The sequence below is a fragment of the Scandinavium tedordense genome, from assembly GCF_024764965.1.
Taxonomy (GTDB): domain Bacteria; phylum Pseudomonadota; class Gammaproteobacteria; order Enterobacterales; family Enterobacteriaceae; genus Scandinavium; species Scandinavium tedordense.
In genome coordinates, this window is the sequence record NZ_JALIGG010000056.1 from 286204 (window position 1) to 343874 (window position 57671).

A 57671-nucleotide genomic window follows, 5' to 3' on the forward strand; every position below is an offset into this window, starting at 1 on the left:
GCGCCAGTGGCGACAGAGAAGCACAAATATTTTGTACCCATCTTGCGGCGGAACTGGTGTCTATCGCAGGTGAATACTGGCTGAGTGAGAACATCACTGCCGAATATTATGGCAAAGCGGTGCGTCTGAGACTGGACGATGCGGCTTTGACAATTGAACCGTTGAACTAATCCCTTTTAACAAGGAATTTTTATGGCACGCATTATTGTTGTGACTTCGGGTAAAGGGGGCGTTGGCAAGACCACCTCCAGCGCGGCCATCGCTACTGGTTTGGCCCAGAAGGGAAAGAAAACTGTCGTTATCGATTTTGACATCGGCCTGCGTAACCTTGACTTAATCATGGGCTGTGAACGCCGTGTAGTTTACGATTTCGTGAACGTGATTCAGGGCGATGCCACCCTGAATCAGGCGCTGATTAAAGATAAGCGTACCGAAAAACTCTATATTCTTCCGGCTTCTCAGACCCGCGACAAAGACGCCCTGACCTACGAGGGTGTTGAAAAAGTGCTGGATGAGCTGAAGAAGATGGACTTCGACTTCATCGTCTGCGATTCCCCGGCGGGTATCGAAACCGGTGCGCTGATGGCACTGTACTTCGCTGACGAAGCGGTTATCACCACTAACCCTGAAGTCTCGTCCGTACGTGACTCCGACCGTATTCTCGGCATTCTGGCGTCGAAATCTCGCCGTGCTGAGAAAGGTGAAGACCCAATTAAAGAACATCTTCTGTTGACTCGTTACAATCCGGGACGCGTCAGCAGAGGAGACATGCTTAGCATGGAAGATGTGCTGGAAATTCTGCGCATTAAACTGGTTGGCGTGATCCCGGAGGATCAGTCAGTACTTCGCGCCTCAAACCAGGGGGAACCGGTTATTCTGGATGCCGAAGCCGACGCGGGCAAAGCCTACGCCGACACGGTAGATCGTCTGCTGGGAGAAGAACGTCCTTTCCGCTTCATCGAAGAAGAGAAGAAAGGTTTCCTCAAACGCCTGTTCGGAGGATAAGTTATGGCATTACTCGACTTTTTTCTCTCACGAAAAAAGAACACCGCCAACATCGCGAAAGAACGTTTACAGATTATTGTTGCGGAGCGCCGCCGCAGTGACGCTGAACCACATTATTTGCCGCAGCTCAGGAAGGATATTCTTGATGTTATCTGCAAATACATTCAGATCGATCCAGAAATGGTGACGGTACAGCTTGAGCAAAAAGACGGGGATATCTCGATACTTGAGCTCAACGTGACGCTGCCAGAAGCGGAAGAATCGAAATCGTAAGTACGATGCGGTAAAAAAGAAAACCCCGAAATTCGGGGTTTTTTTATTGGGTTCGATTTCGGTTTTACATCGGCTGATGCCCTCTCCTTTTGGGAGAGAGGGCTTTCGCGTTATGCTCGCGGGTACTTTTCCAGAAGCGGTTTAAGACTCTCAGCCATCAATTCACCACGCCAACCGGACACCAGTTCAGGTAATCCGCTCTGCGGTTTCAGCTGCCAGTGCCAGTTCAGCAACTGGTTAATCTGACGACGAGACGCCATAAGCTCGACGCTGACGCCCTTCTCTTTGCTCACTTCCTGCACCAGGGCTTTAATCTCTTTGAACAGCGTGCGGTAGCCCGGCATGTCCATCAGGTTCAGCAGTGGCTCCGGCAAGGCATCTTCAGGTAGCTCTTTGGCTTTTTCAACCAGACTCACCAGCGTTTTACCGTGGAAACGGATCTCGCTGCCCGAAAGCCCGAGGCTGTCGAGTTCGCCCATGCTGCCTGGCATATAACGCGCCACGGCCCACAAGTGCTCTTCACGCACCACAAAATTCACCGCCATGTTGCGATCGCGCGCTTTACGCAGACGCCAGTCCGCCAACAGCTTCAGGCAGGCTAACTGACGCGTACGCAGCTGCCAGGCGTTGGTGATATCGCGCCAGGCTTCTGCCGGGTCAACCACTTCCTGACGACGCTGCTGCATCAGACGACACTCGTCCAACGCCGCAGGCAGCCAACCGCTGGAGTCAGTTTCTGCCAGCAGCTTGATGGCGATCGGCAGCAGATACCAGACGTCAGCGGCCGCATAGTCACACTGGCGTTCAGTCAACGGGCGCGCCAGCCAGTCGGTGCGGGATTCGCTCTTATCGAGGGCAATGCCGGTGTATTCCTCGACCATCGCCGCAAAGCCCCATGACATTGGACGACCGCAGAACGCAGCCAGAATTTGCGTGTCGATAAGTGGCTCAGGCAGCATGCCGAAGGTATTGAGAAAAACTTCGAGATCTTCGCTGCCCGCGTGCAGATATTTGGTGATATTTTTGTCGAGCATCAGCTCTTTGAATGGACGCCAGTCGGTGATGGTCAGTGGGTCAATCAGCACCACCGTTTCGCCATCGAACATCTGGATCAGGCCCAACTGCGGGTAATAGGTTCGGGTGCGGACAAATTCGGTGTCCAGCGCAATGGCATGAGCGTTGCGGGCCTCGTCACAGGCGGCCTTGAGCGCAGCGTCCTCGGTGATCATCTGATAATTCAAGCTATATTCTCTATGGTTTGCGCCCATAAAAAACGCCGGCTTAACCGGCGTCTGAAGGCGACTCACGCGTAGTTCAGGCTTTATTGTCGCCTTTACCGCGCGCTTCGTCACGTAGTTCTCGTCGCAAAATCTTTCCGACGTTCGATTTCGGCAGCTCGGTGCGGAACTCCACCAGCTTCGGCACCTTGTAACCGGTCAGCTGGCGACGACAGAAGGTAATCAGCGCTTCATCGGTCAACGACGGGTCCTTTTTGACCACGAAGATTTTAACCGCTTCGCCGCTGCTGCCGGACGGCACGCCGACCGCAGCCACTTCCTGTACGCCAGAATGCTGCATCACCACGTCCTCGATTTCATTCGGATAGACGTTAAAACCGGAGACCAGAATCATGTCTTTCTTACGATCGACAATGCGCAGGAAGCCTTCTTCGTCCATTACTGCGATATCGCCGGTATATAGCCAGCCGTCTTTGATGATTTCATCGGTGGCATCCGGGCGCTGCCAATAGCCGAGCATCACCTGCGGGCCTTTCACGCACAGCTCACCCGGTTCACCCGGCGCGACTTCGTTGTTATCGTCATCCACCAGCTTCACTTCTGTGGACGGCACCGGAAGACCAATACTGCCGCTATGGTAATCGATGTCGTGCGGGTTCACGCTCACCAGCGGCGCACATTCGGTCAGACCGTAGCCCTCCAGCAAATAACGTCCGGTGAGTTTGACCCAACGCTCGGCAACCGCTTGCTGCACCGGCATCCCACCGCCCGCCGACAGGCGCATGGTGGAGAAATCCAGCTGCTGGAATTCTTTATTGTTCAGCAGCGCGTTGAACAGGGTATTTACCCCGGTCATGGCGGTGAACGGATATTTTGCCAGCTCTTTTACCAGCCCCGGAATATCACGCGGGTTGGTTACCAGCAGGTTCTGCCCGCCGAGTTCAATAAACAGCAGGCAGTTCATGGTCAGCGCGAAAATGTGATACAGCGGCAGCGCGGTGACCACCACTTCTTTGCCCGGCCGGAACAGCGGCCCATAGGTGGCATGCACCTGGGCAAGGTTCGCCAGCATGTTGCGGTGAGTCAGCATCGCGCCTTTGGCAACGCCAGTGGTGCCACCGGTGTATTGCAGGAAGGCTAAATCGTCTGACACCACAACCGGTTTGATGTATTGCATCCGGTAACCCTGCTGCAATGCGCTGCGAAAAGAGAGCGCATCCGGCAGATGGTATTTCGGCACCAGGCGTTTGACGTATTTGACGACAAAGTTAACCAGCGTGCCTTTGGCGGTAGAAAGCTGATCGCCCATGCGGGTGAGGATTACGTGCTTCACCTGGGTTTTCCCGACAACTTTTTCCAGCGTGTGGGCAAAGTTGGAGACAATCACAATCGCGCTGGCACCGCTGTCGTTGAGCTGGTGTTCCAGCTCGCGCGGCGTATACAGTGGATTGACGTTGACCACAATCATGCCGGCACGCAGTATGCCGAACAGCGCCACCGGGTACTGCAACAGGTTGGGCATCATCAGGGCGACGCGGTCACCCTTTTGTAAACCCAGGCCCTGCTGGAGATATGCGGCGAAGGCGCGGCTACGCTCTTCGAGCTTACGGAACGTCATCACCTCACCCATGTTAATAAACGCGGGCTGGTCTGCGTAGCGGGTTGTCGCCTGTTCGAACAAATCTACCAAGGATTGATAACGGTCAGGATCAATCTCCGCCGGCACATCGGCGGGATAGCGGTTAAGCCAAACCTTTTTCAATGCATCACCTCTGAAATGAGAATTCGTCGTCATCACAACCCCTGTCAATAAACAAGTTATTAACAACATATTAACTTATCGTACCAGTTTATTAATTATACGAATTTAAGGTTGCGAAGCGCGTCACTATTTATTTTTATGACTCTCGGGAGTCCATTCCGACAAAAAGAAACAGCGGACTCGCCGCTGTTTCTTTAATTTTATAAAACAATACGTTACTCGGTAACGATAGTCTGTACCTGTGCCGGTCCCGGATTGTACCAGCCCCAGCCGCCGTAGCCATAACCGTGACGCCACGGATGCGGACCACCCCAGTATGGGTCAATCGGTTCCGGTGGCATCACAACCTGTTGGGTCACGCGCCAGCGTTTAAAACCATTAGCCTGCATCACCATGTAGGTGTAATTGCTATCGCCAATCTTCCCTTTCGCGGTGCCGGTAATTGGCCCAACGACAGTCACTAACTGGTTACGGAAATCGACAGGATCGAGGAAACTATTCACATCGGCGTAAATACGGCCCCGGGAAGGGTCACTCAGACTAGGTCGAGCGCCTTCGTCCAGCGGCACGGTCGCAATTTCGAGGCGGGTTTTGCCCTGCTCGTTTTTGACACTAACCACTTTGCCGCCAAAACGAGCTTCCTGGCCGACATACAGCTGCGGCGCGGCCATCACGCGGGACAAGTCCTGCTGCGGCGTTGGGCTGGTGCCCTTAATGGCATCCGGTACCGTGACGCATCCACTCAGCGCGGCGATGACCAGTCCAGCCAGTAAACCTTGTACGACCTGTTTGCGACTCGCCATGAATCGACTCCTTAATTCTCAGTTATATAAACTAAGATTCATTCCCGGCCAGGAAGTTTCTTCCATGCCACGGTGTTACGCAAATAAACCGGTTCGGCCTGCTCTACGACAACGGTTTTGTGCTCAGCGAATAGCTGACACGCCAGCGGCAGCATATCTTCTGCGGCAGGTAACAGCATATCGCCATCGACCAGCGTCACCGGTGTATCGTTTGCCATATCCGGCCATGCCTGCCAGCCCGTACCCACAGTAGCCCACTTACCGTCGAGTTGCTTCAACCGGTCATTAACGGCCTCGGGTTTCAGTACCGCTTCGGTCGCTTCACCGTGCCAGATACCCTGCGCATCGCGCTGATATTCCGCCCAGTAAACTTCGCCCATACGCGCGTCAATAGCCGCCAGCACGCATGTTGCGCCGGTTTTACGCCATGCACCCTGCGCCATGGTGGCCAGAGTCGACACGCCAATCATCGGCAGATTTGCACCCAGGGCTAACCCTTGTGCAATACCAATGCCGATACGCACGCCGGTAAAGCTGCCTGGACCACGACCATACGCCAGCGCGTCGAGCTCGGTCAGAGTGGTGCCGGTTTCGGTCAGAATATCCTGCACAATCGGCAGAATGCGTTGGGTGTGTTCGCGGGGACAAAGCTCGAAATGAGCCGTAGTAGTACCGTCGTTCCACAAGGCCGCAGAACAGGCCTCTGTGGCGGTATCAATAGCCAGAATTCGCATAGGACGTTGCGCTCTTGCAATAGGGGGTCAACAAAATGGCGCGCATCTTAACACAGCTCATCACAAATTACGTCAGTGACAGCCCTGCAAGAAAACGCACGGCCCGACTGATATCACGGGTGCGCGGAGTCGGCGGCAGACTGGATAAGAACACCGCGCCATATGGCCGCATCACCAGACGGTTGTCGCAGATCACCAGCACGCCGCGATCGTCGACGTCACGAATGAGTCGCCCGACGCCCTGTTTAAGGGTGATAACCGCATCCGGGAGCTGAACTTCATCAAACGGGTCGCCGCCGCGCAGACGGCAGTCTTCCATCCGCGCTTTTAACAAAGGATCTTCCGGCGAGGTAAAGGGTAACTTGTCGATAATGACCAATGACAGCGCATCCCCGCGCACGTCCACGCCTTCCCAGAAACTGCTGGTCGCCACCAGTAAAGCGTTCCCGGCGCTGACAAACTGCTGTAGCAACTGGCCTTTGCTGGTTTCACCCTGCAACAACACCGGAAGATCGAGCATTCCGCGGAACTGTTCGGCCAGGTCACGCATCATGGCGTGCGAAGTGCAAAGCATAAAACAGCGGCCGTTATTGGCTTCAATCATCGGACGCAGCATGGTTGCAAGCTGACGCGCACCGCCAGGCTGATTCGGCAGCGGCAGGTTACGCGGGACACACAGTAGCGCCTGTTTACTGTAATCAAACGGGCTAGGTAACAACAACGATTCGGCCTCTTCAATACCCAGACGCGCGGTAAAGTGGTGCAGGTCGTCGTTCACCGACAGCGTGGCTGAGGTGAAAATCCAGCTGCCTTGCTTCTGTGCCATTACTTCTTTGAATTTATCGGCGACCGTCAGCGGCGTCAGTGCCAGGGTAAAATGACGAGAAGTACACTCGTACCAGTAGCTGAATCCCGGCAGGTTGATCTCTTTCAGTCGCTTCAGGCGGCCACGGTAAATTGTCGCGCGCTCAAACGCGGCATCCAGCAAGGCCGAACGGCCGAGGGACAGTTTCGCCACGTCGTAGCACAGCTCCAGCGCATCATCGAGCAGCAGTAGCGCGCGCTGAATGCCGTTGTCAGCCAGCAGTTCGCGCAAATTGCCGCGATAGCCTGGCTCTCCAAGCTGCAAGCGAAAATCCTGTGTAGCCTGCGCCAGTCGGTCGGCACATTTCTGTAGTTGTTGGGTGTCTTTCAGTTCGGTACGGTAGGCAATAGTGATGTCTTTCGCCATGTCCAGCAATTGACGGCTGGAGAGCGACTGACCGAAATACTGGCTGGCGATATCCGGCAACTGATGGGCTTCATCGAAGATCATCACATCCGCCTCCGGAATGAGCTCACCGAAACCGCCCTCTTTCACCACCATATCGGCGAGGAACAGGTGATGGTTGACCACCACCACATCGGCATCCATCGCTTTTTTTCGCGCTTTGACCACGAAACAGTCTTTGTATAACGGGCAATCGCTGCCGAGACAGTTGTCGTTGGTGCTGGTGACTAACGGCCAGGCGTGTGAATCCTCCGCGACGCTGACACAGGTGCTGATATCGCCATCAACGGTTTGATTGGCCCAGCTGCGCAGCATGATTACGTCACTGAGGGTTTGAACCGGAAGGTCGCCACCGGCAATTGCCTGCTGTTCGAGGCGTTCCAGACACAGATAGTTGGAGCGCCCTTTCAGCAGCGCCAGTCGGCCAGTAAATTTAAGCGCGGTGGCGACAGTCGGCAGATCCCGGCTGTAAAGTTGATCCTGCAACGCCTTCGATCCGGTTGAGATGATGACCTTTTTCTTTGCGCGCAGCGCAGGGGCCAGGTAGGCGTACGTTTTGCCCGTACCGGTACCGGCTTCCACCACCAGCGGCCGCGTTTCGTCGATGGCTTTCGCCACCGCGTGCGCCATCTGGCGCTGCGGCTCGCGGGGTTTAAACCCAGGTATCGCCTTGGCTAACTGCCCGTCTGTTGCAAAATCGTCCGTCACACTACCCCCTGTAAATCTGGACAGTGATTATGTCAGTGCGAGGGGCGTTGTACCAGCCAAAGTGATGACGAGCCGTCGACAATATGGCACTCTTACCGCCTTAAATAAAAATTTATACCCTAAATAATTCAAGTTGCAGGAAGGCGGCAAGCCTGGGAATCTCCAGGAGCTTATTCAAGTAAGTGACTGGGGTGAGCAGGCGCAGCCAATGCATATGCAACTTGAAGTATGACCGGTATAACAGAGGAAACTGAGATGACAATCGTCCGTATTGATGCTGAAGCCCGCTGGTCCGATGTGGTTATCCACAACCAGACTATCTACTACACCGGCGTGCCGGAAAATCTGGATGCCGATGCTTTTGAGCAGACTGCCAATACTCTGGCACAGATTGACGCGATTCTGGAAAAGCAGGGCAGCGACAAATCACGCATTCTCGATGCCACGATTTTCCTCGCCGATAAAGCTGATTTTGCTGCGATGAATAAAGCCTGGGATGCGTGGGTCGTTGCCGGACATGCGCCGGTGCGTTGCACCGTGCAGGCCGGACTGATGAAGCCGCAGTATAAAGTTGAGATTAAAATCGTCGCTGCGGTTTGATCGACATAAACCCTGAATCATTCGGGTTGCAGGCATTGCACCTGCGGCTCGAATCAGGAGGGGTTTACTCTTCCTCGTCTTCATCCTCAAATCGGGCCACGATCATTTCGCCAGTGTGGCTGGCGCGAATTTCTTTGGCTACCAGCTGGATAGCTTCCCCGCTACTCAGGCCTTGCGTCATCAATTCCTGAATACGCTCGACCGCTTTTTGCTGCTGGTCGTGGCTCAGTGAAGGTAAACCTGAAATCATGGTGAACTCCTGCTACATTGTGGGCGTTTATTATTTCACGCCGCCTGCACATTAGCCAGCGGGCGGCTTCAGACAGATTGAGGTCGAAGTTGTCCCCTGCTGTGATTACGCTGCCCTGGCGTGTTGACGCCGCTGAACACTATTTCACTCCCCTTTCCGCCGCCCCCTGGGCGATGCTGCTGCACTCCGGTTTTGCCGAACACGCCCATAATCGCTTTGATATCGTGGTAGCCGACCCAGCCGTTACTCTGGAAACCAGAGGCGAAACCACGCAAATCTGTCGTCCAGAGGGGGATTTCAACTCAGATGGCGACCCGCTCACATTGGTTAAGCAGGCTTTAGATGACTGTGATCTGACCGTATCCAGGCATCCTGACCTGCCTTTTCAGGGCGGCGCATTAGGATTGTTTGGTTACGATCTCGGGCGACGCTTTGAAACACTGCCGGAACGCGCACTTAACGATATTCACGTGCCGGATATGGCAGTGGGGATTTATCGCTGGGCGCTGATCGTCGACCATCAGCGGCAAACTGTCTCGCTGCTCAGTCATGAAAATCCGTATCAGCGACTTGAGTGGCTTGAAGCACAACGGGCCGAGGTCACCGAACCGTTTACTCTGACGGCTCCGTGGCGCTCAAACATGACGCGCGCAGAGTACGGCGAGAAATTCCGGCAGGTGCAGGCGTATCTGCACAGCGGCGACTGTTATCAGGTCAATCTGGCCCAGCGTTTTCAGGCTCGTTATTCCGGCGATGAGTGGCAGGCTTTTCGTCAGCTCAATCTGGCCAATCGCGCCCCATTCAGCGCATTTATTCGCCTGAAAGCGCACGCGGTGCTGAGCTTGTCGCCTGAGCGCTTTATCCAGCTCGATGGGAATAACATTCAGACCCGGCCAATTAAAGGCACGCTACCGCGACTCGCAGATCCGCAACAGGATGCAGAACAGGCCGAAAAGCTCCGCGCATCACCCAAAGACAGAGCGGAAAATTTAATGATAGTCGACCTGATGCGCAATGATATTGGCCGCGTGGCGGTACCGGGTAGCGTGCGCGTGCCTGAGCTGTTCGTCGTTGAGCCGTTCCCGGCGGTGCATCACTTGGTGAGTACCATTACGGCCGAACTCCCCGCCAGCCTCCACGCCACCGATTTGCTGCGCGCGGCGTTTCCTGGCGGCTCGATAACCGGCGCGCCAAAAGTACGCGCGATGGAAATCATTGACGAACTTGAACCGCATCGCCGCAATGCCTGGTGCGGCAGCATTGGTTATATCAGCCTGTGTGGCAATATGGACACCAGTATTACCATTCGCACACTCACGGCGGCGGACGGTAAAATTGTCTGTTCCGCCGGCGGAGGCGTTGTTGCCGACAGCGATGAACAGGCGGAATATCAGGAAACGTTTGATAAAGTAAACAGAATCCTGCAGCAACTGGAGCGTTAATCGATGCAGCACCCGGACATCAATCTTGACGATTTCATCTCCCGATTTCAGTTGTTACGCCCTCAGCCGACGCGCGCGGCGCTGAATCAGAGGCAGGCGGCGGTGCTTATCCCCATTGTGCGTCGTGATGAACCTGGCTTGCTGCTGACCAAACGTTCCCCTCGTCTGCGTAAGCACGCCGGTCAGGTGGCATTTCCCGGTGGCGCAGTGGACAGCAGCGATGCATCGCTGATTGCCGCTGCGCTGCGTGAAGCGCAGGAAGAAGTAGCCATTCCTCCGTCCTCGGTTGAAATCCTCGGTATGTTACCGCCCGTGGATAGCGTGACCGGTTTTCAGGTGACGCCGGTGGTCGGCATTATTCCGCACGATTTGCACTATCACGCCAGCGAAGATGAAGTCGCGGCGGTATTCGAAATGCCGCTGGCCGAAGCCCTGCGTTTGGGGCGCTACCATCCGCTTGATATCCACCGCCGTGGAAATTCGCACCGCGTGTGGCTCTCCTGGTATCAGCATTATTTTGTCTGGGGAATGACCGCAGGCATTATTCGTGAGCTGGCCTTACAAATTGGCGTGAAGCCTTAGCTATACTCTGGATTAAAGATGCTGTGCTTCACTTCACGCTATTAGTAAAATCGAGGTGAAGCATTAGTTTAATTCATGTGAATAGTTAAGCTGCGTTACAAGTTCCCTCTTACACTATGCGCAGTTTTAACATCGTTATCGGAACTTTCCGGTAACCCTGTCAGGAGTGTTAGCGTGATTAGTATATTCGACATGTTCAAGGTGGGGATTGGTCCCTCTTCCTCCCATACTGTAGGCCCGATGAAGGCCGGTAAGCAGTTCGTCGATGACCTGGTCGAAAAGGGAATGATCGATGACGTGACCCGCGTGGCGGTGGACGTTTATGGTTCACTGTCATTAACCGGTAAAGGTCACCATACCGATATCGCGATCATCATGGGTCTGGCGGGTAATATGCCGGATACCGTTGATATCGACGCGATCCCGGCGTTTATCCGCGATGTACAAACTCGCGGACGTCTGCTGCTGGCGCAAGGTCGTCGCGAAGTAGATTTCCCGCAGGACGATGGCATGCGTTTTCGTAGCGACAATCTGTCACTGCATGAAAACGGGATGTCCATCCATGCGTTTGCCGGTGACACCGTCATCTACAGCAAAACCTATTACTCCATTGGCGGCGGTTTTATCGTCGATGAGGAGCATTTCGGCCAGGACATGAGCGGTGACGTTAGCGTCCCATATCCGTTCAAATCGGCGAAAGAGATGCTCGACTACTGCAAAGAAACCGGCCTGTCACTTTCCGGCATGGTGATGCAGAACGAACTGGCGCTGCACAGCAAAAAAGAGATTGAAGACTATTTTGCCAACGTCTGGCAGGCCATGTGCGCCTGTATCGATCGCGGCATGAACACCGAAGGCGTGCTGCCTGGTCCCCTGCGCGTTCCGCGTCGTGCTGCTGCCCTGCGTCGAATGCTGGTGAGTCAGGACAAAACCAACAGCGACCCGATGACGGTGGTGGATTGGGTGAACATGTTCGCGCTGGCGGTTAACGAAGAAAACGCCGCCGGTGGGCGTGTAGTCACTGCACCCACCAACGGTGCCTGCGGTATCGTTCCGGCGGTGCTGGCCTATTACGATCACTTCATCGAACCGGTGAGCCCGGAAAGTTATATTCGTTACTTCCTGGCTTCCGGTGCGATTGGCGCCCTGTATAAAATGAACGCGTCGATTTCAGGCGCAGAAGTGGGCTGTCAAGGTGAAGTCGGCGTGGCCTGTTCCATGGCGGCCGCAGGTCTTGCCGAACTGCTGGGTGCCAGTCCTGAGCAGGTGTGCGTGGCGGCGGAAATCGGCATGGAGCATAACCTTGGCCTGACATGCGACCCGGTTGCCGGTCAGGTTCAGGTGCCGTGCATAGAACGTAACGCTATCGCCTCAGTGAAGGCTATCAACGCCACGCGTATGGCAATGCGCCGTACCAGCGAGCCGCGCGTTTCTCTCGATAAAGTAATTGAAACCATGTACGAAACCGGCAAAGACATGAACGCCAAATACCGTGAAACGTCGCGGGGCGGCCTGGCCATTAAAGTACAATGTGATTAATACTCTCTCGCCCATCTCCTACTGATGGGCGATTTTTTCTTGTTCTGACCGCAATTTATGCACAGGGCACTACACTTGCTCTGTTGACGCTAACATTCTGGTTGGCGATCGCCAGGTGAGCGTCAGTCATGCAAACAGCACAAAATCTGATTAAGAGATACCGTCGCAAGCGGATCATCGTATGTCTGATGGTCGCTGTTGCTACCCTCCTTTTGACCTTCGGCCTGCGATTTATTTCACAGCGCGACTTAAATCAGCAACGCATCGATGCCTACGCGATTCATGCGGTAGAAAGTCTCGATAAAATTTTAATACCCGTGGCCGGAAAGCGGCATGAGCTGGTCAACCTTGTGGGCCAACCTTGCGAAGTAGCGCATTTACCTATCCGCAAACAGGCCGCCGCGTTACAGACGCTGCGCTCCATCGCCCTGGTTAAATCCGGGATCCTGTACTGTTCCAGCGTTTTCGGCGACAGGGATGTAGTTTTACGTCAGCGCCTCTCTTCACTTCCCGCCCCTCAGCCACAGCTGATGCTGTCCACGGACGAAACCTTGCTGAAGGGTTCGCCAATCCTGATTCAATGGTATCCCGCGTCGCAGGACGGCGAAGATGGCGTGCTGCTGACAATTAATATCGATTTGCTCAGCTCGCTGCTGCTGGAGGCGCAAGAGCCTCTGATCCGGCGTGTGGTCGTCTCCGTCGGGAATCGTTATTACAGCGAATCGCAGGGCATCAGCGATAACCTTCAGCTAGCCAGCGATGAAAGACTTATCAGCCGAAGTTCCGAACTTTTCCCTTTCAGCATCAGCGTCTCTACACCGGGTGCAACTGTGCTGGCGCTGAAAGGTCTGCCTTCCCAGGTGCCGCTGGCGGTGATCCTGACGCTGGTACTGACCGCCGTCACGTGGATTGCCACCGCAGGGCGCATGAGTTTTTCACGCGAAATCACGCTGGGTATCGCCCGCCGTGAGTTTGAGCTTTACTGTCAGCCACAGCTCGATACGCACACGCAGCAATGCACCGGCGTTGAAATTTTATTGCGCTGGAATAACCCGCGACTTGGGCGGATTTCACCCGAAGTGTTTATTCCGGTGGCCGAGCGGGAAAATCTTATCGCACCGCTGACGCGTTATGTCATCAACGAAACCATCCGTCAGATTGAATATTTCCCGGCCAGCCAACAGTTTCATATCAGCATCAATGTTTCTTCGAGCCATTTCCTGCAGGGCGCGCTGCTGCGGGATGTGAATCAGTATTGGTTCGCCGCACGTCCACAACAACAGCTGGTACTGGAAATCACCGAGCGGGACAATTTGCAGGGCGTGGATTATCGGCTGGTGCGCGAACTGCATCGCAAAGGCGTGCGGCTGGCAATTGACGATTTTGGTACCGGTAGCAGCACCCTTTCCTGGCTTGAACAGCTGCATCCGGACATTCTAAAAATCGATAAATCCTTCACCAATGCCATCGGCACCGATGCGGTGAATTCGACGGTGACGGACATTATTATCGCGCTTGGACAGCGGCTGAACATTGAACTGGTGGCGGAAGGCGTGGAAACCCCGCAGCAGGCGCACTATCTGCGTCTTCATGGAGTACATCTTTTACAGGGTTTTTTGTACGCAAAGCCGATGCCGCTGGCTGAATTTCCGCACTGGCTGTCAGGGAGAAACCCTCCACCAAAAGAACATAACGGGCATGTGCTGCCCGTTATTTTGTGAGGATTATTCGTCTTCGTCGTGAAGAGAAGATTGTTTCACGACCCGAACCAGGTCCACGCGATACGCATTGGCTTCAACGATGGTGATATCCAGCGGTTGAACATGCAGCACGTCGCCGGCCCGCGGGATGTGTCCGTTAACCGCAATCACCAGCCCGGCCACCGTGGCAATATCATCGTCATCCCCGATGAGCAGAGTCTCCAGGCCCAGCGCCTGCTGTAACGCATGCAGGTCGGTGGAGCCTTTCACCAGCCAGCCATCACCATCGGCAATGATCTCCGGCGTTTCATCAGCGTCCGGGAACTCGCCTGCAATCGCTTCCAGGACGTCCAGCGGCGTCACCAGACCCTGCACCATGCCAAACTCGTTTGTCACGATGACGAAGCTGCCACGAGCGCGACGAAGCACGCCCAGCAGATTGATTGGGTCCAGCGTTTCAGGCACCACAATCGCAGGTGAGGCTGAGGCCATCGCGGCCACGTCTTCACCGGACTCCAACGCCACCAGCATTTCTTTGGCACGCACGATGCCGATGATTTCATCCAGCTCTCCACGACACACCGGGAACAGGCTGTGCGGGGACGACAGCAGCTGCTGGCGGATTTCATCCACGCTAAGGTTAGCGTCTACCCAGCTGATTTCGCCTCGCGGGGTCATGATGCTACGTAACGAACGCGATGCCAGGGTCAGCACGCCGTTAATCATGTAACGTTCTTCATCCGCAAACGCACCTTCCGGCACCGGGACAGCCACCGGATTTTCAGTATCGTGCTGAACCACGTTCTGCTTGCGGCCGCCCATCAGACGCAGGATCGCATCTGCGGTACGTGCACGCAGCGGCACATTCGACTGATGGCGAATGAAGTTGCGACGGGCAATCTGGTTAAACAACTCGATGATAATCGAGAAGCCAATTGCGGCGTACAGGTAGCCTTTAGGAATATGGAAGCCGAAGCCTTCCGCGACGAGGCTCAGACCTATCATCAGCAGGAAGCTCAGACACAGTACTACCACCGTCGGATGCTGGTTGACGAAGTTGGTCAACGGCTTTGACGCCAGTAACATCACCGCCATCGCGATAACTACCGCAGCCATCATCACCGGCAGATGGTTCACCATACCCACGGCGGTAATAACCGCATCGAGGGAGAACACGGCGTCCAGCACCACAATTTGCAGCACCACGACCCAGAAACTGGCATAGCCTTTCCCGTGACCGTCGTCATGCTGACGGTTTTCAAGCCGCTCATGCAGTTCGGTCGTCGCCTTGAACAGCAGGAAAATCCCCCCCAGCAGCATGATCAAATCACGCCCGGAGAATGCATAGTCCATTACGCTGAACAACGGCTGAGTCAGCGTCACCATCCACGAGATAACCGACAGCAGTCCCAGACGCATAAACAGCGCCAGCGACAGGCCAATCAGACGCGCTTTATCACGTTGTTTTGGCGGCAGTTTGTCCGCAAGGATCGCGATAAATACCAGATTATCAATACCGAGAACGATCTCAAGCACGACCAGCGTCAGTAAGCCGACCCAGATCGAAGGATCCATTAAGAGTTCCATGGGCAGCTCCTGCAAACGGCACAGTCTGTCATCGCAATGTCAAAGACGGGCGAGACTATCTCGGGGTGATAAAAAAGTGGGGAAGTGGCGGCAGCAAAGTGCCAGGGGGTGAACTGACGTCGGTGACGGTCCATACATGGGCTATGCCCTATACTCCTGAGTAATTAAACGGGAAATAAACATATCAGAGACAAAAGCCATCTGGCAAAAATTTACGTCTCTTTGCACTTTTCAGATGATTTTTTGCGCTCCAAAATTATTCAGTGTGGATGAGTAAATTACGGATCTTCATCACATTAATTATTTTTTCACTATCTAAAATAATTCACGGAAGTTATTAGAATTTTAACTCTAACCCCTATCTGAATCGATTCGGTGAAAATCGACGGTTCATAAAACGGCAGTGGTCTTGTCGTAACGATAATAAAAGGAGGTAGCAAGTGACGATTGCTATTGTAATAGGCACACATGGTTGGGCTGCAGAACAGCTGCTGAAAACAGCAGAAATGCTGTTGGGCGAGCAGGAAAACGTCGGCTGGATCGATTTCGTGCCAGGCGAGAATGCAGAAACACTTATCGAAAAGTACAACGCACAGCTTGCGAAACTGGACACCAGTAAAGGTGTGCTATTTCTCGTCGATACATGGGGCGGTAGCCCGTTTAACGCAGCCAGCCGCATTGTCGTCGATAAAGAGCATTATGAAGTTATCGCCGGGGTCAACGTTCCGATGCTGGTCGAAACCTTCATGGGCCGAGACGACAATCCGAGCTTTGATGAACTGGTCGCAGTGGCCGTTGAAACCGGTCGCGAAGGCGTGAGAGCGCTGAAAGCGAAACCTGTTGAAAAAGCCGCTCCGGTTGCAGTAGCCGCAGCTCCGAAAGCCAACGTTCCGGCAAAACCAATGGGCCCGAATGACTATATGGTTATCGGCCTTGCGCGTATCGATGACCGTTTGATTCACGGTCAGGTCGCAACCCGCTGGACGAAAGAAACCAACGTTACCCGCATCATCGTCGTCAGTGACGAAGTCGCAGCAGATACCGTTCGTAAAACTCTGCTGACTCAGGTTGCACCTCCGGGCGTTACCGCGCACGTTGTCGATGTGGCAAAAATGATCCGCGTTTACAACAACCCGCAATATGCCGGGGATCGTGTGATGCTGCTGTTTACCAACCCAACGGACGTTGAACGCATCGTTGAACAAGGCGTGAAAATTACCACGGTGAATATCGGTGGTATGGCCTTCCGTCAAGGTAAAACACAGGTCAACAACGCGATTTCAGTCGACGAAAAAGATATCGAAGCTTTCAATAAACTGAATGCACGCGGTATTGAACTGGAAGCACGTAAAGTTTCTACCGACCAGAGACTGAAAATGATGGATTTGATCAGCAAAGTTGGGAAATAACGTTCCACCCTGCTGCTCACTGAATTTTCACACTTAAGACTTATGTTATAGGAGAAGTACAATGGAGATTACCACTCTTCAGATTGTGCTGGTGTTCATCGTCGCGTGTATTGCGGGTATGGAATCCGTACTCGATGAATTTCAGTTCCACCGTCCGCTGGTGGCTTGTACCCTGATTGGTGCAGTCCTTGGCGACATGAAAACCGGTATTATCATCGGTGGTACCCTGGAAATGATCGCCCTGGGCTGGATGAACATCGGTGCAGCTGTTGCACCTGATGCGGCACTGGCATCTATCATTTCTACCGTTCTGGTTATCGCGGGCCATCAAAGCATCGGCGCCGGTATCGCACTGGCAATCCCACTGGCAGCAGCGGGCCAGGTTCTGACCATTATCGTTCGTACGATCACCGTGGCATTCCAGCACGCGGCGGATAAGGCGGCTGATACGGGCAACCTGACGGCGCTCTCCTGGCTGCACGTTTCTTCTCTGTTCCTGCAAGCAATGCGTATCGCAATCCCAGCGGTTATCGTGGCTATCTCTGTAGGCACCAGCGAAGTACAGAGCATGCTGAACGCTATCCCTGAAGTGGTGACCGGCGGTCTGAATATCGCTGGCGGCATGATCGTGGTTGTTGGTTACGCGATGGTTATCAACATGATGCGTGCTGGCTACCTGATGCCATTCTTCTACCTTGGCTTCGTTACCGCAGCATTCACCAACTTCAACCTGGTCGCCCTGGGTGTGATTGGTGCAGTTATGGCAATTCTGTATATCCAGCTGAGCCCTAAATACAATCGTGTTGCGGGTGGCCAGGTACAGGCTGCTAACAACGATCTCGATAACCAACTGGACTAACAGGTGAGCGAAATGGTTGATATTACAAAAACAACTCAAGAGAAAAAACTCACTCAGAGCGACATCCGTGCTGTATTCTTACGTTCTAACCTGTTCCAGGGTTCATGGAACTTCGAACGTATGCAGGCGCTGGGCTTCTGCTTCTCCATGGTGCCGGCAATTAAACGCCTGTATCCGGAAAACAATGAAGCACGCCGCCAGGCGATTAAACGTCACCTGGAGTTCTTCAACACCCATCCATACGTTGCGGCTCCGGTTCTGGGCGTAACGCTGGCGATGGAAGAGCAGCGTGCTAACGGCGCAGAGATCGACGATGGTGCCATCAACGGTATCAAAGTAGGTTTGATGGGTCCGCTGGCCGGTGTGGGTGACCCCATCTTCTGGGGTACTGTACGTCCGGTATTCGCAGCCCTCGGTGCGGGTATCGCGATGAGCGGTAGCCTGCTCGGTCCATTGCTGTTCTTCATCCTGTTCAACGCCGTGCGTCTGGCAACCCGTTACTACGGCGTAGCTTACGGTTACCGCAAAGGTGTGGACATCGTTAAGGACATGGGCGGCGGCTTCCTGCAGAAATTGACAGAGGGGGCGTCAATCCTCGGCCTGTTTGTCATGGGGGCTCTGGTTAACAAGTGGACGCACGTGAACATTCCGTTGGTGGTGTCGAAAATCACCGGTTCCGACGGTCAGGTTCACGTTACCACCGTGCAGACTATCCTTGACCAGCTGATGCCAGGTCTGGTGCCACTGCTGTTGACCTTCGCCTGTATGTGGCTGCTGCGTAAGAAAGTTAACCCGCTGTGGATCATCGTTGGCTTCTTCGTCATCGGTATCGCTGGTTATGCGGTTGGCCTGCTGGGCCTGTAATTACACGATTATTACTCGTATGACGCCGGGGGCTTGCCCCCGGTTTTTATTTCTGGAGGTTTAATGGCTATCACGGATTGGGTGCTGGTGCTCTTCATTGTGGCCCTGCTGGCCTATGCGATTTACGATCAATTCATCATGCCGCACCTAAACGGCCCCGTGCTGCTCGCTATCCCCCTGCTCCGCCGTGGACGTGTCGATGGGATAATCTTCGTTGGTCTGGTGGCGATTCTTATTTATCAGAACGTTAATGCCAATGGCCAATTAATAACCACATGGTTATTATGTGCGCTGGCGTTAATGGGCTTATATCTGTTCTGGATCCGAACCCCAAAAATTATTTTTAAACCAGAAGGCTTTTTCTTTGCCAATGTGTGGATTGCCTGGACCCGCATTAAAGAGATAAATTTATCTGAAGATGGGGTATTGGTCATGCAATTAGAAAAACGTCGCCTTCTTGTACGCGTGCGGAATATCGACGATCTTGAACGAATCTACAAACTTATCTCTACATCTCAATGAGTTATGATTATAGCCATTGCTATATTTGAAGTTATTTTAGACAAATGATTTTATAGCACTGGCTATATCCCCCCGGTTTTTACCTCATATTTATTAACGTTCTTATCACTCATAATTCCAAATGAAAATCGTTATCAATTAGTGATTGATATAACGTTTTTTTGTTATTGTTTTATTTTCTCAAATTATGTTAAGGTTGCGCCCGTCGTTGGGGAGTAGCCGATTTCCTTTCCCGGAAATGTACGTGTCAACATACTCGTTGCAAAACGTGGTGCGTACGGTTTATCAGCATGATGGACAGGCGAGACCATAGACATATCACTGCTATACGTTGGAATGACGTATGTTTACTGGGGGCAGCGGTGTGTCATATGGATATTTCCCCGGTCAGGACAAGCGATGAATCTCTCAGCCACTATCCTACTCGCCTTTGGTATGTCGATGGACGCATTTGCCGTCTCGATAAGCAAAGGTGCATCGCTGCATAAACCAAAGTTCTCTGAAGCACTGCGTACCGGTCTTATTTTTGGCTGCGTTGAAGCTATCACCCCGCTTATTGGTTGGGGCATGGGCATGCTCGCCAGCCAGTTCGTGCTGGAATGGAACCACTGGATTGCCTTCGTACTGTTAGTTTTCCTTGGCAGTCGAATGCTGATTGAAGGTTGGCGAGGGAATGACGATAGCAGAGAAAAAGCCCCGAATCGCCACGGTTTTTGGCTGCTTGTGACGACGGCAATTGCCACCAGTCTTGACGCGATGGCTGTGGGTGTGGGTCTTGCCTTCTTACAGGTGAATATCATTTACACTGCATTGGCCATTGGCTGCGCAACGCTGGTGATGACGACTATCGGAATGATGGTTGGCCGCTATATTGGGCCACTGTTAGGTAAACGCGCCGAGATGCTCGGCGGTATTGTGCTGATTGGAATTGGCGTCCAGATCCTCTGGAGCCACTTCAGTGGTTAATCGTTCCGCTGCCACACCTGAATAAGAAAATCAGTCTGGCAGTTAAATGTTTCAAGCCCTGCCAGTTTTGCCCACACGTCCGGTTTTGCGCGCCAGGCAAATGGCGTCATTTGCAGCAGCGCTACAGCTTCGCCTCCTGACAAGGTCATCGGATACGCCAGCTGTTTTTGCTCCACTTTCTCAAAGCCCGGTAACGCTTCGCTGTTCACGTCATGCAGGCGAATTTCGTCGTAGATAAGCCCTTTCAACTCCATCAGATGTCGTGGCCCTGGCGTCGCGGTAATCACCACGCCCCCTGGCTTCACAACTCTTTCCAGCTCCTGCGGATTACACGGGGCGTAAATTCGCACGACCGCGTCCATACAGGCATCGCTAAACGGCAGACGCTGACTGGAAGCCACGCAAAAGTCCACCTGCGAATAACGCTTCGCGCCATAACGCACGGCGGTTTTAGATACGTCCAGACCCCAAGTGTGCTCGGCGATCGCCGCAAAAGCGTGCGTGTAATAGCCTTCGCCACAACCAATATCGAGAATGTTTTTCGGGGAATAATGTCGGAGAACGTCGCTGATGGCATCGCGCAGCGGCTGATAATGGCCCGCGTCAAGAAAGGCGCGACGTGCTTGCATCATTTCGGCGCTGTCACCCGGATCGCGCGACCGCTTGTGCTGCACCGGCAACAGATTAATGTACCCTTCTTTCGCCTGGTCGAACTGGTGGCGCTGTGGGCAAATGTAGCTGTTGTTGTGGCGCTCAAGCGGCGCATGACAGAGAGGACAACTCCAGGACATGATGACTCCGATATCATTGAAAGGGCGAAAGTGTAACGCTATTCGCCCTTCAGGTGAATGGATTACCGCGCGGGAGCGACTGTGTCGTCGTGATGCGTGACGATTAAGTTCGGTGAGCCAGGAGCCAGACCGTCCGGCATCACGTTCTCGAGACGTAAAACGTCGCCCATGATTTGGCTGAATACTGGCGCGGCAACTGCACCACCGTAGTATTTACCGTTCTCAGGATCGTTTATCACCACCACCAGCGCATATTTCGGATTACTGGCCGGGGCGACACCTGCAGTGTAGGCAATATATTTGTCGATATATTTGCCATCGGGACCGATTTTTTTTGCCGTCCCGGTTTTTACCGCCACGCGATAGTCATTAACCGCGGCCTTGATCCCGCCACCGCCAGGCAACGCCACGCTCTCCATCATGTGCTCTACCTGATGCACAATTTCATCAGACATGACCCTATGGCCCATCACCGGTGGATCGATACGCGTTATAGACAAGGGGCGAGAGATCCCGAAGCCACCGATCGTCGCGTAAACATGCGCCAACTGAAGCGGCGTGATCATCAAACCATAGCCGAATGAGAACGTTGCCCTGTCGAGCTTGCCCCAAGAACGACGCTTAGGCAGAAAACCCTGGCTTTCACCGGTTAAGCCCAGTCCTGTAGGCTGGCCAAAGCCAAAACCTTTGTAGGTATCAAGCAGATGCTGAATCGGCATCGCCAGAGAAAGATGCGACACGCCGGTATCACTCGACTTTTGCAGAATACCGGTCAGGCTCAGTTCAGGATAATAGCCCACGTCGCGAATACGGTGACCATCCAGCGTGTACGGATGGGTGTCGACCACGCTGTCAGGGCGGACGATACCCTGCTGCAATGCGGTCATGATGACCAGAGGTTTAACCGTTGAACCCGGCTCGAAGGTGTCGCTGATCGCGCGGTTACGGAAGTCATCCAGCGTGGCTTTTTCACGGTTATTGGGGTTGAAATCCGGATAGCTTGCCATCGCCAAAATTTCGCCGGTATCAATTCGAATCAGTACAGACGCACCGGATTCCGCCTTATTCCAGCGCACGGCGTTGTCCAGCGCATCTTCAGTCACCGTCTGCAAACGCTCATCAATGCTGAGTTGCAGATTATGCGCAGGGACTGCGGCCTGTTCAGTCAGGTTTTCAATCACGTTCCCATGGCGGTCTTTACGCACCAGACGCAGACCCGGTTTACCCTGCATTTGCGCGTTAAAACTTTTTTCAACGCCTTCAATGCCCTGGTCATCAATGTTAGTAAAGCCAATAAGGTTAGCGGCAACGTGACCGGCAGGATAAAAGCGGCGTGATTCTTCGCGAAGATTAATGCCAGGCAAATGCAGTTTATCAATCCAGGCTGCCTGCTGAGGATCGACCTGACGGGCAAGATAAAGGAAACGGGAATGCGGATGCTGAGTGATTTTCGAGGTCAGGTCAGACAATGAGGTGTGCAATGCATTGGCCAGCGCCTGCCAGCGTGCGCTGTAGCCGACGCCACCTTTCGAGAGCAGCGTTTGTGGATCAACCCAGATTGCGCTAACAGGTACGCTCACTGCCAACGGCCGCCCTTCTCTGTCGATTATCATGCCACGAGGAACATCGATGGGTTCTTCGCGTAAGGAACGCATATCTTCTTGTTTTACCAGATTATCTGGCGAAATTATTTGTAGCCAACCTACGCGGGCCAATAACAGCCCCAGACAACAACAAATACCTAAACACACCAGGCCAAAACGGACTGGGGTGAAGTGACGGCGATGGTTTTGCACTCCGGCTCCCGATTATGATTTACAACCCAATGATTTAACGTGAAAAGGGGTCGGGATGAGCGATAAACAATGCTAATAACGATGTGGTTTTGCAACAAAGCGCGACTGTGAGGACCTGACAGACATACTCAGAAACAAATGTAAAAAGCCCCGCTAATGCGAGGCTTTATGGCTGATGTCAAATGAGATCAGTGTATTCGAATCAGATAGCAGTTACGTTAACTGCAGCTGGGCCTTTCTGGCCGTCCTGAATTTCGAACTCAACGTTCTGGCCTTCAGCCAGAGTTTTGAAGCCGTTACCCTGGATTGCAGAGAAATGTACGAATACATCTTTGCTGCCGTCTGCAGGAGTAATGAAACCAAAACCTTTAGACTCGTTGAACCACTTAACTTGACCTTTAATCTTTGCCATTTGCAAAATTCCTTAGAGTGTTTTCTTCGCCCGAGGGCACTTACATAGCTAAAACTGAGATATTACTGCATGAGGCACTAATATAAGGTTCGGCAGAGAAGCGGTATTCAACGACAACGTGTTTACTCAGGACTTCTTTACTGAAAATGCCACACATAGACAGAACTGTACCTCGTTTAACCCAAAACGTGTTATCACATACTACGTAAATAATGGCAAGCCATTTTTAAACATGTCTCGATCGGTCGCACATAACACCGCATTAAGCGATGATCATCTGCACAATTATGCGAAATCTCATCACTTATCAGACCAACGACCATACCGTCACAAGCCCGTCAGGCTGCATATTTTTACGATTTTTTTACCATAGCTCAACGTGTTTACTTCTGCCAGACAGCTTTCGTGCATACGCAACATTTTCCTATAGTTAGACATTTTTTTGCATAAATATGCTTCAATTCTGGCCGCTCTCATTTATAAAACGCAGACTAATTATCAATATTAAATATTATTGATGCTGCACGGTAATAATGAAAATTTGATGACAGCGCTTCACCATGGGGCAATAAAAACGTTTCGATGAATTGTGGATAACGCTTTAACGGATAATGTAAAAGAATTAAAAATTTTTGAAGGAGAGCATGGACAAATAGCAAGAAGGGCATGAGACCAAAAAGTGATAAAGCATAATAATAAGTTATAGCAATACATTACGGTATTGAGCATCCCGGCAGTCAAGCTGTTCGACCACCGGGAAGTCTATCAGCGTTCCGCCACCAGACGGATAAAATCATCATCACTGTCCTGCGACTCTGCCTGGACTTGTTCTGCAGGTTTCACCGGCGCTTCTTTCTCCGGTTCATTTGCTTCACACAGGCGACGGAGTAATGCATTTTGACGCTTTTGCTGATCCAGGAGCGCTTCCAGAAGCTCTATCTGTTCGTTTGTTCGCGAACTGGCGCGGTTTACGAAAAACCACAGGGCCATCCCGATGACCAGTACCAGCAAGGAGACTGCCAGCGAGGCCAAATTCAGCATTCCGGAATTCATTAAATCAACCATTTCACCACCTCAAATTGGAGCCATCATTCTACCACTCGGCGGCATGAGGAAGGAAATCTCCTATGAGAAAAAGTTTACCAGGGAATGAATTTATTGATGGTGCAAATACCGTTGAAAAACTGCACATCCTGATCGCACAACACGTTAATCATCTGAGTCCACAGTAATAGACAGGCAATCAGAAAGATAACCGCCAGGATGACCCACCGTAACTTTTTCACTCCACTCTCCGGGTAACCATATTTGTTAACAGATTAGCACGCTAACCTTAAACCGCGGCTAACTGTAATGGAGTCTCTTCATTTTAGGAATCATCGACTTGTTTCAGAGCATGAACAAACTACTCTATTGTACAGGAAGAAACAAAAACGAGGCATATTGATGCGTTTTACGATTCGTACAATTATTGTACTGGCGATTATTTGGATTGCTTTGCTTTCAACCGGCTACGGTGTGCTAATTGGCAGCACTGAAAACGTAGGCGGATTAGGATTACAGTGTAAATACCTCACCGCGCGTGGTACCAGCACGGCGCAATATGTTCACACTGACAGCGGGATTATCGGCATAACTGACTGCCCTCTCCTGCGTAAAAGCACAACGGTTGTCGATAAGGGATAATCGGACACCACCACCAACAAAAAACGCCGCTTATCGCGGCGTTTTTTGTGGCTGTGCATCTCAGAACGGATAGTCGTTGTAACCCATCTGCTCAGAAATTTTACGCGCCGCCGTGTGCAGCATGCTGACGTACTCGTGCAGACGCTCCTCAGAGAAACGCAGAGTCGGGAAGGAAATGCTCAGCCCCGCAATCACCACGCCGAAGCGGTCAAACACTGGCACGCCGATGCAACGCAGACCTTCTTCCTGCTCTTCATTATCTTCGCCATAACCTTGCTCACGGACCACATCCAGCAGCGGTAACAGCTCCACGGTATCGGCGATAGTCCGCCCAGTGCTGCGCTTATACTCAACGTGTTCGAGGATCTGTTTTACTTCCTCACGGTCACGCCAGGCCAACAGCACTTTACCAATTGCCGTGCTGTACAGTGGATTGCGACGGCCGATACGTGAGTACATTCTCAGGTTATACATTGAGTCAATTTTATGGATGTAGACAATGCTGTCTTCATCCAGCGCGCCCAGGTGAATGGTTTCTTTCGTCAAACGAGAAAGTTCACGCATCTGGATATCCGCACTGCGAATGAGATCGACGTTTTGTAGCGAACGCGCACCCAGTTCAAACAGTTTCAGTGTCAAAGAGTATTTCTCTGACTCGCCTTCCTGTGCCACGTAACCCAGCGATTTCATGGTCTGTAAAAAGCGATAAACCGTGCTTTTTGACATCATTACGCGCTGTGAAAGCTCAGTTATCCCTATTTCACGCTCTTCGCCAAGCGCCTGCAAAATGCCAAATACCTTCAACACTGAAGAGACAGAATCTGGCTGTTTATCCAAATCTGCAACTGCCATTTATCACCTCATCGCGACTGTTTTATAAAATTCAGAACTGTTTTTTATTATAATTTCGCGCGCCTTCCGCCGCAATCACTCTTCTGCATCTTCGTTACAAATCTGCGACATACTGCTGAATAATCAATGCTAAAATCATTACCTGCATAATGATTTCATTAAAGACCTATTTTTCACATGGAAAAAACAGCTTCTGATGGTTTGCCGTTGCCACAACGCTATGGCGCCATTCTGACGATCGTGCTTGGTATTTCGATGGCCGTGCTTGACGGTGCCATTGCCAACGTCGCCCTTCCCACTATTGCTACCGACCTTAACGCCTCTCCCGCCGCATCTATTTGGATAGTTAATGCCTACCAAATCGCGATTGTTATCTCGCTGCTGACCCTGGCATTTCTCGGCGATATGTTTGGCTATCGACGAATTTACAAATGCGGCCTGGTGGTCTTCACCTGTACGTCGCTGATTTGCGCGCTTTCACACTCACTGGAAATGCTGACGCTAGCCCGTGTGGCGCAGGGTCTGGGAGGCGCAGCGTTGATGAGCGTCAACACGGCGTTGATACGCCTCATTTATCCGCAGCGCTTTCTCGGGCGGGGGATGGGAATCAACTCGTTTATTGTTGCCGTATCCTCTGCCGCAGGGCCGACCATTGCCGCAGCCATTTTATCCGTGGCGTCCTGGCAGTGGCTGTTCCTGATTAACATTCCGCTCGGGATCGTGGCGTTTGTTTTGGCCATGTGTTATCTGCCGCCTAATGGTGCCCGCAGTCAGGCGTCGCGTTTCGATCTGCCGAGTGCGGTCATGAACGCTTTAACCTTCGGTTTACTGATAACAGCACTCAGCAGCTTTGCCCAAGGGCAGTCTCTGCAACTGGTGCTGAGTGAAGTGGTAGCGATGCTGGTCATCGGCTTTCTCTTTGTCCGTCGCCAATTAAAGCTGCCAGTGCCGCTACTGCCGGTTGATTTGCTGCGTATCCCGCTATTTTCGCTGTCGATCTGTACGTCGATTTGTTCCTTCTGCGCTCAAATGCTGGCCATGGTTTCACTGCCCTTCTTCCTGCAATCGGTTATGGGCCGCAGTGAAGTTGAAACCGGCCTGCTGCTGACGCCATGGCCGTTGGCCACCATGGTGATGGCCCCAATTGCTGGCTTTCTCATCGAAAAGGTTCACGCCGGTTTCCTCGGTGCATTAGGTTTGGCGGTAATGGCGTGCGGGCTGTTCGCGTTGGCACTGCTGCCCTCTTCGCCTCAGGACATCGACATTGTCTGGCGCATGATGCTGTGCGGCGCCGGTTTTGGGTTATTCCAGTCGCCGAACAATCACACCATTGTGTCATCTGCACCGCGTAATCGCAGCGGTGGCGCAAGCGGAATGTTAGGTACGGCCCGTCTGCTGGGGCAAAGTACCGGTGCGGCACTGGTGGCGTTAATGTTTAACCTGTTCGGTACCCACGGGACGCATACTTCGCTTTTACTGGCAGGATCCCTCGCGGTTATCGCCGCCATCTTCAGTGGCCTTCGCGTCACCCAGCCTCGGGCTGTCTCATGATCCGGGCATAAAAAAAGCGCCTCTGAGAGGCGCTTTGCTTTAAGGGTCGTGCTGTGAATTCGTTATTTCAGATACTCGCCGCTACGCAGTGCTTCGATACGTTTGTCCAGCGGCGGGTGCGTCATGAACAGTTCGCTCATGGACTTCGCTTTACCATTGATACAAAACGCCATCATGCTGCTGGCTTCTTGCGGTTCGTAGCTGGTTTTCAGGCGCTGAAGCGCCGCTATCATTTTCTCGCGGCCAACCAGTTTGGCAGAACCGGCATCGGCGTGGAACTCACGATGACGGGAGAACCACATGGTGATGATGCTGGCAAGAATACCAAATACCAGTTCCAGCACGGTCGCTACCGCAAAGTAGATCAGTGGGTTACCGTTGCTGCTTTCACCTTCATCACGGTTGCCACCCAGAAAACCGGCCGCAAGCTGCGCGATAACGCGAGAAATAAAGATAACAAAGGTATTCACGATGCCCTGAATCAGGGTCATGGTCACCATGTCACCGTTGGCGATGTGGCTAATTTCATGCGCAATGACCGCTTCAGCCTCGTCACGGCTCATGTTCTGCAACAGGCCCGTACTCACGGCAACCAGCGACGCATCACGGCGAGCCCCGGTCGCAAAGGCGTTGATATCCGGCGCGTGATACACCGCAACCTGCGGCATGGCAATACCCGCCTGGCGGGACTGCTGCGCGACGGTGTTCATCAGCCAGCGCTCAGTTTCATTGCGCGGCTGCTCGATGACTTCACCGCCTACCGATTTCAGTGCCATCCATTTCGACATCAATAGCGATACTATCGAGCCACCAAAACCGAAAAGCAGCGCCATGATAAGCAGGCCTGTCATGCTGCTAGACTGAATTCCTGTCAGGCTTAGCACCAGCCCAAACACGACCATAACCGCCAGGTTGGTCATCAGGAAGAGCGCGATTCGCATCATAATTTTCTTTAACCTCGTTGTAACAAAACGCACTATGCGATTACCCATATGGTATGGGTCTTACGCTGATTTTCAACTAGGAGAGGTCGCTAAGTCACGAGAAAAACACAACTTTACATTATGTTGCATCTCGCTGACGCATGTTTGAGGAAGGAAAAAAAACAGGCACAATTTCTTGTGCCTGTTGAGGGTTATTTGCTGGCGGTTGGTGTTACCGCGGGCTGCTCTTTTTCCCTATTTGCCAGGTCATTGGCGATATGGACCGTTTCATCCAGATACGGATCGGGCTCTTGGTAATCCTTCGGCAGATCGTCCAGTTTCTTCAGCGGTGGCTTGCCTTCACGTTTGTAACGATCGTTAATGCGTGCCAGGCGCGTCGCGTCGTCTTCCTCATTCTCTTTCTCACGCTGTGCGTAATTCAGAGAGGCGATATTGCGGCGCTCTTTCAGCGCATTGAAACGGGCAATATCTTTGACGATATACTGGAATTCCGGATCTTTCGCGATACGGTCATTGTGGTCTTTCAGCAGTTCTGGACCAAACGGCATCATATCGCCCGTTTTGACGTAGGTCGCAGCATTAATGCTGTCCCACGGCAGAGCGTTATCTTCAAACTTCTCACCGGTTTCCGTCTCTTCGCTGCCAGTTGGCATCATGATATCTGGCGTCACACCTTTACGCTGAGTACTGCCGCCGTTGATGCGGTAGAACTTCTGAATGGTGTACTGCACAGAACCCAGCGCTGGCCACTCTGGGCGCAGCATCTGATCGTAGATGCGGTTCAACGAGCGGTACTGCTGCACGGTGCCTTTGCCAAAGGTCGGTTCACCGACAACCAAAGCACGCCCATAATCCTGCATCGCCGCCGCGAAGATTTCAGATGCAGACGCACTGAAGCGGTCAACCAGCACGACGAGAGGGCCTTTGTAATACACAACGCCGTCGGTATCGCTGTCTTCGCGTACCTTGCCGTTGTTATCACGCACCTGCACTACCGGGCCAGACGGGATAAACAGACCAGAAAGCGATACCGCTTCGGTCAGTGCTCCGCCGCCGTTGCTACGCAGATCGATAACGACGCTGGTAACGTTTTGCTTTTCCAGTTTCTGCAGCTGCACCTTCACATCATCGGTGAGGCCCACGTAGAAACCAGGAATATCCAGCACGCCAACTTTCTCTTTGCCGACGTTTTTAACCGACATCTTCACGGCGCGATCTTCGAGGCGGATGCGCTCGCGAGTCAGCGTGATGGTCCGGGTTTTCGTTCCTTTACCGGCAGGCAGAATTTCCAGGCGCACTTTGCTGCCCTTCGGCCCTTTGATCAGAGCGACTACGTCATCCAGGCGCCAGCCGATAACATCAACCATCCCTTTACCGGTCTGACCAACGCCGACGATACGATCGCCAACGCTAATGGCTTTACTCTTCGCCGCAGGACCGCCTGCCACCATGGAATTAATCACGGTGTAGTCGTCGTCCATTTGCAGCACAGCGCCGATACCTTCCAGAGAAAGGCTCATTTCGGTGTTGAACTGCTCGGTGTTACGCGGGGAAAGGTAGTTGGTGTGCGGATCGATTTCGTGTGCAAACGCGGTCATCGCCAGAGAGAACACGTCTTCGCTGTTGGTCTGAACCAAACGGCGAATCGCGAACTTGTAGCGACGGGTCAGCGTTTCACGAATTTCTTTTTCGTCTTTACCGGCAAGCTTAAGGCTAAGCTCGTCATATTTGACTTTGCCATCCCACAGCGCATTCAGCTCGGCTTCATCTTTTGGCCATGGCGATTTGGTGCGGTCAAGATTGAAGGAGTCGTTGCCGGTAAAATCCATCGGACGCTCAAGCACTTTCAGCGCGTACTGATAGCGCTCAAAGCGGCGTTTTTGCGCCAGATTATAAAGATCGTAGAAAACATCCAGTTTGCCACTGCGCAGTTCGTCACCGACCTGCGATTTACGGGCATCATACTGGGATACATCGCTGGCCAGCAGCACGTTGTGGCTGTAGTCCAGCAGATTAAGGTAACGGTCGAAAATTTTCGCCGAGAACGCGTTGTCGAGATCGAACTGGCGATAGTGGGAGCGGGTAAAGCGAGACGTTACACGCTCGCTTACCGTTGCATGCTGGGCCTCTTCCTTAAGAACTGGAATCTGGTCAGCACGTGTAATATCGTCCACGGCGAACGACTGGCCTGCCATTAACAGCATGCCAGCGAGCGCGGTGACCTTAAAAAAATTGTTCATGCCAGGCCCGGCCTCCGTTTCAGAACATCAAATGTTCTGTGCGTACAATCATTGACATACCAGAAGTCAGCTGTACACGAACGCCATCTTTGGTGATTTCCAGTACAGTGGCGTCCATTGCGTTGTTACCCGCTTTAACTTTCAGAGACTGGCCAACGCTCAGTTCAGAAATGTCAGATACCGGGGTAAGACGCTCTTCACGTGCCGGACGTGGTGCTTTTGCCGCAGCAGGTTTAGCCGCCGGACGCGGTTTATTGGCAGCCGCATCTTTACGTGGTGCCGCTGGACGCGGTTTGCGCTCACGACGCGGGGCATCAACGGGCTCACCTGCCGCAATGGCAGCTTCACGTTTTTTAGCCTGCTGCTCTGCACGCTGTGCCTGCACACGGGCCTTCGCTTCTTCAAGCTGCTGACGCGCGTGAGTCACATGCTGCTCATCCAGTTCGCCGCATGGGTTTCCGTCGAGATCAACTCGGGTTGCACCCGCTTTGATGCCGTACAGATAGCGCCAGCTGGACGTATAAAGACGTAAGGCGGAACGAAGCTGGGTTTTGCTGAGGTTCATTTCACCCTCAACGCGCGCTACCAGATCCTGAAAAATACCAATTTTCAGTGGGCGTGCTTCACCTTCAGCGCTGAAACACTGTGGGAATCGTTCGGCCAGAAATGCGATAACTTCTTTACTGCTATTCAACTTAGGTTGATTTTCCATGAAATTTCCTGATTACAACGGACGTAGCCAACATACCGCGGGCATGAACAGGCGTCATTATAATGACGCCATCGGTAAATGCTACGTTATCCGTTGATTATCCTGCGACAGGCTGAAAGAATTTGTGATAATCGGTGGCCGCAAGCAGCTTTTCAAGGTGACCAGCCAGCTCACAGAGCCCCTGTTCATCTTCAGTGCTGAAGCGGGAATACGCCGGGCTATCGATATCCAGCACGCCGATAATTGTTCCGTTAACCACCAAAGGAAGCACGATTTCGGAGTTGCTTGCCGCGTCACAGGCGATATGACCGGCAAAGGCGTGGACGTCTTCCACACGCTGTACGCGATTTTCCGACACCGCCGTGCCACAAACGCCGCGACCGACCGGGATACGAACGCAGGCAATTTTGCCCTGGAACGGACCTAAAACCAGCGTTTCGCCCTCGAGGAGATAAAAACCGGCCCAGTTAACGTCGGTCAGACGCTCATACAACAGCGCGCTGGTATTAGAGAGTGTGGCTAAAAAACTGGTTTCACCTGCCATTAATGCCTGAAAATCGCGGTTAAGATCCGCGTAAAACTCTGATTTGCTCATTATTCAATCACTTATTGTACTTAATTCGAAGCCGGTCAGTGCCGACGCATAGCCTAATAAAATAAGCATTAAATGCGTTCGGGCTCAAGATGAATCCGTTCATAGGTTAAGATAGAGTTATACATTCAATTCAAAAGCTAATAAATGGCACTAAGAGCTTCTCAAATTTCGCCGGGCAAAAAACTCACCGTCCACGCGATTGGCAACCCACTGGCGCCCGTGGAATATCACCGCTGTCCGCAATGCGACACGCTTTTTACCCTGCCCGTGGTGAAAGCGTCACAAAGCGCATATTGCCCTCGCTGCGACGCAAAAATTCGTGACGGGCGCGACTGGTCATTAACACGTCTGGCAGCAATGGCGGTGACCATGTTGTTGCTGATGCCTTTCGCATGGAGCGAGCCGCTGCTGCGTTTACATCTGCTCGGCGTGCGTATCGACGCGAACCTGTTGCAGGGCATCTGGCAGATGACCGATCAGGGCGACCCTATCCCCGCTGCGATGGTGCTGTTTTGCAGCGTCGGCGCGCCATTGGTGCTGGTTATTGCAATTGCCTATTTATGGCTGGGCAATATTCTCGGTATGAATCTTCGCCCGGTTCTGCTGATGCTCGAAAAGCTCAAAGAGTGGGTGATGCTCGATATCTACCTTGTTGGCGTGGGTGTTGCTTCCATCAAAGTTCAGGACTACGCGTTTCTCCAGCCCGGTGTTGGCCTGATTGCTTTCATATCGCTGGTACTGCTGAGTATCCTGACACTCATCCACCTTAACGTGGAACAGCTTTGGGACCGTTTTTATCCGCAGCGCCCAGCCCAACGTGCAGATCCGGGTTTGCAGGTTTGCCTCGGTTGCCACCACACAGGGTTCGCTGATTCTCGTGGGCGTTGTCGCCGCTGCCATATTCCGCTGCGCCACCGTCGGGCTAACAGCCTGCAGAAATGCTGGGCCGCGCTGATTGCCTCAATAATTCTCCTGCTTCCGGCGAACCTGCTACCGATTTCGATTATCTATGTGAACGGCGCGCGTCAGGAAGACACCATTCTTTCGGGCATCATCTCGCTTGGAAGCAGTAATATTCCGGTTGCGGCCGTGGTTTTCATCGCCAGTATTCTTGTGCCCTTTACCAAAGTGCTGGTGATGCTTACCCTGTTGCTGTCGATTCACTTCAAATGTGAACAGGGACTCAGAACCCGAATACTTCTGTTGCGCTTCGTCACCTGGATTGGTCGCTGGTCGATGCTTGATCTTTTCGTCATCTCGCTGATGATGTCGCTTATCAATCGCGATCAGTTACTTGCTTTTACAATGGGACCCGCTGCGTTTTATTTCGGTGCTGCGGTAATATTGACTATTCTTGCTGTTGAATGGCTGGACAGCCGCTTACTTTGGGATGCACATGAGTCAGGAAACGCCCGCTTCACCGACTGAAGCGAGAATTAAAACAAAACGCCGTATTTCCCCTTTCTGGCTGCTGCCGGTAATTGCCCTGCTCATTGCTGGCTGGCTTATCTGGAACAGTTTTGAAGATCGTGGCACAACGGTCACGATTGATTTCATCTCGGCAGATGGCATCGTGCCGGGCCGCACGCCTGTTCGTTATCAGGGCGTTGAGGTGGGCACTGTTCAGGAAGTTAGCCTGGGCAAAAATCTTAACCGTATTGAGGTCAAAGCCAGCATCAAAGGCGATATGAAGGATGCCCTGCGCGAAGAGACACAGTTCTGGTTGGTCACGCCTAAAGCGTCACTGGCGGGCGTTTCCGGCCTTGATGCACTGGTCGGCGGGAACTATATCGGTATGATGCCCGGTAAAGGCGCGAAGAAAGATCACTTTACGGCGCTGGATACCCAGCCGAAATATCGCCTGAACAATGGCGAATTGATGATCCATCTTCATGCTCCGGATTTAGGCTCGCTCAATAGCGGATCGCTGGTGTACTTCCGTAAAATCCCGGTTGGGCGGGTATATGATTACGCGATTAACGCCAATAAACAGGGCGTCACAATCGATATTCTGATCGACCGCCGCTTCACCAATCTGGTGAAAAAAGGCAGCCGTTTCTGGAATGTCTCCGGAATTAAAGCCGACATCGGGCTGAGTGGCGCGAAGGTGCAGCTTGAAAGCCTGGCGGCACTGGTCAATGGCGCGATTGCCTTTGATTCACCGGAAGATTCAAAAGCTGCCGATCAGAACGATGAGTTTGGTCTATATGCCGATTTGGCCCACAGCCAGCGAGGCGTAATCGTCAAACTTGACCTTCCCGATGGCGCAGGCCTAAAGGCGGGTTCAACTGCCTTGATGTATCAGGGCCTGGAAGTCGGGCAGTTGACCAAACTTGATCTCAATCCGGGCGGCGCGGTGAGCGGTGAAATGACTGTAGATCCGAGTGTGGTGAATTTGTTGCGCGACAAAACCCGCATCGAGTTGCGCAATCCTAAACTGTCGCTTGAGAATACCAATCTCAGCGCCTTGCTCACCGGCAGCACCTTTGAACTGGTGCCTGGTGAAGGCGAACCGCGCAATCATTTCGTGGTCGTCCCTGCCGATAAAACGCTGTTGCAGGAACCAGGCGTTGCCACGCTCACCCTGAATGCGCCGGAGTCTTACGGCGTCGAGGCCGGGCAGCCCATTATTCTGCACGGCATTAAAATTGGTCAGGTGCTTGAGCGCACGCTGAACAACAAGGGTGTTTCCTTCTCTGTCGCCATCGATCCGCAATATCGCGAGTTGGTACACGGCGACAGCAAATTCGTGGTCAACAGCCGCGTTGACGTCAAAGTCGGTCTCGACGGTATTGAATTCCTCGGCGCCAGCGCCAGTGAATGGCTCAGCGGCGGCATTCGTGTTCTGCCGGGTGAAAAAGGCCCAATGAAGCAGAACTACCCGCTGTTTGCCAATCTTGAGAAAGCGATTGAAAACAGTCTGGGCGAGCTGCCGACATCGACGATGACGCTCACTGCCGACACGCTGCCAGACGTTCAGGCCGGTTCTGTCGTGCTGTATCGTAAATTTGAGGTCGGTGAAGTCATCACTGTTCGCCCACGTGCAAACGCGTTTGATATCGACCTGCACGTCAAACCGGAATACCGCCAGCTTCTGACGAAAAACAGCGTGTTCTGGGCCGAAGGTGGTGCAAAAGTACAGCTGAACGGCAACGGGCTGACGGTTCAGGCCGCCCCACTCTCCCGTGCGCTGCGCGGCGCTATCAGCTTCGACAATCTGAGCGGCGCAGGTGCCGGGGCGCGTAAAGGCGATAAACGTATTCTGTATCCTTCTGAAACTGCGGCCCGCGCCGTGGGTGGGCAAATTACCCTGCACACCTTTGATGCAGGTAAGCTTGCCGAAGGGATGCCGATTCGCTATCTGGGCATTGATATCGGACAGATTCAAACCCTGACACTGATTACTGCCCGCAACGAAGTGCAGGCCAAAGCGGTTCTGTATCCGGAATATGTGAACACCTTTGCCCGCAGCGGCACACGGTTCTCGGTGGTCACGCCGCAGATCTCAGCGGCAGGCGTTGAGCATCTGGACACCATTTTGCAACCATACATCAACGTTGAACCGGGCCGTGGCAGCAATCCACGCCGCGATTTTGAGCTACAGGAAGCCACCATCACCGACTCCCGTTACCTCGACGGCCTGAGCATCATCGTCGAAGCGCCGGAGGCTGGATCGCTGAGCATCGGCACACCAGTTCTGTTCCGCGGCATCGAAGTCGGTACGGTTACCGGCCTGCATCTGGGTTCGCTTTCAGACCGCGTGATGGTGGGCCTGCGTATCAGCCAACGCTATCAGCATCTGGTGCGCAATAACTCGGTGTTCTGGTTGGCGTCAGGTTACAGCCTCGATTTCGGTATTATCGGCGGCGTAGTGAAAACCGGGACCTTCAATCAGTTCATCCGCGGCGGCATAGCCTTTGCCACACCGCCAGGCACGCCTCTCGCGCCGAAAGCGCAGGAAAATAAACACTTCCTGTTGCAGGACGCGGAACCGAAAGAGTGGCGTGAATGGGGCACCGCCCTGCCACGCTAAACGCGAAGCGACTCCGGCTGTAAGAAGCCAGAGTCGCTGTGCTAAACTGCGCACCCGTTTATGAATCTGGTGCGTTTAGTGGCTTATCTTCCTGACTCCTTTCTTGAGGTGATGCGTACGGCAATGCCGACTCATCTCTCCTTCGACGAATTTATCGCCGCCTGCCAGCGCCCGCTGCGCCGCAGTATCCGTGTTAATACACTCAAAATTTCCGTCCCGGATTTTCTGCAGCTGATTGCCCCGTATAGCTGGCAACTCACGCCCGTCCCCTGGTGCGACGAAGGTTTCTGGATTGAGCGCGAAGACGAAGATTCTCTGCCGCTTGGCAGCACGGCCGAACACCTGAGCGGTCTGTTTTACATTCAGGAAGCAAGCTCAATGCTGCCGGTCACTGCGCTGTTTGCTGACGAAAATCATCCTCGACGGGTGATGGACGTTGCCGCAGCACCGGGTTCCAAAACCACGCAGATTGCCGCACGAATGGGGAACGAAGGGGCTATTTTAGCCAACGAGTATTCCGCCAGCCGGGTTAAAGTCCTGCACGCGAATATCAGCCGATGTGGGATAAGCAACGTTGCCCTTACCCATTTCGATGGCCGGGTTTTCGGCGCTGCGCTTCCAGAGTCATTCGACGCCATTTTGCTCGACGCCCCGTGCTCCGGCGAAGGCGTAGTGCGCAAAGATCCCGATGCGCTGAAAAACTGGTCCCAGGAAAGCAATCTGGACATAGCCCAAACCCAGCGTGAGCTTATCGACAGCGCGTTTCATGCGCTTCGCCCAGGCGGCACGCTGGTGTACTCCACTTGCACGCTGAACCGTGACGAAAATGAGGACGTGCTGAGCTGGTTGCTGGCCCGCTATCCCCTGGCGGTCGAAATCATGCCGCTCGACACGCTATTCGACGACGCAACCCAGGCGCTGACGCCCGAAGGTTTCCTGCGTGTCTTTCCACAGATTTTCGATTGCGAAGGATTCTTTGTCGCACGACTGAAGAAAACCGCGGCCATTGAGGCCCTGCCCGCACCAGGCTACAAAGTCGGTAAATTCCCCTTCATGCCAATGCGGACTCGCGAATCCCTGGCGGTGAAACAGGCTGCCGCCGCCGTAGGTTTGCACTGGGAGGAAAATCTGAATCTCTGGCAGCGCGATAAAGAGATTTGGCTGTTCCCGTCAGAGATTGAGCCGTTACTGGGCAAAGTGCGTTTTTCTCGCATCGGTCTACGTCTGGCTGAAACCTTCAACAAAGGATTCCGCTGGCAGCACGAAGCCGTTATCGCTCTGGCGGGCCAAAAAAGTGCGCGCTTCGAACTGACGCAGACGGAAGCCGAAGAGTGGTATCGCGGACGCGATGTCTGGCCGGAAACGCCGCCTGCGCGGGATGATGTTATTGTGACCTTTCAGGGACATCCACTGGGGCTGGCGAAAAAAGTCGGGTCGCGCCTCAAGAATAGCTATCCCCGTGAACTGGTCCGGGACGGAAAATTATTCGCTGCCAAAGCGTAACGCGGAGCCAAAAATAAGCACGTTCTGACTGGCAAAATGCTCGCCCTTGTCTACGCTAAAAAATGGGAAGACCTAACTGGTCATACCACGACGAAGCAGACAACCGGAGAGCATTATGACCAAAACCAGCGTACGAATAGGCGCCTTTGAAATTGATGACGGCGAGCTGCATGGCGAGCAGCAAGGGGAGCGAACGTTAAGCATCCCCTGTAAATCCGACCCCGATTTGTGCATGCAACTCGATGCATGGGATGCCGATACCAGCGTTCCCGCCATTCTCGATGGGGAACACTCTGTTCTATACCGCAAACACTATGACAGTAAGTCCGATGCTTGGGTCATGCGCTTAGCCTGATTCAAAAGGAACCCGCCCACAGGCGGGTTATTTATTTCCCCTTCCGCTTATTTCTCTTACACTTAAGACACCACGCAAAAGTGTGAGGATGCGATGTTCGCTCTGGTTTTATTTATTTGTTATCTCGATGGTGGCTGCGAAGATATTGTGGTGGATGTTTACAACACCGAGCCGCAGTGCGAACGGGCGATGGACGTTCAGCGATTAAGACATGGCGGCTGCTTCCCGGTTGAGGATTTTATTGACGGTTTCTGGCGTCCGGCCAAGGAATACAGCGACTTGTGATTACTGAAGCTGGACCAGCGTCAACTCACCGCCAAACACCGCACCGGTATCGATGTAGTGCTGATTGAGCGCATCATAACGGTGTTTTAACGGCGTGTGCCCAAACCAGAAGTGATCCGCACCCTCAATTTGGATGTGATTCCCGGCCAGATGGTCGCTCAGCCGCTGCCGGTCCCACAGTACACGATGCCAGTCTACGTCCTGCTGCCACTGATAATGCGCGGCAGGATAATCGGCGTGAGCCACCACATGCACGCCTGATTCGGTATCCACTTCGATGACATACGGCAGTTGATGACAGGCCTGCAGCAGACGTCGTGCCTCAGCCTGTTCGCTAGCAGTACATTGCTCGAACCACTCTCCCCCATTCAGTTCCCACAGCGATAGCCGCTGATGCTCAAGCGCATCCATCGCCATTTGCTCGTGATTTCCTCGAATAGCAAAAAACCATTTTTGATGAATAAGTTCGAGGCATTTGAGACTCTCGGGCCCGCGATCAATCAGGTCGCCGACGGATATGAGTACATCCTGCCAGGGATTAAACTTTAGAGACTGTAGTTTCGGCATCAGTAAATTAAAGCAACCATGTAGATCGCCAATCAACCAAATATGTCTCCACGCTTTGCCGTCAATTCGTTGATACATAGCCTTGCCCCCCTGATTTAAGTATAGGGGATACCCAGATTGTCTTAGGCTTTTTGATAAACCTAAATCAAGGATAAACGAGCGCGGAATAAAGTCTGTGGGCGCATTAAGATTAACCGCACCGGCCGTTAGAATACCCTCAGAACAATGATGAGGTTATTATCATGTCGGACAACACCCTGCACTCCGCCTATTCACCTGAACCACGCGCGCATCTTATTTCCGAACTGGTCAGCGGCAAACTTGCCCCCGCGCCAATCTGGAAAAAAGCAGACTACCGTCTGAAGTTTTTGCTGCGCACGATGATTTTTTATCGCTCAACCCGACTGCTGCTCGACACACTCGGCCAGCGCCCGGACTTCATGCGCCTGCTGAACGCGCAGGTCACATTGCCCAGCAAAACGCACCGCCAGTATCTGGCTCGCGGTTTATCGTCAACGCAGCGGGCGCAAGCCATTGTCGGTCATTATCAGTTTATTGATTCGCTTAAAAGCCCCCTGCTTACCGCGGCATTAACCGCCACGGAGCCTACGGCGTTGCTGAGCTTTGAGGGCAAAGAGGGTGCGCAATTTACGCTATACGCCACCTGCGCGCACAAGGCCGAACGTGAAGGGGAAAGCACACTGTGGTTTTGCGACGCAAACAATACGGTACTGGCCAGCACGACATTCAGCGTTGCCCGGAGCAATAGCGGCTGGGAGCTTATCGTCGGCGGTCTGCAAGGGCCGCGTCGCAACGTTTCTCATGATGTGATTAAGCATGCCACCCGCGCCTGTTACGGGCTGTTCCCGAAGCGTATTCTGGTTGAATTCTTTGGTCTGATGGCCGCCGAGTGCGGGATCAGCACGCTTGCCGGCGTCAGCGATAATGGCCACGTGTTCCGCGCCCTTCGCTACCGCTTCAGTAAAGGCCGTCATTTCCATGCCAGCTACGACGAATTCTGGGCATCGTTAGACGGTGTTAAAAGCGACCCATTCCGTTGGCAGTTGCCCCTGGCACAGGAGCGTAAATCTCTTGAAGATATTGCCAGCAAAAAACGTGCAGAATACCGCCGTCGCTTTGCGCTGCTCGATGAGATGACCGCTCAGTTCAAGGCATTTTTCCCGCACGCGTAAGCGCACTTACGTTGGTCTCTGCCGTACATTGGCAGAGACTTTCGCGCAGGGTGATTGCACGAGCCCCTGATGTTTCGCTATCATCATGAGGTATTCCTCTGATACCTCGCTGGCGGTACTTCCTGGCTATGAGCAAAATCGAATTTGCCTTGATAATTCTGGTTCTGGTTTTACTTGGACTGGGCATCTGGTTCATTTTGAGCGATCAAATTTGGGTCATGGTCAGCTATCTTGAAACCCTCCTCTACCCCGATATCGTCACGCCCGAATAATCCCTGCGGTTACGCATATTCAAAATTAAACAAGATGGTATTTGAATCAAATCACCTTGATGCATACCATTCTTTACGAAACATAGCGCGGCGTGCTGCTTCTTCCTGACAGCATGTAGCATTAAGTTTCAGGTCTGACTGACTCCACTTCCCTGGACGCGCAACTTTCAGGCCAAACCACCTCGCGGCGCTGCATATCCCTGTAAAGCCGTAAAAGTGAGTCCGAAAATATAATATTCATTGTAAGCTTTTCCCCTTTGCCCTGCGAAGCGAAGGGGTTTTTTTTATGCTTTTTTCAGAGCGTGCATTTGAATTTGTAACTCATTGATTTTTTAATGCCACCAGTGTATTAGATCCATGTTAACAACATATTATTAGGTATTTATAGAGGCGTGAATACATTGTGATAATTTATTTATGGATAAAACTTATTGCCGCCATCCAGAAATAAACAGGATTTGTTGCGGGTAGAGATTACCGGAGTGTTAGCATTATCCTTTGTGAAATACAATTGGGTTTGTATCCTTCATTTTATGAAAACTATAAACGCGTTCAAAATCGAGAAAAGAGCTCTTATTTTCTCTTTGTTAACTATCATTTTGATAGTCAATGCCTCTCTGCTATTACTCTCTTATCTTGACATGATTCGCAGCGCACGCTTCGCCACCTCTGACATAGCTGTCGTAATTAATCATAACATTGAGAAAAATAAAAACATCTCGTTGGCACTTGGGGATCTTGTTGCTCTTTCCAGTAATGATATTGCTGGAAAATTGGGTGCCAGTGCTAATTTCAAAGAAAATGAATTAGATCCGTCACTGTATCAGAAACATATAATGTTTGCCTCTGGTAAAGTGAGCGTTAACGACCGAAAAATATCGGCGATTCTCAATTCATTCTGGAATAGCCTTAGTGATGAAAACAAAACATCATACTGGACTTATTTCTTCAGTGCGAACCTTAACTACGCTTACAGTTTTGAACCGGTAAAGAAAAGCGGATATAAATTCACATCACCTCACCTGGCAATCAGTTCTTATTTAGACGAAGTATCCAGAAAAGTTAAAGCTGAAAAAGCATTCCTGGTATCAGAACGTCTTTACAGCGATGTTTATACAGATTCATTAACCGGCCTGCCGGTTATTACGTTCAGCGTGCCTGTGATTTCAAATAATCTAAATTATAATAAAAGCAGCATTGAAGGAATTATCTCCACCGATTATACCGCCAAAGATCTGTCTGAGTTGTTTAATAAATACTTCATCAAAACTGGCATCACGCCCTCATCTTATCAACTTACGTTGCAGAGCAGACGCGGTGGGCCAGACCTGCCGATTACGCCTACAGAAATAGGCTATTCCCCTTTCCCGATTGTGCAAATTCCTTTGACGGCAGGCTTTATCATCAACGCGAAGGTCGGTTTATATAATGTTATACATCACAGACCGTGGAGATTCGTCTTTGCTAATCTTATCCTGCTGATTTTTTTCGCTTCGTCAATAAATGCATACCGCAACATCATGAACATGTTGAAACGACTCAGTTACGACTCGTTGACCCGTGCATTCTCCAGAGAGGGCGGAGAGGTCATCATCAACTCCATGTCCGCACATGAATCCTGGATAATCGTGGCGGTGGATCTGGATTTGTTCAAGGACATCAATGACACCTATGGGCATCATGTCGGCGACCTTTCTTTGGCATATTTCTCTGATACGCTAATCAGAACGTTGCGAGCTTCTGATACAATTATTCGCACTGGAGGAGACGAGTTCTTGCTGCTGATGCCATGGTGTAACTATTCGTCAGCCAGTGCGCTAATGCAGCAGGCACAGAAAAAGCTCAAACATTTTCAATATGACAGTATAACCATCCCAATTTCGTGCTCATATGGCATCCAGGAATTTACCGGTGATTTTGCCAAAGATTGTCAAATAGCCGACGAAAAGCTATACGTCATGAAGAATCGTCCGACCCGCTTACCGAGCCGTGAGAAAGTAACACGTACCGAAAAGCTTGCGCACCCCATGCTGGATAAAGATATCGAAACCGGCTCTCTGACGATATCCGGGTTGCGCCATCATCCTGAATACCTGGATAACCGTAGCGTTGTTATGCTGGTCCATCTTAGTAACCACTCTTCGCTCACTAATCTGTTGGGCCAGGATTATGGCCGCTCATTAATGAAGTATCTGATTTCACGCATCACAGATACTTTCCCGGAAGACATCATCATTTGTCGCGAACGCATGGATAAGCTTGTGGTTATTCTCCCTCCCGTCAAAACGGTAGAGCAACTCAGCTTATGGAAGCAAAAAGCACATACGCTTTTCAGCATTAAGGATATGCCAAATATCGGCCATCATGAATTGCGTATCGAAGGTAACGCAGGTCTGGCTGAGGAAGCTTTAACGCCTGAAAACCTTGATGAAGTTCTACGCTATGCGGGTATCGCCTTGCATCATGCCCGCCGCGAGGGTAATGGCAAAGTTACCCTCTTCACTCCGGACATGCATGCCTCCGGACTGCTCCATATTCAGCTGCATGAACAACTGAGTCACGCACTTGAGCGTGAAGAGTTCTATCTTGTGATGCAGCCAATTGTTGGATTGGCTGGAAATACGGAATGTCGCGAAGGTGAGTGTCTGGTGCGCTGGCAAAACCCGGTGCTGGGGAATGTGCCGCCGGATAAATTTATCACAATAGCGGAAGAGACAGGCCTCATAATTCCACTGGGTGAATGGATCATCAACAATGCTTGTCGCGAGTTGGCCGCACTAATGACTCGCGGCAACTGTGAAGATTTCAAACTGCACATTAATATCTCCCCTATTCAGCTACAAGCGAATGAGTTCGCAGAGGGTGTTATTGCGTCGCTCCAACAGCATGGGTTGCAGGGTTATAATCTTTGCATCGAAATTACCGAGGGTGTTTTGGTTGGCAGTGGAACCAATACTTGCCGACATCTGAAGGCCTTACGCGAAATCGGCGTCACTATCTCCCTGGATGATTTCGGTTCAGGTTATTCCAGCCTATCTTATCTGCATACGCTCCCGTTTGATCAGCTTAAAATTGACCGCCAATTTGTCAGTGGTGTAATGGAGGATAGCCGAAGTGAATCGGTCATAAATTCCGTGTTGAGTCTTTCAAAAAGCTTTGGCGTTCCCTTGGTTGCGGAGGGGATTGAAGATCAGGAGACGGGGGATAAATTACACTCTATGGGTTGCCTGCTTGCACAGGGCTATCACTATGGACGACCGAAGCCGTTCAGCGAATGGCATATTGATAACGGTCAAATCGCTTTATAGTTAATCATGGGCTCTATTCAAATAGAGCCCATCAACTGCATTGCTATCGCGAAAGTGATAGGTATGTGCCAAATCTATTTTGGCACCCTAAGAACCTGGCCAGGGTAGATTTTATCGGGGCTTTTCAACATCGGTTTATTGGCATCGAAAATTTTGTTGTACTGATTAGCATCACCATAAACTTGTTTAGAAATGCCACTCAGGGTGTCGCCAGTTTTAACCGTGTAGTACTGACTTTCTGTAGCCGTGTCTTGCACCGTAACGTTATCTTCCACACCTGCAATCCCTGCCACGTTACCGACAGCAATCAGAATTTTTTCTTTTGCTTCCTGGCTTAAACCTTCGCCTGTAACAACAGCCTTTCCATCTTCAACCTTCACATCAATCTTATCGGCATCCTGTAAGCCGTTCTTCTTAAGATGCTCTTTAAGGAGTTCGCTTTGATCCGCGGCATGCGCCGTACCGGTGACCGCCTCAAGTATTTTTTCACCCGCTTCTTTTACGAAACTGATTAAACCCATACATCCTCCTGCTCATAATGAGATTCACCATTCAGTTTAGCAGAGGCCTGAGATGGCAGGGATGGTCTGTTAATACTGCCTGTGGACTGCCCCGATCCTGGTCAGAAGCGCACTTGTGTCGAATGCATGGTAACCTCTATGAGCGAAGCGGACGCTTATGACTTCCATTTGCTCAACTGGGGGTGTATATACCAAGAGCAGGAATTACATCATTTTTAATGATGGTCGCCTTAAGTCTGACATATTCAATAAAATCAGAGAGTAAGGATTCTACTTCTGGCACGAGATGCCTTCTCAAGAACAGCGATATGCCTGCGTATGCCAAAGATTTCACCAAAAATGTTCGGGCATCAGTCGGAGAAAATGACCGAAAAATACCGGGATAAACGGCAAAACGAATACATAGCAATCTGCATTTTTCATGTAAAAAAAATGTTAAGACCGATTTTGATGTGATATAAAAGAAGACAGGTTGGTCGTGAAAGTGTGGATAATTTTCAGGCTGACGTTGTAAGTTACTGATATAGCTTACAGATAAAAAGAGACCGAATACGATTCCTGTATTCGGTCCAGGGAAATGGCTCTTGGGAGAGAGCCGTGCGCTAAAAGTTGGCATTAATGCAGGCTAAAATCGCCTTGCCCTTTAAGAATAGATGACCATGCCAGGTTTTCCAGTCCGCGACAAAAGTGGTCAAAAAAAAACCGTGAGCAAAGCGTCACAAAACGCAAAAAACCGCAAGCTTCCATCTGGAAAACTTGCGGTTTTTTATTGTCTGTCAATCAGTTAGCGTTGCGGTTCAGCAGAGCTTTTCAGCGCGGGCGATAAACGGTTCCAGGCTCATCTTTTGGCCTTCATGCGCCGGATCATCGACCTGGATCACAGAAATCGGCTGGGCGTTGCTCTTCCCTTCCTTCACTTCCTGCTCAGCAACCTCATTCAGCGGATATTGCATCAGCGTGCTTGGGTTTATGGCATACAGCGCATTGCCCGGACGGCAGGTCAGCATGACCTCTTCACGATTGAATGCCCACTGTTCTTTACCCATCTCAAAACGACTGACGGTGATAATCTTCGGCGCCGCCAGTGCGGTTCCAGTTGTTGCCAATAGCAACATTGATAAAACGAGTTTTTTCATGATTCTGCCACTTAATTCAGAACGGTTCCCACGTTGCGAAGAAGCTTACCGCCGCCAGCACCAGAGTCCCTAAAATCATTTCCGCCTGTGTAGTGCGCACAAACAGCGTCTGTATGCGCTGTCTGTCTGTCGCCATTCGCGGCACCAGAACATACCTGTTCGCGAGGGCGATTACCACCATCAACACCACTAACGCACATTTCACCAACAGCAGACGCCCATAGGCTGTATCCGTCACCAGTTGCCCCTGAATCAGCCAGGCGTTAGCCATGCCGCTCAGGATCACCCCAATTACCGCCAGATGGCCCCAGCGGGAAAAACGCATCATGGTATTGATAGCCGAGATTCGCCAGGGCCCTTGCGCCAAGCGCAGGCAGTACAGGAACGGCAGCAGGCCTCCAAACCAGGCACCCGCGCACAGAAGGTGCACCGCATGATTCATCCGCTGCAACCCGCCAACAATGCCATCGCGCATCGCCGCGTGTCCTACGCCCGCCATGAGTAAAAATTGTGCAATGCACAGAATCAGCAGCAGCGGTGCCAGCCGATGCGGTTTCAGACAAACAACAATCAGTGAAATCCACGTCAGCAGAATTTGCCACAGCCAGACGCTACCAAAGCGCGTACCCACCACGGCGAGCCAGACATCAGGCTGCAGGACATCGCCCCAGCCGTTGCCCATTTGGCCGCCCTGTAGCATTAGCATTAACGTTGCCGAGACGGCGTTCACCAGCATCGCAACGCGCACAAACGGCAAGAAGCGTCGCATCATCAGCCGACGCAGCTGGGGCGTTGCCCACCAGGCGCCATACAGCGCGCAGCCGAAGGCGAGCATTACGGCAATGAAATGCAGACCTCGCAGCCCGACATACACCGACGCCAGCACGGTTATTTCACGCTAAAGTGGTACTGGCCTTGGGTTTTGTGACCATCCACCGACACCACATGCCAGTCAACGGTATAATCGCCAGGTTTAAGAGACTGCTCGACCGGGACGATAATCTGGGTGTCGTCTTTTTCATTGAGCTTCACTGCGCCTACAGGCACCTGCGCCTGCTGCGGACCCGTCAGCGTGATACCACTGAATTTTACTTCAATCCCTTCGGAGAAGTTGAGTGTCAGCGCCTGTGGAGCCGCCGTGACCTGTGCGTCAGCAGCAGGATATTGATGTTTAAGATGAGCATGGGCGAAGGCCGCGGAAGTGGTTAAAACGCAGGTCAGGAAAACACCAGTGCGCAGCGCGCGGGAGGCGATTCGGTTCATTCTCTTCATTCCCTTTTGTTATATATCTGGGTGAGAGAATAACTCCGTATAATGTTTACGTCGAGATTCGCCGCCGTTGGTCTTGCTATTTCGCGACACTCTTAGTACTTTCAGGCCCGATATCAGGAGGAGCCTACGATGAACACCAATCTGGCAAAACTTCCCCAGGACGAGATGGACAAAATTAACGTCGATTTGGCCGCCGCCGGGGTTGCATTTAAAGAGCGCTACAATATGCCGATCGTGGCAGAAGTGGTGGAGCGTGAGCAGCCGACGCACCTTCGCGACTGGTTCCGCGAGCGTCTGATCGCCCATCGACTGGCTTCAGTAAACATGTCCCGTCTGCCGTACGAACCAAAACAGAAGTAAGAATTACTGACTGTTACACTTCCTTACACTACCACTGCTACAATCTTGAGAAAATACTCAAGTATGACTCAGGGACTCTGAGTCAGGGAAAGTGATAAGGAAGCCACTATGCCTGCATGGACGATTGCTGCTGCACAGTACACGGCCCGCAACAGGAGCGTTGCGGAAAACATTGACCATCATTTGCGTTTTATCGAAGCAGCGGCAAAGCTTACCTGCCAGCTGATTGTGTTCCCGGAAATGTCGCTGACTGGACCGGATACCGATTCACCCCTCTCCCCCACCCCCACAGATGCACTCCTGCAACCACTTTGTGTTGCGGCGAAACGTCACGGGATGACAATCATTGCTGGTTTACCGGTCGACATGAACGGCGACCGTCAAAAGGGCGTGGCTATTTTTGTGCCCGGCGCATCCGCACCGCTTACACTGCATCAGGGTCAAGGCACCTGCCTGACGCCAAAGACGCTGCACATTAGCGTGCTGGCTCCCGAAGCCGACGCTATCGAACTCGACCCGAATGCCACGCTGCTGGCCACCGGCACCTGTACCTGTGAATTTCAGCAACAGCAGTCAGTGCAACAGCTTCAGCGCCTGGCCCACCGCTACGCCATCGCGGTATTAAAATCAAACTACGCCGTGGGAAGCGCACTGTGGGATGAACACGGTCAGTTGATTGTGCGTGCCGACAGCGGAGACCTTTTGCTGACCGGTCGCAAATACGAAGGCGGCTGGGAAGGCGACATCATTCCGCTGCGTGAAAGCCTTTGCGCCATTGACGAAAGCCTCTGTGGCGCATAACCTGCCTCTTTTCAGCCGGGAGAGCACAATGTTACGCGTTATCGATACTGAAACCTGCGATTTACAGGGAGGCGTGGTTGAAATCGCCTCGGTGGACATCGTTGACGGCAAGATAACCAACCCCATGAGCCATCTCGTGCGCCCGGACAGACCGATCAGCCCGCAGGCGATGGCCATCCATCGCATCACCGAAGAAATGGTCGCTGATAAGCCGTGGATTGAGGACGTGGTACCGCATTATCAGGGCAGCACCTGGTACGTGGCGCACAACGCCAGCTTCGACCGCCGTGTCTTGCCAGAAATGAACGGCGAGTGGATTTGCACCATGAAACTGGCCCGTCGCCTGTGGCCGGGTATCAAGTACAGCAACATGGCGCTCTACAAATCACGCAAGCTGAACGTCACCACCCCGCCCGGCCTGCATCATCACCGGGCGCTGTATGACTGCTATATTACCGCCGCATTGCTGATTGATATTATGAATGTCTCCGGCTGGAACGCCGATCAGATGGCCGATATCACCGGGCGCCCTGCACTGATGACCACCTTCACCTTCGGCAAATACCGCGGGAAGCCAGTGTCAGAAGTGGCCGAGAAAGATCCCGGCTACCTCCGCTGGTTATTCAATAATCTCAATTCGATGAGCCCGGAACTGCGCTTAACCCTCAAGCACTGGCTTGGCGAATAGCTAGCGTGATGCCTGGCCCGGCAGCGTACCCTGGGCCAGCGCAATCAGGAATGTGAACTCCAGCGCCACACCTTCATAGCTTTTGAAGCGCCCCGATTTCCCGCCGTGCCCGGAATCCATATCAGTACACAACAGCAGCAGATTATCGTCAGTTTTCAGCTCCCTGAGCTTCGCCACCCATTTGGCCGGTTCCCAGTATTGCACCTGAGAATCATGCAGACCGGTGGTGACTAGCAGGTGCGGATAGGCTTTTTTTACAACGTTGTCATACGGGCTGTAACCTTTCATATAGTGATAATACTCAGGCTCCTGTGGGTTGCCCCACTCCTCAAACTCACCGGTGGTCAGCGGGATCGACTCATCGAGCATCGTCGTCACCACATCGACAAACGGCACCTGAGCAATCACCCCGTGGAACAGCTCCGGGCGCTGGTTGATAACGGTGCCCATCAGCATTCCACCTGCGCTACCGCCCATCCCATAACAAAGCTCAGGATTGCCGTAGCCCTGCGCCAGCAGTGCATCGCAAACATCAACATAATCGTTGAAGGTGTTGTTCTTCATCAGGAATTTGCCGTCTTCGTACCACTGCTGGCCTAATTCCCCACCGCCGCGAACATGGGCGATGGCAAACACGAAGCCACGGTCGAGCAGGCTCAGACGACTGCTGCTGAAATCCGCATCCATGCTGGCGCCGTATGAGCCGTAACCGTACACCAGCAGCGGATTGTTCCCATTGCGGAAATGTTCGCGATGATAAACCAGTGAAACCGGTACTTCTGCGCCGTCACACGCTTTGACCCACAGATGCTCGCTGCGATAGCGACTGGCATCGAAGCCCTTCACTTCCTGCTGCTTCAGCACCGTACGTTCGCCGGTGTCCATGTTCAGCTCAAACAAGGTGTCCGGCGTCGTCATCGAGGAATAACCGTAACGCAGGCGCGCGGTATCGGGCTCCGGATTATATGCAAGCCAGGTCACATATGCCGGATCGTCAAATGCAATCCCGGTGGAATCCCGGGTTTTACGATTGATCTGCCGTAGGCTGCTCAGGCCGTGCTGGCGCTCTTCGACCACCAGCCAGTCGGTAAACAGGGTAAAACCTTCGAGCATCACTTCATCGCGCGGAGGGATCAGCGCTTCCCAACGGCTTTCATCACGCACAGGTGAGCGATAAAGACCAAAGTTTTTACCTTCGCGGTTGGAGCGTAAATAGAAGTTATGCTGGAAATGATCGACGCTGTACTCGTGATCTTTGCGACGCGCCAGAAAGCGCAGCGGCTGAGCATCAGGCAGTTCAGCATCCAGCAACAGCACTTCGCTGGTAGTAGCGCTGGCCAGATGAATAATCACGTAATGCTTCGAGCTGGTTTTGTGCAGGCTGACGTAAAAAGTATCGTCCTTCTCTTCGTATACCAGTTCATCGGCGGTGACAGGCATACCCACCGTATGCCGCCACACCTGATGCGGCAGCAGCGTCGTCGGATGTTTACGCACGTAGTACAGAGTTTGCGAATCATTGCCCCAGACAAAGCCCGGCTCGACGTTTTCCAGGGTCTCCGGATACCAGTTATCGTTTTCCAGGCTGCGGATGCGCAGGCCATACTGGCGACGCGAGAGATAGTCTTCCGTCAGCGCCATCAGTGCGTTATCCGGCGAAATGCCTAACGCACCAAGTGTATAGAACTCGCTATGCGCCGCGCGCTGATTGCTGTCGAGCAGCACTTCCCAAGTGTCCCACTCTTCTTTCTGCACGGACTGGCGCTGATAAATCGCGTACTCGCAGCCTGGCTCGTAAATCTGCCGGTATCGATAGCCATTTTTGCTGTAGGGCGCAGAGACTTCACGCTGTGGAATGCGGTCAACAATCTCCTTCAGGATTTTGTCCTGCAGGTTTTGCTGCAACGCCATGACCTCGCGGCCATAGTCGTTTTCCTGCTTCAGATAGTCGAGCACTGCGGGTTGTGTGCGGTCGTCGTCACGCAGCCAGTAGTAGTTGTCGACCCGGGTATCACCATGAAGCGTCATGGTGTGGGGAATGCGTTTTGCTTTTGGTGGCATGTCGTTGTTCTTCTGCAAGTTACCTACCCTAAGGGTGGCAAATGTGCAGAGCGATGCAAGCGAAACATGCCAACTTGAGGTTAAAGTGCCTGTTTTTGCGCTTTTAAATCGGCCTCAATGCCTTCCCGCACCTCTTGCGGAATATTCAGCGCATCGCCGAGCGCGTTCAAATAGCTACGTTCCATAAAGTGATCGACATCGATAGCCGCGCAGCTCAGGAAATAAAGTTCGAGCGCTTCCTCTTCATTGCGCACGTCTTTGGCCAGCAGTTGCGGATCCAACGGTTGGGCGATCGCTTTCTCCACCAGCTGACGCCCCTGCGCTTCCACGCCCGCTTCACGCAGCTGTGAATCAATCACCGCCCGTTCTTTATCATCGATATGCCCGTCGCTTTTTGCGGCAAACACCAGCGCCAGGATCAGGCGCTCGGTGCGCATATCTACAGGACTGGTCTGCTGCCCGTACTGTGGTTCACCCTGATGCGCCGTACGAATTTTATCTTTGTACTTGTTCCACAACACGCTGCCCGCTACCGCCCCGCCGCCGACAAGCAACGCACCGGTTCCGTATTTTGTCAGCAGTTTGCGCGATGATTTGCTGGACACCAGCAGCCCGGCAAGACCACCGAGCGCGCCGGGAACCAGCAGTTTACTGAGTCCCTGCTCGCCGGATGGCTGAGCAGAAGACGATGATTGACCGAGAAGGGATTGAATCTGATTTAACCAGTTTGCCATTTTATCCTCGCCATACTGAGATGAATGCTCTCAGCCTAAGCGAGCCGATGTCAGGAAACGTCTGGTCTGGCTAAAGATCCGAAAATTACTGCGCGTGATAGGTGGCGTTTCCTGCTACACAATCCACTGTCACGACGTAATGCAAATCGGTATTTGAGCCGCGCACCGTGAGCGGTACTTTCCATTTATCATTTTTCCCGGTCACATCATGGATATTAACCCACGCAACGGGATCGGCCTGTCCCAGCGTTTTCTGATCATCAGCCCACTGATTAATTCGGTTCTGGGTGTAATCCTGTTTCACCTTGGCGGCAATGCCATCGGCGTCCTGGCCTTTACACTTGCTAAATGACACCGTTTTCTCACTGGCTGCGTGTGCCGCAACGCTACTCATCAGCAGCAAAACTGCCGTCATTGCTGTTCTCTTTTTCATATGAATGTCTCTCGCGCCTGATAACCCTAAAAAGCATGGTACAAATCACTAACAACGCAAGTAAGCACCTGTTATTTATCACGTCGTTTCTCATCCGAGACAGACGCAAACGTTTTCGTATATACTGACGTCCATTTTTTTACTGTGGAATTTCGATATGACTGTACTAGGCACAGCGCTGCGTCCAGCGGCAACCCGCGTGATGTTATTGGGCTCTGGTGAGCTGGGTAAAGAAGTGGCCATTGAGTGCCAGCGTCTGGGTATCGAAGTGATTGCCGTCGATCGCTATGCGGATGCACCGGCGATGCACGTTGCCCATCGCAGCCACGTCATTAATATGCTGGACGGCCAGGCGTTGAAGGCGCTGGTTGAGCAGGAAAAACCCGACTTTATCGTGCCAGAAATCGAAGCCATCGCCACCGAGATGCTGATTGAACTGGAAAAGGCCGGTCAGCACGTAGTGCCCTGCGCCCGCGCGACAAAGCTCACTATGAATCGAGAAGGCATTCGCCGCCTGGCTGCAGAAGAACTCAAACTTCCAACCTCCAGCTTCCGTTTTGCCGACAGCGAACAGAGCTTCCGCGACGCCGTCAGCGAAATCGGGCTGCCCTGCATCATCAAACCGGTGATGAGCTCATCCGGCAAAGGCCAGAGCTTTATCCGTAGCGAAGAACAGCTCTCAGCCGCATGGCAATATGCCCAACAGGGTGGCCGGGCGGGGGCGGGACGAGTGATCGTCGAAGGCGTGGTGAACTTTGATTTTGAAATCACGCTCCTGACCGTCAGCGCCGTAGACGGCGTACATTTCTGCGCCCCGGTCGGTCATCGTCAGGAAGACGGCGACTATCGCGAATCATGGCAGCCACAGCGGATGAGTCCGCTGGCGCTCGAGCGTGCCGAAGCCGTCGCCCGTGATGTGGTCCTGGCGCTCGGCGGCTATGGCCTGTTTGGCGTTGAGCTGTTCGTCTGTGGCGATGAAGTGATTTTCAGCGAAGTGTCACCGCGCCCTCATGATACCGGCATGGTTACGTTGATTTCGCAGGACTTGTCCGAGTTCGCGCTGCACGTCCGTGCGTTTCTGGGCTTGCCGATAGGTGCGATCCGCCAGTACGGCCCATCCGCTTCGGCCGTCATTCTGCCGCAGTTAACCAGCCGCAACGTCAGTTTTGGTAACGTGGAAGCCGCTGTCGGGGCTGGCGTTCAGCTGCGTTTGTTTGGCAAACCGGAAATCGAAGGTTCGCGTCGTCTGGGCGTGGCGCTGGCAACGGCTGATGACGTCGAAACAGCGGTTGAACGGGCGAAAGCCGCGGTCGCCGCCGTCGTCGTTAAGGGATAAAACAAGGCGGGAGGCGCATGCGCACTCCCAGCCTTTATCTTCATTTCGCCGGGCAAATGTCACGTCCGGCAAATAAGTCTTACTTCGCGCCTTCTACAGCTTCGCGCGCAATTTTGGTGATGCGATCGTAATCACCGCTCTCCAGCGCATCCGTTGGAACCAGCCATGAACCACCGATGCACAGTACGCTTTTTAGCGCCAGATAATCGCGATAATTCGCCGGAGAGATACCACCTGTCGGGCAGAAACGGATATGTGCGAACGGACCTGCAATCGCCTGCAACGCTTTGGTGCCGCCGTTAGCTTCTGCCGGGAAGAATTTGAACTCTTTCAGACCGTAGTCCATGCCCAGCATCAGTTCAGATACGGTGCTGATACCTGGGATCAGTGGAATAGTGCCTTCAGTCGCAGCTTTCAGCAGCGGCTCGGTCAGACCCGGGCTGATAGCAAACTGCGCGCCCGCTTCGGTCACTTCTTTCAGCTGCTGAACGTTGGTCACGGTACCGGCACCGACAATAGCCTCTGGCACTTCTTTAGCTATGGCGCGGATAGCGTCCATGGCGCACGCGGTACGCAGAGTCACTTCCAGTACGCGCACGCCACCCGCGACCAGCGCTTTCGCCATCGGTACAGCGTGTTCCAGTTTGTTAACAACGATAACCGGGACAACCGGGCCGTTGGTCAGGATTGCTTCTGCACTTGTTTTCCAGTTTTTCATCAGAGTTTTTCTCTCGCCAGAATGAGTAATTTCGTCGTATTAAAAAGTGATGCAGGTTGCGCCCTGCTCTGCACCGGAAAGATTCTCGCGCAGTGCACTGAACAGTTCGCGACCACTCCCAACCCGTGATGCGCTCAGGTCAGGTAAATGCGGTTTGCGGGCGGCCAGTTCGGCTTCATCCACCAGCAGCGTCAGCTCGCCGGTTTGTCCATTCACGCGGATCATATCGCCGTCATGGACTTTCGCCAGCAGCCCGCCGTCGTACGCTTCAGGCGTGACGTGAATAGCTGAAGGCACTTTACCGGATGCGCCTGAAAGCCGTCCATCGGTGACCAATGCAATTTTGAAACAACGGTCCAATAATACACCTAATGGCGGCATAAGTTTATGCAATTCTGGCATGCCGTTAGCTTTTGGTCCCTGAAGACGTACAACAACCACGCAATCTTTGTCCAACAGACCCGCTTCGAAGGCAGGCAGCACGTCATGCTGACTCTCAAAGACTACCGCCGGCGCTTCGATAATTTGGTTTTCAAGCGGCACGGCGGAAGTCTTCATCACCGCGCGACCGAGGTTGCCACTCAGCACTTTAGTGCCGCCATGATGGGAGAACGGTTTATCAATAGTGGCAATGACCGCCTCATCCAGCGATGCCTGCGCACCGTCGCGCCAGTCCAGCTCGCCGTTATTCAGCCACGGTTCCATGGTGTAGCGAGACAGTCCATGACCGGCAACGGTTTCTACGTCTTCGTGCAGCAGGCCGCCTTTCAGCAGTTCACGCACCAGCACCGGTACGCCACCCGCAGCCTGGAAATGGTTGATATCAGCCGGGCCGTTCGGGTACAGACGCGCCATCAGCGGCACAACGTCGGAAATATCAGAGAAGTCATCCCAGTTGATGATAATGCCCGCAGCGCGTGCCATCGCCACCAGATGCATCGTGTGGTTGGTAGAACCACCGGTCGCCAGCAGCGCCACGATCCCATTAACCACGGCTTTCTCGTCGATCATTTTTCCGAGCGGCATCCATTCATTACCGTTGCCGGTCATGCGGGTCACCTGGCGAGCGGCGGCAGCGGTCAGCGCTTCACGCATTGGCGCATCCGGATGTACGAACGAGGATCCCGGCAGCTGCATGCCCATAAATTCGATAACCATCTGGTTGGTGTTGGCGGTGCCGTAGAACGTGCAGGTGCCCGGCGCGTGATAAGACGCAGCTTCCGATTCCAGCAGTGCCGTGCGGTCAACTTTGCCTTCGGCAAACAGCTGGCGAATGTGCACTTTTTCTTTGTTCGGCAGACCGCTGGACATCGGGCCTGATGGAATGAAGATCGACGGCAGATGACCAAATGACAGCGCCGCCATGGCCAGACCAGGGACGATTTTGTCGCACACGCCGAGATACAGCGCACCGTCAAACATATTGTGAGACAACCCAACGGCCGCTGACATGGCGATCACTTCGCGGCTCAGCAGCGACAGCTCCATTCCGTCCTGACCCTGCGTGACGCCATCGCACATTGCGGGCACGCCACCGGCGACCTGAGCTACCGCATTCACGCCATGCAGCGCTTGGCGGATAACGTCCGGGTAGTGCTCGTATGGCTGGTGCGCGGAAAGCATATCGTTATACGAGGTGATGATGGCGATGTTGTTACGCAGCATGCTTTTCAGCGATGCTTTGTCATCCGGCTGGCAGGCCGCAAAGCCATGCGCCAGGTTACCGCAGGCCAGGCGTGAGCGCTGGACAGTGTCGGATTTGGCCTGATTGATGCGGGCGAGGTAGGCGCGACGGGTTTCTTTAGAGCGCTCAACAATACGATTTGTTACGCGTAACAGTGCAGGATTCATAAAAGCTCCTCAAACTCTGAGTGTCTGGGCTTATGCATTAACACGAAGTTCAGGAGTCATTAACAATGCTGAAACGCGCGTCTGCTGTAGCTCAGGGGCAAATTCATCTCCCGCAATTGTAATGAAAAAAGCCCCGAGGGTGAACCTCCCGGGGCTTAAAAGTGCAAATTTCGCACGAGATGCTGTGTCAGATCATGTTACCGGTAAAATACTCTATTCGGAGTATCCCGGAACCATAACCGTCAGGCGTTATGGGTGCCGAAAGTTTGGACACGGACAGTGCGCACCCTCCGCAGCGTACACGCAGTCCGTGAGGAGGGTGAGCACAGCCCAGGTTCAAAATGGCAAGCAAAATAGCCTGCCAGTATGGTTACTCGAATTCGTTCCAGGAACGCCCATCACGCGTGATCATCGCGACGGAAGCGACCGGACCCCAGGTGCCTGCCTGATACGGTTTTGGCGCATCCTGATCGGCAGCCCAGGCTTCAGTGATTGAGTCGACCCATTTCCACGCTTCTTCCACTTCATCACGACGCACGAACAGCGCCTGGATACCGCGCATGGTTTCCAACAGCAGACGCTCATACGCATCAGCCAGGTGAGTTTCATTGAAGGTTTCGGAATAGCTCAGATCAAGTTTGGTGGTTTGCAGATTGTGCTTGTGATCCAGACCCGGCACTTTGTTGAGGATCTGAATATCCACGCCTTCGTCCGGCTGAAGACGAATAGTCAGCTTGTTCTGCGGCAACTCCTGCCAGGACTCTTTGAACAGATTTAGTTCAGGCGTTTTGAAGTACACAACAACTTCGGAACATTTGGTCGGCAGACGCTTACCGGTACGCAGGTAGAACGGTACGCCAGCCCAGCGCCAGTCATCGATATCAACGCGGATTGCCACGAAGGTTTCGGTGTTGCTGCTTTTGTTCGCACCCTCTTCTTCGAGGTAACCAGGCACTTTTTTGCCCTGTGCAAAACCGGAAGTGTACTGGCCGCGTACGGTTTTATCGCGCACGTTGGAACGGTCGATACGACGCAGAGATTTCAGCACTTTCACTTTGGCATCGCGAATGCTGTCGGCGCTCAGGTCAGACGGCGGCGACATCGCAATCATGCACAGAACTTGCAGCAGGTGGTTCTGGATCATGTCGCGCATCTGCCCGGCCTGATCGAAGTAACCCCAACGGCCTTCAATGCCCACTTCTTCCGCCACGGTAATTTCCACGTGATCGATAGTGCGGGAATCCCAGTTATTGATGAACAGGGAGTTGGCAAAACGCAGCGCCAGCAAGTTGAGCACGGTCTCTTTACCGAGATAGTGGTCAATACGGTAGACCTGGCACTCTTCGAAATATTCGCCGACCTGGTCGTTGATGTCGCGGGATGTCGCCAGAGACGTTCCCAGCGGTTTTTCCATCACTACGCGTGCCGGTTTGGCGTTCAGTTTCGCTTCGCCCAAGCCTTTGCAGATAGCGCCAAAAGTGCTTGGTGGCATCGCAAAATAGTTGATGGTGGTGCGTTCTTTCTGATCGAGCATTTTGCCGAGGCGGGTGAAGGATTTGGTGTCGTTGACATCCAGATTGCAGAAGTCCAGGCGCCCACTCAGGGAGTCCCACAGACTTTCATCAATCTTCTCCTTCATGAAGGTTTCCAGCGCCTCGCGCACCACTTTGGTGTATGCATCTTTGTCCCAGTCGGCACGTCCTACCCCAAGGATACGCGTGTCCGGATGGATCTGGCCCGCTTTCTCCAGTTGATACAGGGAAGGCAGCAATTTACGACGCGCCAGGTCACCCTTCGCGCCGAAAATGACCAGATCACATGCCTGGGCCGTTTGCGTTACCGCCATGTCATTCTCCTCAGTTGGATTGCCTGGTGCTTCTGCCAGGCGCTATTTGTAATTTTCTTACGCTGCACTGTACTGTGTTTACGTTAATGCCGAAACCCCTTACCCCCGCCGACGCCAGATAAACGCATTTCTGGAATAAAAACCCCAGCAGCAGTGGGCCAACAGCTTATTTTTGCTCGTCATTTCGCCAAAATTCTGTCGGCAAAAGTCGACTGTGATCATGTAATGAAAAAAAACAACGTAAATTGCCCTCTTTCTTCTGCATTGCAGGATCCACAGGGGTATATTCTCACTAAATTGCCCGGCGATTTCACCCATTAATGGAATCGCTTTCACCGATGAGCGCCTGTTAACCATGAACATGCTGGAAAAAATCCAGTCCCATCTGGAAAACCTTAGCAAATCCGAGCGTAAAGTGGCGGAAGTGATCCTCGCCTCCCCTTCTCAGGCTATCCACTCCAGCATCGCGACGCTGGCGTCACAGGCTTCGGTCAGTGAGCCGACCGTTAACCGTTTTTGTCGCAGCATGGACACCCGGGGCTTTCCTGATTTTAAGCTGCATCTTGCACAAAGTCTCGCAAACGGCACCCCTTACGTAAACCGCAACGTCGATGAAGACGACAGCGTGGAAGCCTACACCGGAAAAATTTTTGAATCGGCGATGGCAAGCCTTGACCACGTGCGTCAGTCGCTGGATATGGCCGCC

At 52.8% G+C, this 57671-nt stretch carries 56 protein-coding genes and 2 pseudogenes (2 of these 58 only partly in view); 28 read left to right on the forward strand and 30 right to left on the reverse strand.

The features are described 5' to 3' along the window. The 3 genes in view from minC to minE are tightly spaced (at most 22 nt apart) and all read left to right on the forward strand, a layout consistent with a single transcriptional unit that may run on beyond the window. On the forward strand, positions 1-170 hold the end of the coding sequence (minC, locus tag MUU46_RS14520; RefSeq protein ID WP_159755559.1) for a septum site-determining protein MinC. 529 nt of this gene lie to the left of the window's left edge; only the last 170 of its 699 coding nucleotides appear in the window; the start codon falls outside the window, past its left edge; it ends in the stop codon at positions 168-170. Positions 171-192: 22 nt separating this feature from the next. Further along, positions 193-1005, forward strand: a complete 813-nt coding sequence (gene minD / locus MUU46_RS14525; RefSeq protein ID WP_159755556.1) for a septum site-determining protein MinD — start codon at positions 193-195, stop codon at positions 1003-1005. 3 nt (positions 1006-1008) lie between these two features. Next, a complete protein-coding gene (gene minE, locus MUU46_RS14530; protein ID WP_110512271.1) occupies positions 1009-1278 on the forward strand; it encodes a cell division topological specificity factor MinE in 270 nt (89 codons plus the stop codon). 110 nt (positions 1279-1388) lie between these two features. Here minE and rnd read toward each other — a convergent pair whose 3' ends face one another. The 5 genes from rnd to yoaA form a co-directional block, all read right to left on the reverse strand. Continuing rightward, positions 1389-2507, reverse strand: coding sequence for a ribonuclease D (gene rnd, locus MUU46_RS14535; RefSeq protein ID WP_258965874.1), 1119 nt, complete (start codon positions 2505-2507; stop codon positions 1389-1391). Between the two features lie 85 nt (positions 2508-2592). Continuing rightward, the gene (fadD, locus tag MUU46_RS14540; RefSeq protein WP_258966016.1) at positions 2593-4278 is read right to left on the reverse strand and encodes a long-chain-fatty-acid--CoA ligase FadD; all 1686 of its coding nucleotides are present in this window, start codon (positions 4276-4278) and stop codon (positions 2593-2595) included. A 215-nt stretch (positions 4279-4493) separates the two neighbouring features. Then, the gene (locus MUU46_RS14545) at positions 4494-5081 is read right to left on the reverse strand and encodes a Slp/YeaY family lipoprotein (RefSeq protein WP_159755544.1); all 588 of its coding nucleotides are present in this window, start codon (positions 5079-5081) and stop codon (positions 4494-4496) included. 38 nt (positions 5082-5119) lie between these two features. After that, positions 5120-5815, reverse strand: coding sequence for a tRNA (adenosine(37)-N6)-threonylcarbamoyltransferase complex dimerization subunit type 1 TsaB (gene tsaB / locus MUU46_RS14550; RefSeq protein ID WP_159755541.1), 696 nt, complete (start codon positions 5813-5815; stop codon positions 5120-5122). A gap of 67 nt (positions 5816-5882) precedes the next feature. Further along, a complete protein-coding gene (gene yoaA / locus MUU46_RS14555) occupies positions 5883-7793 on the reverse strand; it encodes a DNA repair helicase YoaA (RefSeq protein WP_159755538.1) in 1911 nt (636 codons plus the stop codon). A 255-nt stretch (positions 7794-8048) separates the two neighbouring features. On the opposite strand from yoaA, the gene MUU46_RS14560 reads away from it, so the two are divergent. Next, positions 8049-8393 carry a RidA family protein gene (locus MUU46_RS14560; RefSeq protein ID WP_159755535.1) on the forward strand — a complete coding sequence of 115 codons (345 nt, stop codon included), beginning with the start codon at positions 8049-8051 and terminating at the stop codon, positions 8391-8393. A 64-nt stretch (positions 8394-8457) separates the two neighbouring features. Here the strand turns inward: MUU46_RS14560 and MUU46_RS14565 are convergent, their stop codons facing one another. After that, entirely contained in the window at positions 8458-8643 is a 186-nt protein-coding gene (locus tag MUU46_RS14565; protein ID WP_159755532.1) for a YoaH family protein, read from the reverse strand. 89 nt (positions 8644-8732) lie between these two features. Between MUU46_RS14565 and pabB the strand changes: the two genes are divergently transcribed. From pabB to pdeD, 4 genes are all read left to right on the forward strand, one after another. Then, positions 8733-10085: an aminodeoxychorismate synthase component 1 gene (pabB, locus tag MUU46_RS14570; protein ID WP_258965875.1), complete on the forward strand. Its 1353-nt coding sequence runs from the start codon at positions 8733-8735 to the stop codon at positions 10083-10085. 3 nt (positions 10086-10088) lie between these two features. Further along, the gene (locus MUU46_RS14575; RefSeq protein WP_159755529.1) at positions 10089-10667 is read left to right on the forward strand and encodes a CoA pyrophosphatase; all 579 of its coding nucleotides are present in this window, start codon (positions 10089-10091) and stop codon (positions 10665-10667) included. 174 nt (positions 10668-10841) lie between these two features. Next, a complete protein-coding gene (gene sdaA, locus MUU46_RS14580; protein ID WP_159755526.1) occupies positions 10842-12206 on the forward strand; it encodes an L-serine ammonia-lyase in 1365 nt (454 codons plus the stop codon). 128 nt (positions 12207-12334) lie between these two features. Continuing rightward, positions 12335-13927, forward strand: a complete 1593-nt coding sequence (pdeD, locus tag MUU46_RS14585; protein WP_258965876.1) for a cyclic di-3',5'-guanosine monophosphate phosphodiesterase PdeD — start codon at positions 12335-12337, stop codon at positions 13925-13927. 3 nt (positions 13928-13930) lie between these two features. Here pdeD and yoaE read toward each other — a convergent pair whose 3' ends face one another. Then, entirely contained in the window at positions 13931-15493 is a 1563-nt protein-coding gene (yoaE, locus tag MUU46_RS14590) for a CNNM family cation transport protein YoaE (RefSeq protein WP_159755520.1), read from the reverse strand. A 440-nt stretch (positions 15494-15933) separates the two neighbouring features. Here yoaE and manX point away from each other — a divergent pair, with 440 nt between their 5' ends. The 5 genes from manX to mntP all read left to right on the forward strand — a co-directional run bounded on the left by manX (position 15934) and on the right by mntP (position 20113). Continuing rightward, positions 15934-16902, forward strand: coding sequence for a PTS mannose transporter subunit IIAB (manX, locus tag MUU46_RS14595; protein WP_159755517.1), 969 nt, complete (start codon positions 15934-15936; stop codon positions 16900-16902). A gap of 61 nt (positions 16903-16963) precedes the next feature. Then, complete coding sequence (locus MUU46_RS14600; RefSeq protein WP_110512219.1) at positions 16964-17761, forward strand: PTS mannose/fructose/sorbose transporter subunit IIC; 798 nt, start codon at positions 16964-16966, stop codon at positions 17759-17761. A 12-nt stretch (positions 17762-17773) separates the two neighbouring features. After that, positions 17774-18625: a PTS mannose transporter subunit IID gene (locus MUU46_RS14605; protein WP_159755514.1), complete on the forward strand. Its 852-nt coding sequence runs from the start codon at positions 17774-17776 to the stop codon at positions 18623-18625. A 63-nt stretch (positions 18626-18688) separates the two neighbouring features. Then, on the forward strand, positions 18689-19147 hold the full coding sequence (locus MUU46_RS14610; protein WP_159755511.1) for a DUF986 family protein: 459 nt from the start codon (positions 18689-18691) through the stop codon (positions 19145-19147). A gap of 399 nt (positions 19148-19546) precedes the next feature. Next, positions 19547-20113 (forward strand): manganese efflux pump MntP, encoded by a 567-nt coding sequence (mntP, locus tag MUU46_RS14615; protein ID WP_159755508.1) that lies wholly within the window; start codon positions 19547-19549, stop codon positions 20111-20113. On the opposite strand, the gene rlmA is transcribed toward mntP, so the two are convergent. The 6 genes and pseudogenes from rlmA to mgrB form a co-directional block, all read right to left on the reverse strand. Further along, positions 20110-20904, reverse strand: coding sequence for a 23S rRNA (guanine(745)-N(1))-methyltransferase (gene rlmA / locus MUU46_RS14620; protein ID WP_258965877.1), 795 nt, complete (start codon positions 20902-20904; stop codon positions 20110-20112). The genes mntP and rlmA overlap by 4 nt on opposite strands. 62 nt (positions 20905-20966) lie before the next feature. Then, a complete protein-coding gene (gene ftsI2, locus MUU46_RS14625; protein ID WP_159755502.1) occupies positions 20967-22700 on the reverse strand; it encodes a peptidoglycan DD-transpeptidase FtsI2/PBP3(PARA) in 1734 nt (577 codons plus the stop codon). A gap of 202 nt (positions 22701-22902) precedes the next feature. Continuing rightward, positions 22903-23112, reverse strand: a complete 210-nt coding sequence (gene cspE / locus MUU46_RS14630; protein ID WP_001062678.1) for a transcription antiterminator/RNA stability regulator CspE — start codon at positions 23110-23112, stop codon at positions 22903-22905. Between the two features lie 12 nt (positions 23113-23124). Further along, positions 23125-23269 (reverse strand): annotated as a pseudogene (locus MUU46_RS14635) (DUF2627 domain-containing protein). Between the two features lie 608 nt (positions 23270-23877). Next, positions 23878-24177 carry a YebO family protein gene (locus MUU46_RS14640; RefSeq protein WP_258965878.1) on the reverse strand — a complete coding sequence of 100 codons (300 nt, stop codon included), beginning with the start codon at positions 24175-24177 and terminating at the stop codon, positions 23878-23880. A 74-nt stretch (positions 24178-24251) separates the two neighbouring features. Then, entirely contained in the window at positions 24252-24398 is a 147-nt protein-coding gene (gene mgrB / locus MUU46_RS14645) for a PhoP/PhoQ regulatory lipoprotein MgrB (RefSeq protein WP_159755496.1), read from the reverse strand. 160 nt (positions 24399-24558) lie between these two features. On the opposite strand from mgrB, the gene MUU46_RS14650 reads away from it, so the two are divergent. Then, the gene (locus tag MUU46_RS14650) at positions 24559-24798 is read left to right on the forward strand and encodes a YobH family protein (protein WP_159755493.1); all 240 of its coding nucleotides are present in this window, start codon (positions 24559-24561) and stop codon (positions 24796-24798) included. Positions 24799-24858: 60 nt separating this feature from the next. Here the strand turns inward: MUU46_RS14650 and kdgR are convergent, their stop codons facing one another. Continuing rightward, entirely contained in the window at positions 24859-25650 is a 792-nt protein-coding gene (gene kdgR / locus MUU46_RS14655) for a DNA-binding transcriptional regulator KdgR (protein ID WP_258965879.1), read from the reverse strand. Positions 25651-25827: 177 nt separating this feature from the next. Between kdgR and MUU46_RS14660 the strand changes: the two genes are divergently transcribed. Continuing rightward, positions 25828-27201: an MFS transporter gene (locus MUU46_RS14660; protein WP_258965880.1), complete on the forward strand. Its 1374-nt coding sequence runs from the start codon at positions 25828-25830 to the stop codon at positions 27199-27201. Between the two features lie 62 nt (positions 27202-27263). On the opposite strand, the gene htpX is transcribed toward MUU46_RS14660, so the two are convergent. The 4 genes from htpX to msrC form a co-directional block, all read right to left on the reverse strand. Next, on the reverse strand, positions 27264-28145 hold the full coding sequence (htpX, locus tag MUU46_RS14665; RefSeq protein ID WP_159755484.1) for a protease HtpX: 882 nt from the start codon (positions 28143-28145) through the stop codon (positions 27264-27266). 191 nt (positions 28146-28336) lie between these two features. Then, complete coding sequence (gene prc / locus MUU46_RS14670) at positions 28337-30385, reverse strand: carboxy terminal-processing peptidase (protein ID WP_159755481.1); 2049 nt, start codon at positions 30383-30385, stop codon at positions 28337-28339. A gap of 19 nt (positions 30386-30404) precedes the next feature. After that, complete coding sequence (proQ, locus tag MUU46_RS14675; protein ID WP_159755478.1) at positions 30405-31097, reverse strand: RNA chaperone ProQ; 693 nt, start codon at positions 31095-31097, stop codon at positions 30405-30407. Positions 31098-31194: 97 nt separating this feature from the next. Further along, the gene (gene msrC, locus MUU46_RS14680) at positions 31195-31692 is read right to left on the reverse strand and encodes a free L-methionine (R)-S-oxide reductase MsrC (protein ID WP_258965881.1); all 498 of its coding nucleotides are present in this window, start codon (positions 31690-31692) and stop codon (positions 31195-31197) included. 144 nt (positions 31693-31836) lie between these two features. On the opposite strand from msrC, the gene yebS reads away from it, so the two are divergent. The 5 genes from yebS (at position 31837) to MUU46_RS14705 (ending at position 37868) form a co-directional block, all read left to right on the forward strand. Then, positions 31837-33120: a membrane integrity lipid transport subunit YebS gene (yebS, locus tag MUU46_RS14685; protein WP_258965882.1), complete on the forward strand. Its 1284-nt coding sequence runs from the start codon at positions 31837-31839 to the stop codon at positions 33118-33120. Beyond that, on the forward strand, positions 33089-35725 hold the full coding sequence (locus MUU46_RS14690; RefSeq protein WP_159755469.1) for a PqiB family protein: 2637 nt from the start codon (positions 33089-33091) through the stop codon (positions 35723-35725). The genes yebS and MUU46_RS14690 overlap by 32 nt, the downstream gene beginning before the upstream one ends. Positions 35726-35803: 78 nt before the next feature. After that, the gene (rsmF, locus tag MUU46_RS14695; protein ID WP_258965883.1) at positions 35804-37228 is read left to right on the forward strand and encodes a 16S rRNA (cytosine(1407)-C(5))-methyltransferase RsmF; all 1425 of its coding nucleotides are present in this window, start codon (positions 35804-35806) and stop codon (positions 37226-37228) included. A gap of 115 nt (positions 37229-37343) precedes the next feature. Continuing rightward, positions 37344-37583 (forward strand): YebV family protein, encoded by a 240-nt coding sequence (locus MUU46_RS14700; RefSeq protein ID WP_159755463.1) that lies wholly within the window; start codon positions 37344-37346, stop codon positions 37581-37583. 93 nt (positions 37584-37676) lie between these two features. After that, the gene (locus tag MUU46_RS14705; protein ID WP_258965884.1) at positions 37677-37868 is read left to right on the forward strand and encodes a YdfD/YebW family protein; all 192 of its coding nucleotides are present in this window, start codon (positions 37677-37679) and stop codon (positions 37866-37868) included. Here the strand turns inward: MUU46_RS14705 and pphA are convergent, their stop codons facing one another. Next, entirely contained in the window at positions 37869-38513 is a 645-nt protein-coding gene (gene pphA / locus MUU46_RS14710) for a protein-serine/threonine phosphatase (protein ID WP_258965885.1), read from the reverse strand. Between the two features lie 164 nt (positions 38514-38677). Between pphA and MUU46_RS14715 the strand changes: the two genes are divergently transcribed. The 3 genes from MUU46_RS14715 (at position 38678) to MUU46_RS14725 (ending at position 43208) form a co-directional block, all read left to right on the forward strand. Then, positions 38678-39628, forward strand: a complete 951-nt coding sequence (locus MUU46_RS14715) for a VirK/YbjX family protein (protein ID WP_258965886.1) — start codon at positions 38678-38680, stop codon at positions 39626-39628. A gap of 128 nt (positions 39629-39756) precedes the next feature. Beyond that, positions 39757-39900: an Ecr family regulatory small membrane protein gene (locus MUU46_RS14720; protein ID WP_159755451.1), complete on the forward strand. Its 144-nt coding sequence runs from the start codon at positions 39757-39759 to the stop codon at positions 39898-39900. Positions 39901-40382: 482 nt separating this feature from the next. After that, on the forward strand, positions 40383-43208 hold the full coding sequence (locus MUU46_RS14725) for an EAL domain-containing protein (RefSeq protein WP_258965887.1): 2826 nt from the start codon (positions 40383-40385) through the stop codon (positions 43206-43208). Between the two features lie 74 nt (positions 43209-43282). On the opposite strand, the gene lysM is transcribed toward MUU46_RS14725, so the two are convergent. The 4 genes from lysM to yobA form a co-directional block, all read right to left on the reverse strand. Beyond that, positions 43283-43729 (reverse strand): peptidoglycan-binding protein LysM, encoded by a 447-nt coding sequence (lysM, locus tag MUU46_RS14730; protein ID WP_159755445.1) that lies wholly within the window; start codon positions 43727-43729, stop codon positions 43283-43285. Between the two features lie 797 nt (positions 43730-44526). Continuing rightward, the gene (locus MUU46_RS14735) at positions 44527-44865 is read right to left on the reverse strand and encodes a YebY family protein (protein ID WP_185153734.1); all 339 of its coding nucleotides are present in this window, start codon (positions 44863-44865) and stop codon (positions 44527-44529) included. Positions 44866-44881: 16 nt separating this feature from the next. After that, positions 44882-45751, reverse strand: coding sequence for a copper homeostasis membrane protein CopD (gene copD / locus MUU46_RS14740; protein ID WP_258965888.1), 870 nt, complete (start codon positions 45749-45751; stop codon positions 44882-44884). Between the two features lie 2 nt (positions 45752-45753). Beyond that, positions 45754-46128 carry a CopC domain-containing protein YobA gene (gene yobA / locus MUU46_RS14745; protein WP_159755439.1) on the reverse strand — a complete coding sequence of 125 codons (375 nt, stop codon included), beginning with the start codon at positions 46126-46128 and terminating at the stop codon, positions 45754-45756. A gap of 138 nt (positions 46129-46266) precedes the next feature. Between yobA and MUU46_RS14750 the strand changes: the two genes are divergently transcribed. From MUU46_RS14750 to exoX, 3 genes are all read left to right on the forward strand, one after another. Then, on the forward strand, positions 46267-46497 hold the full coding sequence (locus MUU46_RS14750; protein WP_159755436.1) for a DNA polymerase III subunit theta: 231 nt from the start codon (positions 46267-46269) through the stop codon (positions 46495-46497). Between the two features lie 108 nt (positions 46498-46605). Continuing rightward, complete coding sequence (locus MUU46_RS14755) at positions 46606-47298, forward strand: carbon-nitrogen hydrolase family protein (protein ID WP_258965889.1); 693 nt, start codon at positions 46606-46608, stop codon at positions 47296-47298. A 28-nt stretch (positions 47299-47326) separates the two neighbouring features. Continuing rightward, positions 47327-47986 (forward strand): exodeoxyribonuclease X, encoded by a 660-nt coding sequence (gene exoX, locus MUU46_RS14760; protein WP_159755431.1) that lies wholly within the window; start codon positions 47327-47329, stop codon positions 47984-47986. Here exoX and ptrB read toward each other — a convergent pair whose 3' ends face one another. The 3 genes from ptrB to yebF all read right to left on the reverse strand — a co-directional run bounded on the left by ptrB (position 47987) and on the right by yebF (position 51214). Continuing rightward, positions 47987-50047 (reverse strand): oligopeptidase B, encoded by a 2061-nt coding sequence (ptrB, locus tag MUU46_RS14765; RefSeq protein ID WP_258965890.1) that lies wholly within the window; start codon positions 50045-50047, stop codon positions 47987-47989. Between the two features lie 80 nt (positions 50048-50127). Beyond that, the gene (locus MUU46_RS14770; protein WP_159755425.1) at positions 50128-50781 is read right to left on the reverse strand and encodes a tellurite resistance TerB family protein; all 654 of its coding nucleotides are present in this window, start codon (positions 50779-50781) and stop codon (positions 50128-50130) included. A gap of 85 nt (positions 50782-50866) precedes the next feature. Then, positions 50867-51214 (reverse strand): protein YebF, encoded by a 348-nt coding sequence (gene yebF / locus MUU46_RS14775; protein WP_258965891.1) that lies wholly within the window; start codon positions 51212-51214, stop codon positions 50867-50869. A gap of 157 nt (positions 51215-51371) precedes the next feature. On the opposite strand from yebF, the gene purT reads away from it, so the two are divergent. Then, complete coding sequence (gene purT, locus MUU46_RS14780; protein WP_258965892.1) at positions 51372-52550, forward strand: formate-dependent phosphoribosylglycinamide formyltransferase; 1179 nt, start codon at positions 51372-51374, stop codon at positions 52548-52550. Between the two features lie 79 nt (positions 52551-52629). Here the strand turns inward: purT and MUU46_RS14785 are convergent, their stop codons facing one another. The 4 genes and pseudogenes from MUU46_RS14785 to MUU46_RS14800 form a co-directional block, all read right to left on the reverse strand. Further along, positions 52630-53268: a bifunctional 4-hydroxy-2-oxoglutarate aldolase/2-dehydro-3-deoxy-phosphogluconate aldolase gene (locus MUU46_RS14785; RefSeq protein ID WP_258965893.1), complete on the reverse strand. Its 639-nt coding sequence runs from the start codon at positions 53266-53268 to the stop codon at positions 52630-52632. A gap of 39 nt (positions 53269-53307) precedes the next feature. After that, entirely contained in the window at positions 53308-55119 is a 1812-nt protein-coding gene (gene edd, locus MUU46_RS14790) for a phosphogluconate dehydratase (protein WP_159755413.1), read from the reverse strand. A gap of 370 nt (positions 55120-55489) precedes the next feature. Continuing rightward, complete coding sequence (zwf, locus tag MUU46_RS14795; protein ID WP_258965894.1) at positions 55490-56965, reverse strand: glucose-6-phosphate dehydrogenase; 1476 nt, start codon at positions 56963-56965, stop codon at positions 55490-55492. Then, positions 56956-57069 (reverse strand): annotated as a pseudogene (locus tag MUU46_RS14800) (hypothetical protein); the annotation flags it as partial. The pseudogene MUU46_RS14800 and the gene zwf, both read right to left, overlap by 10 nt. Before the next feature lie 251 nt (positions 57070-57320). Here MUU46_RS14800 and MUU46_RS14805 point away from each other — a divergent pair. After that, positions 57321-57671: the beginning of a MurR/RpiR family transcriptional regulator gene (locus MUU46_RS14805; protein WP_159755407.1), read on the forward strand. Its footprint extends 519 nt past the window's final position; only the first 351 of its 870 coding nucleotides appear in the window; the start codon lies at positions 57321-57323; the stop codon falls past the right edge of the window.

Bases quoted from the DNA above. Each gene is read 5' to 3' on its own strand.
- minD (WP_159755556.1), top strand. From the start codon at position 193: ATGGCACGCATTATTGTTGTGACTTCGGGTAAAGGGGGCGTTGGCAAG.
- minE (WP_110512271.1), top strand. From the start codon at position 1,009: ATGGCATTACTCGACTTTTTTCTCTCACGAAAAAAGAACACCGCCAAC.
- rnd (WP_258965874.1), bottom strand. From the start codon at position 2,507: ATGATCACCGAGGACGCTGCGCTCAAGGCCGCCTGTGACGAGGCCCGC.
- MUU46_RS14545 (WP_159755544.1), bottom strand. From the start codon at position 5,081: ATGGCGAGTCGCAAACAGGTCGTACAAGGTTTACTGGCTGGACTGGTC.
- tsaB (WP_159755541.1), bottom strand. From the start codon at position 5,815: ATGCGAATTCTGGCTATTGATACCGCCACAGAGGCCTGTTCTGCGGCC.
- MUU46_RS14560 (WP_159755535.1), top strand. From the start codon at position 8,049: ATGACAATCGTCCGTATTGATGCTGAAGCCCGCTGGTCCGATGTGGTT.
- MUU46_RS14565 (WP_159755532.1), bottom strand. From the start codon at position 8,643: ATGATTTCAGGTTTACCTTCACTGAGCCACGACCAGCAGCAAAAAGCG.
- MUU46_RS14575 (WP_159755529.1), top strand. From the start codon at position 10,089: ATGCAGCACCCGGACATCAATCTTGACGATTTCATCTCCCGATTTCAG.
- pdeD (WP_258965876.1), top strand. From the start codon at position 12,335: ATGCAAACAGCACAAAATCTGATTAAGAGATACCGTCGCAAGCGGATC.
- yoaE (WP_159755520.1), bottom strand. From the start codon at position 15,493: ATGGAACTCTTAATGGATCCTTCGATCTGGGTCGGCTTACTGACGCTG.
- MUU46_RS14600 (WP_110512219.1), top strand. From the start codon at position 16,964: ATGGAGATTACCACTCTTCAGATTGTGCTGGTGTTCATCGTCGCGTGT.
- MUU46_RS14605 (WP_159755514.1), top strand. From the start codon at position 17,774: ATGGTTGATATTACAAAAACAACTCAAGAGAAAAAACTCACTCAGAGC.
- MUU46_RS14610 (WP_159755511.1), top strand. From the start codon at position 18,689: ATGGCTATCACGGATTGGGTGCTGGTGCTCTTCATTGTGGCCCTGCTG.
- mntP (WP_159755508.1), top strand. From the start codon at position 19,547: ATGAATCTCTCAGCCACTATCCTACTCGCCTTTGGTATGTCGATGGAC.
- rlmA (WP_258965877.1), bottom strand. From the start codon at position 20,904: ATGTCCTGGAGTTGTCCTCTCTGTCATGCGCCGCTTGAGCGCCACAAC.
- cspE (WP_001062678.1), bottom strand. From the start codon at position 23,112: ATGGCAAAGATTAAAGGTCAAGTTAAGTGGTTCAACGAGTCTAAAGGT.
- MUU46_RS14640 (WP_258965878.1), bottom strand. From the start codon at position 24,177: ATGGTTGATTTAATGAATTCCGGAATGCTGAATTTGGCCTCGCTGGCA.
- MUU46_RS14650 (WP_159755493.1), top strand. From the start codon at position 24,559: ATGCGTTTTACGATTCGTACAATTATTGTACTGGCGATTATTTGGATT.
- kdgR (WP_258965879.1), bottom strand. From the start codon at position 25,650: ATGGCAGTTGCAGATTTGGATAAACAGCCAGATTCTGTCTCTTCAGTG.
- MUU46_RS14660 (WP_258965880.1), top strand. From the start codon at position 25,828: ATGGAAAAAACAGCTTCTGATGGTTTGCCGTTGCCACAACGCTATGGC.
- htpX (WP_159755484.1), bottom strand. From the start codon at position 28,145: ATGATGCGAATCGCGCTCTTCCTGATGACCAACCTGGCGGTTATGGTC.
- prc (WP_159755481.1), bottom strand. From the start codon at position 30,385: ATGAACAATTTTTTTAAGGTCACCGCGCTCGCTGGCATGCTGTTAATG.
- proQ (WP_159755478.1), bottom strand. From the start codon at position 31,097: ATGGAAAATCAACCTAAGTTGAATAGCAGTAAAGAAGTTATCGCATTT.
- msrC (WP_258965881.1), bottom strand. From the start codon at position 31,692: ATGAGCAAATCAGAGTTTTACGCGGATCTTAACCGCGATTTTCAGGCA.
- yebS (WP_258965882.1), top strand. From the start codon at position 31,837: ATGGCACTAAGAGCTTCTCAAATTTCGCCGGGCAAAAAACTCACCGTC.
- MUU46_RS14690 (WP_159755469.1), top strand. From the start codon at position 33,089: ATGAGTCAGGAAACGCCCGCTTCACCGACTGAAGCGAGAATTAAAACA.
- MUU46_RS14700 (WP_159755463.1), top strand. From the start codon at position 37,344: ATGACCAAAACCAGCGTACGAATAGGCGCCTTTGAAATTGATGACGGC.
- MUU46_RS14705 (WP_258965884.1), top strand. From the start codon at position 37,677: ATGTTCGCTCTGGTTTTATTTATTTGTTATCTCGATGGTGGCTGCGAA.
- pphA (WP_258965885.1), bottom strand. From the start codon at position 38,513: ATGTATCAACGAATTGACGGCAAAGCGTGGAGACATATTTGGTTGATT.
- MUU46_RS14715 (WP_258965886.1), top strand. From the start codon at position 38,678: ATGTCGGACAACACCCTGCACTCCGCCTATTCACCTGAACCACGCGCG.
- MUU46_RS14720 (WP_159755451.1), top strand. From the start codon at position 39,757: ATGAGCAAAATCGAATTTGCCTTGATAATTCTGGTTCTGGTTTTACTT.
- lysM (WP_159755445.1), bottom strand. From the start codon at position 43,729: ATGGGTTTAATCAGTTTCGTAAAAGAAGCGGGTGAAAAAATACTTGAG.
- MUU46_RS14735 (WP_185153734.1), bottom strand. From the start codon at position 44,865: ATGAAAAAACTCGTTTTATCAATGTTGCTATTGGCAACAACTGGAACC.
- yobA (WP_159755439.1), bottom strand. From the start codon at position 46,128: ATGAACCGAATCGCCTCCCGCGCGCTGCGCACTGGTGTTTTCCTGACC.
- MUU46_RS14750 (WP_159755436.1), top strand. From the start codon at position 46,267: ATGAACACCAATCTGGCAAAACTTCCCCAGGACGAGATGGACAAAATT.
- MUU46_RS14755 (WP_258965889.1), top strand. From the start codon at position 46,606: ATGCCTGCATGGACGATTGCTGCTGCACAGTACACGGCCCGCAACAGG.
- exoX (WP_159755431.1), top strand. From the start codon at position 47,327: ATGTTACGCGTTATCGATACTGAAACCTGCGATTTACAGGGAGGCGTG.
- ptrB (WP_258965890.1), bottom strand. From the start codon at position 50,047: ATGCCACCAAAAGCAAAACGCATTCCCCACACCATGACGCTTCATGGT.
- MUU46_RS14770 (WP_159755425.1), bottom strand. From the start codon at position 50,781: ATGGCAAACTGGTTAAATCAGATTCAATCCCTTCTCGGTCAATCATCG.
- yebF (WP_258965891.1), bottom strand. From the start codon at position 51,214: ATGAAAAAGAGAACAGCAATGACGGCAGTTTTGCTGCTGATGAGTAGC.
- purT (WP_258965892.1), top strand. From the start codon at position 51,372: ATGACTGTACTAGGCACAGCGCTGCGTCCAGCGGCAACCCGCGTGATG.
- MUU46_RS14785 (WP_258965893.1), bottom strand. From the start codon at position 53,268: ATGAAAAACTGGAAAACAAGTGCAGAAGCAATCCTGACCAACGGCCCG.
- edd (WP_159755413.1), bottom strand. From the start codon at position 55,119: ATGAATCCTGCACTGTTACGCGTAACAAATCGTATTGTTGAGCGCTCT.
- zwf (WP_258965894.1), bottom strand. From the start codon at position 56,965: ATGGCGGTAACGCAAACGGCCCAGGCATGTGATCTGGTCATTTTCGGC.